The sequence below is a fragment of the Edwardsiella ictaluri ATCC 33202 genome, assembly GCF_000264785.1.
GTDB classification, from domain to species: domain Bacteria; phylum Pseudomonadota; class Gammaproteobacteria; order Enterobacterales; family Enterobacteriaceae; genus Edwardsiella; species Edwardsiella ictaluri.
On sequence record NZ_AFJI01000026.1, the window covers coordinates 1 to 56828 of the forward strand.

General features: G+C 60.0%; 53 protein-coding genes and 1 tRNA gene (1 of these 54 running past the window's edge). 35 read left to right on the forward strand and 19 right to left on the reverse strand.

Annotation, left to right across the window (positions count from 1 at the left end; all coding sequences use genetic code 11):
• Positions 1–10: 10 nt before the first annotated feature.
• A tRNA-Lys gene (locus EIEH_RS03340) sits at positions 11–86 on the forward strand.
• A gap of 362 nt (positions 87–448) precedes the next feature.
• Positions 449–1513: a 3-deoxy-7-phosphoheptulonate synthase AroG gene (gene aroG, locus EIEH_RS03345; protein WP_015872111.1), complete on the forward strand. Its 1065-nt coding sequence runs from the start codon at positions 449–451 to the stop codon at positions 1511–1513.
• Between the two features lie 56 nt (positions 1514–1569).
• Here aroG and gpmA read toward each other — a convergent pair whose 3' ends face one another.
• The gene (gpmA, locus tag EIEH_RS03350) at positions 1570–2322 is read right to left on the reverse strand and encodes a 2,3-diphosphoglycerate-dependent phosphoglycerate mutase (protein ID WP_015872110.1); all 753 of its coding nucleotides are present in this window, start codon (positions 2320–2322) and stop codon (positions 1570–1572) included.
• Between the two features lie 382 nt (positions 2323–2704).
• Between gpmA and EIEH_RS03355 the strand changes: the two genes are divergently transcribed.
• A complete protein-coding gene (locus EIEH_RS03355; protein WP_015872109.1) occupies positions 2705–4081 on the forward strand; it encodes an SLC13 family permease in 1377 nt (458 codons plus the stop codon).
• 60 nt (positions 4082–4141) lie between these two features.
• On the opposite strand, the gene galM is transcribed toward EIEH_RS03355, so the two are convergent.
• From galM to modE, 6 genes are all read right to left on the reverse strand, one after another.
• Positions 4142–5194 carry a galactose-1-epimerase gene (galM, locus tag EIEH_RS03360; protein ID WP_015872108.1) on the reverse strand — a complete coding sequence of 351 codons (1053 nt, stop codon included), beginning with the start codon at positions 5192–5194 and terminating at the stop codon, positions 4142–4144.
• Entirely contained in the window at positions 5188–6345 is a 1158-nt protein-coding gene (gene galK, locus EIEH_RS03365) for a galactokinase (RefSeq protein WP_015872107.1), read from the reverse strand. The genes galM and galK overlap by 7 nt, the downstream gene beginning before the upstream one ends.
• 19 nt (positions 6346–6364) lie before the next feature.
• A complete protein-coding gene (galT, locus tag EIEH_RS03370) occupies positions 6365–7408 on the reverse strand; it encodes a galactose-1-phosphate uridylyltransferase (RefSeq protein ID WP_015872106.1) in 1044 nt (347 codons plus the stop codon).
• Between the two features lie 11 nt (positions 7409–7419).
• Positions 7420–8436 (reverse strand): UDP-glucose 4-epimerase GalE, encoded by a 1017-nt coding sequence (gene galE, locus EIEH_RS03375; RefSeq protein WP_015872105.1) that lies wholly within the window; start codon positions 8434–8436, stop codon positions 7420–7422.
• A 217-nt stretch (positions 8437–8653) separates the two neighbouring features.
• A complete protein-coding gene (locus EIEH_RS03380; protein ID WP_015872104.1) occupies positions 8654–9469 on the reverse strand; it encodes a CPBP family intramembrane glutamic endopeptidase in 816 nt (271 codons plus the stop codon).
• 136 nt (positions 9470–9605) lie between these two features.
• Positions 9606–10397, reverse strand: coding sequence for a molybdenum-dependent transcriptional regulator (gene modE / locus EIEH_RS03385; protein ID WP_015872103.1), 792 nt, complete (start codon positions 10395–10397; stop codon positions 9606–9608).
• Positions 10398–10601: 204 nt separating this feature from the next.
• On the opposite strand from modE, the gene EIEH_RS17245 reads away from it, so the two are divergent.
• The 5 genes from EIEH_RS17245 to modC all read left to right on the forward strand — a co-directional run bounded on the left by EIEH_RS17245 (position 10602) and on the right by modC (position 14325).
• Complete coding sequence (locus EIEH_RS17245) at positions 10602–10745, forward strand: AcrZ family multidrug efflux pump-associated protein (RefSeq protein WP_012849388.1); 144 nt, start codon at positions 10602–10604, stop codon at positions 10743–10745.
• Positions 10746–10868: 123 nt separating this feature from the next.
• Positions 10869–11645: a YdcF family protein gene (locus EIEH_RS03395; protein WP_015872102.1), complete on the forward strand. Its 777-nt coding sequence runs from the start codon at positions 10869–10871 to the stop codon at positions 11643–11645.
• Positions 11646–11795: 150 nt separating this feature from the next.
• Entirely contained in the window at positions 11796–12563 is a 768-nt protein-coding gene (gene modA / locus EIEH_RS03400; protein ID WP_015872101.1) for a molybdate ABC transporter substrate-binding protein, read from the forward strand.
• 9 nt (positions 12564–12572) lie between these two features.
• Positions 12573–13265, forward strand: coding sequence for a molybdate ABC transporter permease subunit (gene modB / locus EIEH_RS03405; RefSeq protein WP_015872100.1), 693 nt, complete (start codon positions 12573–12575; stop codon positions 13263–13265).
• A 1-nt stretch (position 13266) separates the two neighbouring features.
• Complete coding sequence (modC, locus tag EIEH_RS03410) at positions 13267–14325, forward strand: molybdenum ABC transporter ATP-binding protein ModC (RefSeq protein ID WP_015872099.1); 1059 nt, start codon at positions 13267–13269, stop codon at positions 14323–14325.
• 48 nt (positions 14326–14373) lie between these two features.
• On the opposite strand, the gene EIEH_RS03415 is transcribed toward modC, so the two are convergent.
• From EIEH_RS03415 to bioA, 3 genes are all read right to left on the reverse strand, one after another.
• A complete protein-coding gene (locus EIEH_RS03415) occupies positions 14374–15195 on the reverse strand; it encodes a pyridoxal phosphatase (RefSeq protein WP_015872098.1) in 822 nt (273 codons plus the stop codon).
• Positions 15196–15267: 72 nt separating this feature from the next.
• On the reverse strand, positions 15268–17022 hold the full coding sequence (gene ggt / locus EIEH_RS03420; RefSeq protein ID WP_015872097.1) for a gamma-glutamyltransferase: 1755 nt from the start codon (positions 17020–17022) through the stop codon (positions 15268–15270).
• A 102-nt stretch (positions 17023–17124) separates the two neighbouring features.
• The gene (gene bioA, locus EIEH_RS03425) at positions 17125–18414 is read right to left on the reverse strand and encodes an adenosylmethionine--8-amino-7-oxononanoate transaminase (RefSeq protein WP_015872096.1); all 1290 of its coding nucleotides are present in this window, start codon (positions 18412–18414) and stop codon (positions 17125–17127) included.
• Between the two features lie 211 nt (positions 18415–18625).
• On the opposite strand from bioA, the gene bioB reads away from it, so the two are divergent.
• From bioB to dusC, 7 genes are all read left to right on the forward strand, one after another.
• The gene (gene bioB, locus EIEH_RS03430) at positions 18626–19660 is read left to right on the forward strand and encodes a biotin synthase BioB (RefSeq protein ID WP_172468367.1); all 1035 of its coding nucleotides are present in this window, start codon (positions 18626–18628) and stop codon (positions 19658–19660) included.
• A 2-nt stretch (positions 19661–19662) separates the two neighbouring features.
• Entirely contained in the window at positions 19663–20811 is a 1149-nt protein-coding gene (gene bioF, locus EIEH_RS03435; protein ID WP_015872094.1) for an 8-amino-7-oxononanoate synthase, read from the forward strand.
• Positions 20798–21565, forward strand: coding sequence for a malonyl-ACP O-methyltransferase BioC (gene bioC / locus EIEH_RS03440; protein ID WP_015872093.1), 768 nt, complete (start codon positions 20798–20800; stop codon positions 21563–21565). Before bioF ends, bioC begins: the two co-directional genes overlap by 14 nt.
• Complete coding sequence (bioD, locus tag EIEH_RS03445; RefSeq protein ID WP_035608688.1) at positions 21558–22247, forward strand: dethiobiotin synthase; 690 nt, start codon at positions 21558–21560, stop codon at positions 22245–22247. Before bioC ends, bioD begins: the two co-directional genes overlap by 8 nt.
• 594 nt (positions 22248–22841) lie before the next feature.
• Entirely contained in the window at positions 22842–24860 is a 2019-nt protein-coding gene (gene uvrB / locus EIEH_RS03450; protein ID WP_015872090.1) for an excinuclease ABC subunit UvrB, read from the forward strand.
• 74 nt (positions 24861–24934) lie between these two features.
• Positions 24935–25207: a VF530 family protein gene (locus tag EIEH_RS03455; protein WP_015872089.1), complete on the forward strand. Its 273-nt coding sequence runs from the start codon at positions 24935–24937 to the stop codon at positions 25205–25207.
• Positions 25208–25290: 83 nt separating this feature from the next.
• Positions 25291–26247: a tRNA dihydrouridine(16) synthase DusC gene (gene dusC, locus EIEH_RS03460; RefSeq protein WP_035608691.1), complete on the forward strand. Its 957-nt coding sequence runs from the start codon at positions 25291–25293 to the stop codon at positions 26245–26247.
• Between the two features lie 12 nt (positions 26248–26259).
• On the opposite strand, the gene EIEH_RS03465 is transcribed toward dusC, so the two are convergent.
• Both EIEH_RS03465 and EIEH_RS03470 read right to left on the reverse strand, forming a co-directional pair.
• Positions 26260–27240 (reverse strand): bile acid:sodium symporter, encoded by a 981-nt coding sequence (locus EIEH_RS03465; RefSeq protein WP_015872087.1) that lies wholly within the window; start codon positions 27238–27240, stop codon positions 26260–26262.
• Between the two features lie 138 nt (positions 27241–27378).
• Positions 27379–28278 carry an EamA family transporter gene (locus EIEH_RS03470; protein ID WP_015872086.1) on the reverse strand — a complete coding sequence of 300 codons (900 nt, stop codon included), beginning with the start codon at positions 28276–28278 and terminating at the stop codon, positions 27379–27381.
• A gap of 401 nt (positions 28279–28679) precedes the next feature.
• Between EIEH_RS03470 and pbpG the strand changes: the two genes are divergently transcribed.
• The 17 genes from pbpG (at position 28680) to EIEH_RS03555 (ending at position 47133) form a co-directional block, all read left to right on the forward strand.
• Positions 28680–29609: a D-alanyl-D-alanine endopeptidase gene (pbpG, locus tag EIEH_RS03475; protein ID WP_015872085.1), complete on the forward strand. Its 930-nt coding sequence runs from the start codon at positions 28680–28682 to the stop codon at positions 29607–29609.
• Between the two features lie 221 nt (positions 29610–29830).
• Positions 29831–30634, forward strand: coding sequence for a DUF808 domain-containing protein (locus EIEH_RS03480; RefSeq protein ID WP_226092432.1), 804 nt, complete (start codon positions 29831–29833; stop codon positions 30632–30634).
• Between the two features lie 672 nt (positions 30635–31306).
• Positions 31307–32086 (forward strand): transcriptional repressor AgaR, encoded by a 780-nt coding sequence (gene agaR, locus EIEH_RS03485; RefSeq protein WP_256594345.1) that lies wholly within the window; start codon positions 31307–31309, stop codon positions 32084–32086.
• Between the two features lie 49 nt (positions 32087–32135).
• Positions 32136–33416, forward strand: a complete 1281-nt coding sequence (gene kbaZ, locus EIEH_RS03490) for a tagatose-bisphosphate aldolase subunit KbaZ (protein ID WP_015872082.1) — start codon at positions 32136–32138, stop codon at positions 33414–33416.
• Between the two features lie 13 nt (positions 33417–33429).
• Positions 33430–34626: an SIS domain-containing protein gene (locus tag EIEH_RS03495; protein ID WP_015872081.1), complete on the forward strand. Its 1197-nt coding sequence runs from the start codon at positions 33430–33432 to the stop codon at positions 34624–34626.
• The gene (gene agaV, locus EIEH_RS03500) at positions 34613–35110 is read left to right on the forward strand and encodes a PTS N-acetylgalactosamine transporter subunit IIB (protein ID WP_015872080.1); all 498 of its coding nucleotides are present in this window, start codon (positions 34613–34615) and stop codon (positions 35108–35110) included. The genes EIEH_RS03495 and agaV overlap by 14 nt, the downstream gene beginning before the upstream one ends.
• Before the next feature lie 53 nt (positions 35111–35163).
• The gene (gene agaW, locus EIEH_RS03505) at positions 35164–35934 is read left to right on the forward strand and encodes a PTS N-acetylgalactosamine transporter subunit IIC (RefSeq protein ID WP_005288753.1); all 771 of its coding nucleotides are present in this window, start codon (positions 35164–35166) and stop codon (positions 35932–35934) included.
• Positions 35924–36814, forward strand: a complete 891-nt coding sequence (locus EIEH_RS03510) for a PTS system mannose/fructose/sorbose family transporter subunit IID (RefSeq protein ID WP_015872079.1) — start codon at positions 35924–35926, stop codon at positions 36812–36814. Before agaW ends, EIEH_RS03510 begins: the two co-directional genes overlap by 11 nt.
• A 68-nt stretch (positions 36815–36882) precedes the next feature.
• A complete protein-coding gene (agaF, locus tag EIEH_RS03515; protein WP_015872078.1) occupies positions 36883–37323 on the forward strand; it encodes a PTS galactosamine/N-acetylgalactosamine transporter subunit IIA in 441 nt (146 codons plus the stop codon).
• Between the two features lie 3 nt (positions 37324–37326).
• Positions 37327–38481, forward strand: a complete 1155-nt coding sequence (gene nagA / locus EIEH_RS03520) for an N-acetylglucosamine-6-phosphate deacetylase (protein WP_015872077.1) — start codon at positions 37327–37329, stop codon at positions 38479–38481.
• A 132-nt stretch (positions 38482–38613) separates the two neighbouring features.
• Positions 38614–39663 (forward strand): glycoside hydrolase family 88/105 protein, encoded by a 1050-nt coding sequence (locus EIEH_RS03525; RefSeq protein ID WP_015872076.1) that lies wholly within the window; start codon positions 38614–38616, stop codon positions 39661–39663.
• A 209-nt stretch (positions 39664–39872) separates the two neighbouring features.
• Positions 39873–41102, forward strand: coding sequence for an anaerobic sulfatase maturase (locus tag EIEH_RS03530; protein ID WP_015872074.1), 1230 nt, complete (start codon positions 39873–39875; stop codon positions 41100–41102).
• Between the two features lie 285 nt (positions 41103–41387).
• Positions 41388–43007 (forward strand): sulfatase family protein, encoded by a 1620-nt coding sequence (locus EIEH_RS03535; protein ID WP_015872073.1) that lies wholly within the window; start codon positions 41388–41390, stop codon positions 43005–43007.
• Positions 43008–43075: 68 nt separating this feature from the next.
• Positions 43076–44566, forward strand: coding sequence for a DUF2264 domain-containing protein (locus EIEH_RS03540; RefSeq protein WP_015872072.1), 1491 nt, complete (start codon positions 43076–43078; stop codon positions 44564–44566).
• Between the two features lie 99 nt (positions 44567–44665).
• Positions 44666–45520: a tagatose bisphosphate family class II aldolase gene (locus EIEH_RS03545; protein ID WP_015872071.1), complete on the forward strand. Its 855-nt coding sequence runs from the start codon at positions 44666–44668 to the stop codon at positions 45518–45520.
• A gap of 12 nt (positions 45521–45532) precedes the next feature.
• Positions 45533–46114 (forward strand): DJ-1/PfpI family protein, encoded by a 582-nt coding sequence (locus EIEH_RS03550; protein ID WP_015872070.1) that lies wholly within the window; start codon positions 45533–45535, stop codon positions 46112–46114.
• A gap of 320 nt (positions 46115–46434) precedes the next feature.
• On the forward strand, positions 46435–47133 hold the full coding sequence (locus EIEH_RS03555; RefSeq protein WP_233434145.1) for an oligogalacturonate-specific porin KdgM family protein: 699 nt from the start codon (positions 46435–46437) through the stop codon (positions 47131–47133).
• A 47-nt stretch (positions 47134–47180) separates the two neighbouring features.
• Here the strand turns inward: EIEH_RS03555 and yajD are convergent, their stop codons facing one another.
• The 3 genes from yajD to EIEH_RS03570 form a co-directional block, all read right to left on the reverse strand.
• Positions 47181–47528 carry an HNH nuclease YajD gene (yajD, locus tag EIEH_RS03560; RefSeq protein ID WP_015872068.1) on the reverse strand — a complete coding sequence of 116 codons (348 nt, stop codon included), beginning with the start codon at positions 47526–47528 and terminating at the stop codon, positions 47181–47183.
• A gap of 153 nt (positions 47529–47681) precedes the next feature.
• On the reverse strand, positions 47682–49346 hold the full coding sequence (locus EIEH_RS03565; protein WP_015872067.1) for a methyl-accepting chemotaxis protein: 1665 nt from the start codon (positions 49344–49346) through the stop codon (positions 47682–47684).
• 210 nt (positions 49347–49556) lie between these two features.
• Positions 49557–50459, reverse strand: coding sequence for a LysR family transcriptional regulator (locus tag EIEH_RS03570; RefSeq protein WP_015872066.1), 903 nt, complete (start codon positions 50457–50459; stop codon positions 49557–49559).
• A gap of 576 nt (positions 50460–51035) precedes the next feature.
• Here EIEH_RS03570 and EIEH_RS03575 point away from each other — a divergent pair.
• Both EIEH_RS03575 and eco read left to right on the forward strand, forming a co-directional pair.
• Positions 51036–52631 carry an ABC-F family ATPase gene (locus EIEH_RS03575; RefSeq protein ID WP_012849345.1) on the forward strand — a complete coding sequence of 532 codons (1596 nt, stop codon included), beginning with the start codon at positions 51036–51038 and terminating at the stop codon, positions 52629–52631.
• Between the two features lie 183 nt (positions 52632–52814).
• On the forward strand, positions 52815–53318 hold the full coding sequence (gene eco / locus EIEH_RS03580) for a serine protease inhibitor ecotin (RefSeq protein WP_035608695.1): 504 nt from the start codon (positions 52815–52817) through the stop codon (positions 53316–53318).
• 56 nt (positions 53319–53374) lie between these two features.
• On the opposite strand, the gene EIEH_RS03585 is transcribed toward eco, so the two are convergent.
• From EIEH_RS03585 to EIEH_RS03595, 3 genes are all read right to left on the reverse strand, one after another.
• Positions 53375–53743, reverse strand: coding sequence for a helix-turn-helix domain-containing protein (locus tag EIEH_RS03585; protein ID WP_015872063.1), 369 nt, complete (start codon positions 53741–53743; stop codon positions 53375–53377).
• Between the two features lie 196 nt (positions 53744–53939).
• The gene (leuE, locus tag EIEH_RS03590; RefSeq protein ID WP_015872062.1) at positions 53940–54578 is read right to left on the reverse strand and encodes a leucine efflux protein LeuE; all 639 of its coding nucleotides are present in this window, start codon (positions 54576–54578) and stop codon (positions 53940–53942) included.
• Between the two features lie 209 nt (positions 54579–54787).
• Complete coding sequence (locus EIEH_RS03595) at positions 54788–54997, reverse strand: hypothetical protein (protein WP_015872061.1); 210 nt, start codon at positions 54995–54997, stop codon at positions 54788–54790.
• 641 nt (positions 54998–55638) lie between these two features.
• On the opposite strand from EIEH_RS03595, the gene EIEH_RS03600 reads away from it, so the two are divergent.
• Positions 55639–55878, forward strand: coding sequence for a hypothetical protein (locus EIEH_RS03600; protein WP_035608698.1), 240 nt, complete (start codon positions 55639–55641; stop codon positions 55876–55878).
• 168 nt (positions 55879–56046) lie between these two features.
• Here the strand turns inward: EIEH_RS03600 and EIEH_RS03605 are convergent, their stop codons facing one another.
• A protein-coding gene (locus EIEH_RS03605) for a CobW family GTP-binding protein (protein ID WP_015872058.1) crosses the window boundary here: on the reverse strand, positions 56047–56828 show its 3' portion. Its footprint extends 319 nt past the window's final position; only the last 782 of its 1101 coding nucleotides appear in the window; its start codon lies beyond the right edge, outside the window — the gene reads right to left on this strand; its stop codon occupies positions 56047–56049.

The window sequence follows — 56828 nt, forward strand, 5'->3', positions numbered from 1 at the left end:
TCCATCGAGCGGGTCGTTAGCTCAGTTGGTAGAGCAGTTGACTTTTAATCAATTGGTCGCAGGTTCGAATCCTGCACGACCCACCATTTTCCGCGTCAGACGATCTGTTACCTCGCTTCCTACGCAGCGTGCTTTTCCAGTTATCGCGCGACACCTCACCGCTCTCGCTCCGCTTACCTAGATTGTCCGTACGCTCATCCTTCTTTGATGCCCACACGGCGTCGGTGACGCCAGTGCATTAGTCTGTTACTAAGCGATTTCATTATTTTGATACTTCAAATACAGTGAGAAACGTAGAGTGATATTTCAGTTACATTTTTTTATTAATAAATATCAATTAATTATATAAAAACTAGGCGATAGAGCTCACCGTTTACAACGGCGTGAGAAAGCGGATAGATTGAAAAGTATCGCAATACGCCTTTTCTACGACACGAATGGATGCACTATGAGCTATCAGAACGACGATTTACGTATTAAACAGATCAAGGAACTGCTGCCTCCGGTGGCGCTGCTGGAAGCCTTTCCAGCTACCGCCTGTGCGGCCAGCACGGTGTCGCAGACCCGTAGCGCCATTCACCGTATCCTACAGGGAGAGGATGATCGCCTGCTGGTGATCATTGGTCCCTGTTCCATCCATGATCCGCAGGCGGCGCAGGAGTATGCCTCCCGTTTGCTGGCGCTGCGCAGTGCGTTGGCCGGTGAGTTGGAGATTGTAATGCGGGTTTACTTTGAGAAACCACGTACCACCGTGGGTTGGAAGGGGCTGATCAACGATCCACATATGGATGGCAGCTACTGTATCAACGACGGCCTGCGTAGTGCCCGCCGTCTGCTGCTGGAGATCAACGATAGCGGGATGCCAACTGCCGGGGAGTTTCTCGATATGATTACCCCGCAGTATCTGGCCGATCTGATGAGCTGGGGCGCCATCGGGGCCCGAACTACCGAGTCGCAGGTGCACCGTGAACTGGCCTCGGGGCTCTCTTGCCCCGTCGGCTTTAAAAACGGCACCGATGGTACCATCAAGGTCGCCATCGATGCCATCAACGCGGCCGGGGCACCACATTGCTTCCTGTCGGTGACCAAGTGGGGGCACTCGGCCATCGTCAATACCAGCGGTAACGGTGACTGCCATATCATTCTGCGCGGTGGCAAGGCTCCCAACTACAGCGCCGCCGACGTACAGATGGTGACGGCGGGTTTACGTCAGGCCGGTTTACCGCCTCAGGTAATGATCGACTTCAGCCATGCGAATAGCAGCAAGCAGTTCAAGCGTCAGATGGTGGTATGCGGGGATGTCTGTGCCCAGATGGCCGCCGGTGAGCAGGCTATTATGGGGGTGATGATCGAAAGCCATCTGGTGGAGGGAAATCAGAGCCCGGATGGCAGCGAGACGCTGCGTTATGGACAGAGCGTCACTGATGCCTGCATCGGCTGGGAGGACAGCGAGCGGGCCCTGCATCAGCTGGCCGACGCGGTACGCGCGCGCCGGACACGGCTAACCGCCTAGGTGCGCTGGCCGCCACGGAGCCCGGCGCCGTGGCGGAGTTAAGAAGGCGGGCTAGGTTAGCCTGCCTTGCCCTGATTGGCGACGGCGCTTTGGCGGGCGGCAATCTCGGTGGCGTCGCCGAGATAATAATGATGCAGCGGCCGCATATTTTTGTCGAACTCATATACCAGCGGAACGCCGGTCGGGATATTCAGCTCGACAATCTCGCCTTCGCTCAGGTGATCCAGATGCTTTACCAGCGCGCGCAGCGAATTGCCATGGGCGGCGATGATGATCCGCTCACCGGCGGAGATACGTGGTGCTATCTGCTGCTGCCAATAGGGGATCACCCGTTCAATGGTGGTGGCCAGGCTCTCGGTCAGCGGGAGTTCGTCGGCGCTCAGGGCCGCATAGCGCGGATCGTGACCGGGATAGCGGGGATCGTCCGGCGTCAGGGCCGGCGGGGTGATGGCAAAGGCGCGGCGCCATAGCTTGACCTGTTCATCGCCGTACTGCTGCGCGGTCTCTGCCTTGTTCAGTCCCTGCAGAGCGCCATAGTGACGCTCATTGAGCTTCCATGACTTCTCCACCGGCAGCCACGGCTGATCGAGCTTATCCAGTACGTGCCACAGAGTATGAATGGCACGTTTAAGCACGGAGGTGTAGGCGATGTCAAAGGAAAATCCCTGCGCCTTCAGAAGACGGCCTGCTGCCAGTGCCTCCTGGCGCCCCTTCTCTGACAGTTCAACGTCGGTCCAGCCGGTGAAGCGGTTTTCCCGGTTCCATTCGCTTTCGCCGTGGCGGAGCAGAACCAGTTTAGTGACAGCCATAGTGAGACTCCTTAATTACGACACTATAATGATAATTATTATCATTATAGTGTGTGGAATGCAATAACCCGGCGCACGTCTGGCGCTTTTCTCCGACCGCGTAGCGCTATCTTTTCAGTGTAGTCGATGCACCGCCGTGACAGATCGCGATTCGGGCGATTGCTGTCTCCCGGTGCGGATGGGATCCTATCCGCCTCTCATTTTTGCCGTTTCGGGGTTTTTCCCCATGGGATTGTTGATTATAGTTAACAGCTTGTTTCAATTGTTAACGCAAGGGCCTGCTCCGTGCCACCGGCGTCCGACATCGATTCCTCTCGGTATCGGGCACCGTCGGCGCCGATAGGGGTAAGTATGGCATCGATTCAGGATAGAGAGGTTCTACATGGAAGCAACCCCGTTGACCGCTGCAGTGACCAGCCCACCGTCGCAGCGGGGCTTGGTGATTATCGCGTTCGATATCGCGCTGCTGCTGCTGCTTAATACCCTGCCTTTTGAGGCAAAAGCCAATACCGGCCTGGCGCTGACCGTGTTTATCGGCGTGCTGTGGCTGACAGAGGCGGTACATGTAACCATCACGGCGCTGCTGGTGCCGCTGCTGGCGATCGGCTTTGGACTATTGGACGCCGGCGGCGCGCTGAAGTCTTTTTCTAACCCAACCATCTTTCTGTTTTTCGGCGGCTTTGTGTTGGCGACGGCGCTGCACGTGCAGGGGCTGGATCGCCTGATCGCCAACCGGCTGCTGCTTTTGGCCGGTGGGCGCATGGGGACGGCGGTATTGATGCTGTTCAGCGTCACCGCAATGCTCTCTATGTGGATCAGCAATACGGCAACGGCGGCGATGATGCTGCCGCTGGCGCTGGGGATCCTGGCTAACCTGGATCCGGTACGTGAGCGTAATACCTATGTGTTTCTGCTGCTGGGGATCGCCTACAGCGCCAGCATCGGTGGCCTCGGTACCCTGGTGGGCAGTCCGCCCAACGCTATCGCCGCAGCGCAGTTGGGGATCGACTTCCTCACCTGGATGAAGTTTGGCATCCCGGTGATGGTGGTGATGATGCCACTGATGATGGGGCTGCTTTACCTGATACTGCGCCCTAACCTGACGCACCGGGTGACGCTGCAGGTGGAGACCCTGGAGTGGACCTTGCCGCGCCTGATTGCGCTGGCTATCTTTGGGCTTACGGTCTCCGGCTGGATCTTCAGCACCCAGCTCAGTGCCCTGCTGGGCGGGATCAAGCAGTTTGATACCCTGGTTGCGGTGTCGGCCGCGGTGCTGATCGGCGCCACCGGGGTGGCCAGCTGGGAGCAGATCCAGCGCAATACGGAGTGGGGGGTGCTGATGTTGTTCGGTGGCGGACTGACCCTGAGCCTGATCCTGGAGGACTCCGGCGCCAGCACTATCTTGGCGCGCGGTATGGCCGATATCTTTGGGCAGAGCCACTGGTTTATCATTCTGCTGGTGGTGGCGGCATTCATCATTTTTCTGACCGAGTTTACCAGCAATACCGCCAGCGCCGCGCTGCTGGTGCCGGTATTCGCAACCCTCGCCAAGGCGCTGGGCATGCCGGAGAGCCTGCTGACGTTGGTGATCGGGATTGGCGCCTCCTGCGCCTTCATGCTGCCCGTGGCCACGCCGCCGAATGCCATCGTGTTCGGCTCGGGCTATATCCGCCAGCGGGAGATGGTGCGGGTCGGCTTTTGGCTCAACCTGGTCAGCATCGTTGCACTCAGCCTGTTCGCCTGGTTCTTCTGGCGCTGAGGTGCCCCGAGCCTGCCATCACCGCGCGGACGGATGTGCCGTCGCGCGCGGTGGTAGCTCTCAGCGCAGTCTGAACTGATAGTGGGTAAAAGCCCGGTAGGTCTCGCCGGGCTGCAGCATGCAGTCGGGCTGTGGCCATTCCGGATGGTTGGGGCTGTCGGGTAAAAACTCGCTCTCCAGCGCCACGCCGGCATAGTCGGCATAGTGGCCACCGCGGCGGTCGGGGGTGCCTGCAAGGAAATTCCCGCTGTAGAGCTGCAGTGCCGGAGCGTTGGTGTACAGCCGTAGGCTAACCCGGCCATCGGCGGCGCTCAGTACGGCGGCGGGATAGGCGCCGTCGGCGCAGCGCGCCTGCAGCAGATAGGCGTGGTCATAGCCCTTAGCTCGCTGCTGGTCGGCATCCCTGAGCAGATCCTGCCCCAACCGTTTGGCCTGGCGAAAGTCCATTCCGCTGCCTGACACGTCGGTCAGCGGTGCGCAGGGGATCCCTGCCTCATCCACCGGCAGGTAGCGATCGGCGTTCAGCTGCAGGCGCTGCGCCAGCGCATCGGTCTGCGCCTCGCCGTCCAGATTAAAGTAGGCATGGTTGGTCAGACAGACCGGGCAGGCGCGATCGACGCTGGCCTGCCAGCGGATCTCGACCCGATCGTCGTCGCTGAGGGCATAGCGGGTCTCTACCCTCAGGTTGCCGGGATAGCCCTGATCGCCGTCGGGTGAGTCCAGCCGGTAGGTCACCGATCGCGCATCGCAGGCGACCCGCTGCCAGCGGCACTTGTCAAACCCTTGCGGTCCGCCGTGCAGTTGATTGACGCTCTGGCTGGGCTGCAGTACGACGGTTTTCCCCTGGCGGGTGTAGCGGGCGAGGGCGATCCGGTTGGCATAGCGTCCCACGGTGGCGCCCAGAAAGGCCTGCTGCTGCGGGTATTGCCCGGCGCGCTGGCAGCCGAGCAGCACCTCGCGCGCCTGCCCGCCGGGCAGCGCCAGGCGACAGGAGAGCCAGGTTGCTCCCCAGTCCATCAGCAGCAGCGTGCTGCCCCGGGCGTTGTGCAGCGCGGTGAACTGAAAGGGGGCGCCGTCCGGCGCGGTCTCATACTGTGGCGCTGGGGTTAGCATACGCTGGCTCCCGCCGAGGGCTGACAGACGTAAAAAGTTTCCTTCAGGCCGGTACGGCCAGCGTAGTCACGGGCGACGGCGGCGCGTACCGGCTCGACCAGAGTCCGCGGTATCAGTGCGACGACGCAGCCGCCGAATCCGCCGCCGGTCATACGCACGCCGCCGCAATCGCCGATGACCCCCTTGACGATCCCGACCAGGGTATCGATGGGGGGAACTGTGATGGCGAAGTCATCGCGCATGGAGGCGTGGGACGCCGCCATCAGCTCACCCATCAGCACCAGATCGCCCGCGGCGAGCGCGTCGGCCGCCTGCAGCGTACGCTGGTTTTCGCTGATCACGTGGCGCGCGCGGCGGACGGTCAGCGCCGGAAGCCCGTGGGACTCGGCGGCGAAGCGCTGCGGGGTGACGTCGCGCAAGGCGTCGACGCCAAAGAATCGCGCTGCCGCTTCGCACTGCTGGCGGCGGGTGTTGTATTCGCTGTCGACCAGTCCGCGCTTGACGTTGGAGTTGATGATCACCACCGCGGCCTCCGGCGGCAGCGGCACCGCGCGGGTGGTCAGGGCGCGGCAGTCGATCAACAGGGCGTGCTGCGCCTGTCCAAGGGCGGAGATCAGCTGATCCATGATGCCACAGTTGCAGCCGACGAAGCGGTTTTCCGCCTCCTGGCCGTTGAGCGCCAGCGCGACGCCGTCCAGCGGCAGCTGATACGCTGCCTGCAGCGCTTGGCCGACGGCGACCTCCAGCGAGGCGGAGGAGCTGAGTCCCGCCCCCTGCGGTACGTTGCCGCTGATCACCATATCGATACCACCGATGCCGTCGCAGCGCTGCTGCAGGTGTTTTATCACCCCGCGGACATAGTTGCTCCACATCATATCGTCACGGGTGTCGATGGGCTGATTGAGGCTGAAGCTGTCCTGCTGACCGTTGTAGTCGGCGGCGATGACGCGTACCCGGCGATCGCTGCGCGGCGCACAGCTGATAACGGTCTGGTAGTCGATGGCGCACGGCAGTACAAAGCCATCGTTGTAGTCGGTGTGTTCACCGATCAGGTTGACCCGTCCCGGTGCCTGCACGCACAGCAGCGGCACATAGCCAAACTCACGGGTAAATATATCACGGGTCACGGCAATCAGGTCATGGAGGCGCATGGGTGTTCTCCTCTCGGGATCAGGCTTGGCTAAAGTGGACGTCGCTGACGGCACGCAGGCGTTCGGCCGCCTGCTCCGGCGTCAAATCGCGCTGGGTTTCCGCCAGCATTTCATATCCCACCATAAACTTGCGCACCGTAGCGGAGCGCAGCAGGGGCGGGTAAAAGTGGGCGTGTAGCTGCCAGTGATCGGCCTTATCCTGGTTGAACGGTGCGCCGTGCCACCCCATGGAGTAGGGAAATGCGCAGTGGAACAGGTTGTCGTAACGGCTGGTCAGTTTTTTCAGCGCCAGTGCCAGATCGCCGCGCTGCGCCGCATCGATATCGGGCAGGCGCAGCAGGTGCGCCTTGGGCAGCAGCAGGGTTTCGAATGGCCAGGCGGCCCAGTAGGGCACCACCGCCAGCCAGTGGCGGGTCTCCACCACGGTGCGGCTGCCGTCATCCAGCTCGCGCTGCAGATAGTCGAGCAGCAGCGGACGGCGATGGCGGGCGAAGTAGTCGCGCTGCAGCCGATCTTCGCGCGCCGCCTCGTTGGGCAGGAAGCTGTTGGCCCAGATCTGGCCGTGCGGGTGGGGATTCGAGCAGCCCATGGCCGCGCCTTTATTCTCAAAGACCTGTACCCAGGGGTAGCGGCTGCCCAGCTCGGCGCTCTGCTGCTGCCAGGTTTCGATCACCGCCTCCAGCGCCGGCAGCGTCAGCTGCGGCAGGGTCTTGCTGTGGTCGGGCGAGAAGCAGATCACCCGGCTGGTGCCACGCGCGCTGGCGCTGCGCATCAGTGTGTCGTCGCTGTGCGGTGCATCGGGGGTATCGGGCATCAGGGCGGCAAAGTCGTTGGTAAACACATGGGTTGCGCGGTAGTCCGGATTGCGATCGCCGGTAACGCGCAGGTTGCCCGGGCACAGGTAGCAGTCGGGATCGTGCGCCGGCAGGGCCGTAACGGCCGGTGTCTCCTGCGCACCTTGCCAGGGGCGCTTGGCGCGGTGCGGTGACACCAGCACCCACTGATCGCTGAGGGGGTTGTAGCGGCGGTGCGGGTGATCCACCGGATTAAAGGGAATGCTCATCGCTACGCTCCTTACTGTGGGTAACCGGTGGGGTTCTGTGACTGCCAGCGCCAGGTGTCCTCGACCATCGCCTGTAGCGTGTGGCTGACCCGCCAGTTCAGCTCGCGATCGGCCTTGACGGCGTCGGCCCAGTAGGCGGGTAGATCGCCCTCTCTGCGCGGGGCAAAGCGGTAGGGCAGCACCTTACCACAGGCGCGGCTGAAGGCGTCCACCACCTGTAGAACGCTGTAGCCAACCCCGGCGCCGAGGTTGTAGATGTGCACGCCGGGCCGTTGGGTCTTGGCCTGTAGTGCCGCCAGATGGCCATCGGCCAGATCCATCACGTGAATGTAATCGCGTACGCCGGTGCCGTCGGGCGTTGGATAGTCGTTGCCGAAAATAGTCAGGGCGTCGCGGCGGCCGATGGCTACCTGGGAGATATAGGGCATCAGGTTGTTGGGGATCCCCTGCGGATCCTCGCCCATCAGGCCGGAGGGGTGGGCGCCGACCGGATTGAAGTAGCGCAGCAGGGTAACGCTCCACTGCGGCGCCGCACGCTGCAGATCCTGTAGGATTTGCTCCACCATCAGCTTGCTGCGGCCATAGGGACTGGCGGGCATGCCGGTGGGCATGGTTTCGACATAGGGTATCTGGGGCTGCTCGCCATAGACGGTGGCGGAAGAGCTGAAGATGATGTTATGCACCCCGGCGTCGCCCATGGCCTCCAGCAGGATCAGCGTACCGCCGACGTTATTGTCGTAGTAGGCCAGCGGCTGCTGCACCGATTCGCCGACGGCCTTCAGGCCGGCAAAGTGGATCACGGCGTCGATGGCCTGCTCGGCAAAGATGCGCTTGAGCAGCGCCCGATCGCGAACATCCCCCTGATACAGCCGCGGGCGTGTGCCGGTCAGGGTGGCGATACGATCCAGCACGCTGGCCTTGCTGTTGCACTGATTATCGAGGATGACCGGCGTATGGCCCGCTTGCAGCAGCTGAACGCAGGTATGGCTGCCAATGTAACCGCTTCCTCCGGTGACTAATACAATCATGTTGGACTCCCAATGCGATGCCAATAATAGAAAGATAGCATGCTCATGGGCTTAAAAAGGTGATCCGCACGGTAAAAATGGAATCGTTTACATTGGATAGCTAAACGCCACTTTTCAGTGAAAATGGCGCATTTATGGAATTTGATTCAGAGAGGTGGCTATTGCGAAACGTTGTTTGTGGTATCGTTTACATAACGCCAACGCTTCTCCCGGCGGCTCAAGGCCGATAGAGCGGGTAGGTAAAAAACAGCAGGTGCAGCATATTCAGAGCGAAGTGGAACAGGGTGGCTACCCACAGGCGCCCGCTCCATTGCCAGGCCAGGCCGTAAATGATCCCGGCGAGGGTGGCGAAGATGGCCAACAGCGGGCCGCCGCTCAGGTGGTCCAGCCCAAACAGAATGGCGCTGATCGGCAGCGCAATCCATGGCCCAAGCCAGACGCCCAGGCGCTGTTGCAGGTAGCCGCGAAATAGCGCCTCCTCTGCCAGGGAGACAAACAGCAGATTGATAATGGCAAAGAGCAGCGCCCAGGCGGGCCAGTGCGGTTCAATTTGCAGGCCGCCCAGCGCGACGGCCAGCAGCAGCAGGGCCGGTACGCTGAGCAACAGTATGCCCCAGCGCCACGGCGCGACGGAGGCTGCGCCAGGACGGCGCAGAAGCGTAGGATAGAGTGCCAGCAGCAGCAGCGGCACCAGCGCCTTATCCAGGTTGGCATACAGGGTAAATGGGGCGCTGTGCGGCCCGGCACTCACCCGATCCAGTAACAGCGGATTGTGAAAGCCGGGAAAATAGTGTTTGTAGAGGGCGATAATACCAAGGAGGAGTGCGATCTCACTGATGCCACGCCAGAGCGGAGGCAGAGACAGGCGCTGGCGTAACGATAGCAGCAGCCCCATCAGCGCCAGAATGGCGATGGCCGGCAGCGTGATGAATCCCTGCTGCGCAAGGAGGAGGACGCTGAGTCCGGCCAGCAAAAAGGCGGTGCGGGGCGCCAGCGCCAGCAGCGCCGGCGGCAGTAACATGATCCACCACATAAATATTCCCTTAGGTGTTGTTAATGATTATCGTCATTTGTTTTCAATTATGTTATCACGGCGGGGTAAACCGCCGTTAAACGCCGGACAGGGCAGACCGGGGAGGGGAGAGGTCTGCCCCGGGGCACACAGCGTTTTACGTCAGGGTGGCGATAATGACCCGATCGGCGTTAAACAGGGCATTGATCGGCATGCCGACGTTCAGGTGCAGCTGGCTCATGGTGCGGTTATCGACGGTGGCGCACAGGGTTTCACCGCCGGGCAGCGCGATCAACACCTCGCTGTTGTCGCTGCCGGCCTGAATATGGCTGACCTGGCCGCTCAGCGCATTGTCGGCGGCGCCGCACAGGGCGTTGTCGATGCACAGGCGGATCCAGGGTGCCTTGATCAGCACCAGCACCTCTTTACCCGGCCGCAGTGCCAGGCGACGGGCGCTCTGGGCGGTTACGGCGGCGCGCAGACAGGTCTTTCCGTCTGCCAGCTGCACCAGCAGGTGTTGCTGGACCGACTCCTCTCCGCGCTCGATGACGGTGCCGAAAAACTGGTTGCGGGCGCTGGTCTGCAGGGAGAAGCGGGCGATCGCCGCCAGCAGACTGTCTAGAGGCAGATCGTCGGTTTTCAGTACGTCGAAGGCTTTCTGTTGGATTTGTTCCAGCAGATCGTACAGCGCTATCAGGCGCTCGCCGTAGCGGGTCAGCCGGGCGCCGCCGCCACCTTTGCCGCCGGTGGCACGCTTGACGATCTCGTCGTCCGCCAGCTGGTTCATTTCATTGATGGCATCCCAGGCGCTTTTATAGCTGATCCCGGCCAGCCTGGCTCCCTGGCTGATGGATCCGGTATGACGCACCTGTTTGAGCAGCTCGATGCGGCGCGGATCGGCAAACAGACGATCCTGTAGTTTAAGGGTGAGTAAAATATCGGCTTGCATGGCGGCTCCTCGCATTGATGCCCCCCTTATTGTGGCTGATCCGGCACCCGTCAGGCAAACCGCGAGTATCGCACGGATTGAACAATGCCAAACGCTATCGGCTGGGTTACACTGTGGAACAGGATGCTGCCTTTTTGCGCCGCTTGCGGCGAAGTCAACGGTAGATTAGCGCACTGTGCATATCAATGGAGAGTTAAGTCAGCCATGTTTGAATTGCTGAAGAGTCTGGTTGTCGCCGCCATCATGGTACCCGTGGTGATGGCGATTATTATGGGGCTTATCTGGGGAATGGGGGAGCTGTGTAACCTGATCTCCGCCTGGGGCCACCCGGAAGAGAAAGAGTCCTGAGATCCGCAGCGCGACGTCCCCATGCGGGGGGCCTATCGCGCCGCTGTGTTTCCGACATCGCCCGGCAAAGCCGGGCGATGTGCTGTCTGGCGCTGCCACTTTCCATCCGCCGCGGAGGCTGCCGTGTTTTCCGATGACCAACTACATGATATCAACCTGATCGCCCGCTTTTTGGCCTGCGATGCGTTCGCCGGAGCGAGGCCCGCTGTCGGCAGCGCCGATCTGCTGGTGTTGCTGGGTAACGCCCTGCTGCCGACCGCCTGGCGCAGCTTCGACGCCGTGCGCGTCGGCGTGGCACCGCGGCTGCTGATCGCCGGCGGAATCGGCCACTCCACGCCGCTGCTGTATCAGGCGCTGGCCGATGAACCGGCGGCCAGCGGGCTGGCGACGGCGGGGCAGGCCGAAGCCCCGCTGCTGGCGGCACTGGCTCTCCGGCAGGGAGTGCTGGTGCCGTCGCAGATCTGGCTGGAGAGCGCGTCGACCAACTGCGGGGAGAACGCGCGCTTTGCCCGCGCGCTGCTGCAGGAGAAGGGGGCGACGCCGTCGCGCCTGCTGCTGGTACAGGATCCCCTGATGCAGCGCCGCACGCTGGCAACCTTTTTGCGGGTCTGGCAGGATCGCCCCACGGTGCAGTTTGCCAGCTGGCCGACCTTTGTGCCCCGCCTGGAGCGCAGCGCCGACGGGGTGACGATCGCGGGGGCCCCCGGCGCCCTGTGGCCGCTGGAGCGCTTTATGTCGCTGCTGCTGGGGGAGATCCCGCGCCTGCGCGACGATGAGCGGGGTTACGGGCCGCGCGGGCGCGATTTTATCGCCCATGTCACCATTCCCGATACGGTGGAGGCCGCCTTTACGCGGGTGGCGGCGTCGCTGGGGGGGCGCTATGGCTTCCGGCTGGCCTAAGTGAGCTGCCGCGCGGGTGATACATCTGCGCCGTGGTCACGCCTAAATGCCAACGGCGTCATATTTAGCGCTTTTTTCAGTGTTCTTGCCCGTGCTAACGCCATATAATCGTTTATACAACGAGATAACCGAGTGACGCGGGGAGATGTGATGAGAACATGGAATAGGTTACTGGCGGGGGCCGTACTGGCCGTCGGCGTCTGCCAGGGCGCCCAGGCCGGAGACAAGGTGATGGTCTTTGCCGCCGCCTCCCTGACCAACGCACTGCAGGAGATTGCGGCGCAGTACCAGCAGGGTAAGCAGGTGAACATCGTGACCTCGTTCGCCTCCTCCTCGACGCTGGCGCGTCAGATCGATCAGGGGGCGCCAGCCGATCTGTTCATCTCCGCCGATCAGAAGTGGATGAACTATGCCATCGACAAACACACCATGGTGGCCGAGACCCGCTATACCCTGCTGGGGAATCAGCTGGTGCTGGTGGCGCCGACTGACAGTAAGCTGGGTCAAATTACCATCAATGCGCAGACTCACTGGAAAAAACTGCTGGATGGCGGCCGTCTGGCGGTAGGCGATCCGGACCACGTGCCGGCGGGGATCTATGCCAAGGAGTCGCTGCAGACACTGGGGGCCTGGGAGATGCTGTCGCCATTGATGGCGCGGGCCAATGACGTGCGTGCGGCGCTGGCGCTGGTTGAGCGCGGCGAGGCGCCGCTGGGGATCGTATACGGCTCCGACGCCGTGGCCAGCAAAAAGGTGAAGGTGGTTGGGGTCTTCCCGGCGGACAGCCATAAGCCGGTGGAGTACCCGATGGCGATCGTCAAGGGGAAACAGAGCCCGGCGGTCGACGCCTTCTACGATTATCTGAAGGGGCCACAGGCGGCCACCGTCTTTACCCGTTACGGCTTCACCCCGCGTTAATCCGTGAGTATGTTTCTCAGTCCCTACGAATGGGAGGCCGTGGTGCTGAGCCTGCAGGTGGCGGGCACCGCGGTGATCTTCAGTCTGCCGCTGGGCATTGCGACCGCCTGGGTGCTGGTGCGCTACCGGTTTCCCGGTAAGTCGCTGCTGGACAGCGTGATCCACCTGCCGCTGGTGCTGCCGCCGGTGGTCATCGGCTACCTGCTGCTGCTGGCGATGGGGCGCAAGGGGGTCATCGGTGCCTGGCTGTACAGCTGGTTTGGCTTCAGCTTCAGCTTCAGCTGGCATGGCGCCGCGCTGGCGTCGGCGGTGGTGGCGTTTCCGCTGATGGTGCGCGCCATTCGTCTGGCGCTGGCCTCGGTGGATCGGCGCCTGGAGCAGGCGGCGCGCACGCTGGGCGCCAGCCCACTGCGGGTCTTTTTTACCATTACCCTACCCCTGTCGTTTCCCGGCATTCTGGCCGGGACGGTGCTGGCCTTCGCCCGCTCGCTGGGTGAATTTGGCGCCACCATTACCTTTGTATCCAATATTCCCGGTGAGACGCGCACCATCCCGCTGGCGATGTATACCCTGATCGAGACGCCGGGCGCTGAATCGGAGGCGGCCCGGTTGTGTGCGATCGCCATTGCACTGTCGCTGCTGTCGCTGATGCTCTCCGAGTGGCTGGCGCGCTGGAGTCAGAAACGGCTGGGAGGTGGCTGAGATGTTGCATATTGATCTTCGCCAGCGCCTGGGCGATCTGGATCTGCGGGTCGATGCCGATCTGCCGGGCGAGGGGATCACCGCCATCTTCGGCCTGTCCGGGGCGGGCAAGACCTCGCTGATTAACGCCATCGGCGGACTGACGCGTCCGCAGCAGGGGCGCATTGTGCTCAACGGACGCACGCTGGTGGACTGCGAGCGCGGGATCTGTCTGCCGCCGGAGCAGCGGCGCATCGGCTATGTGTTCCAGGATGCACGCCTGTTTCCCCACTACCGGGTGCGCGGCAACCTGACCTATGGCATGGCGGCGCAGATGCGCGGGCAGTTTGACGATATCGTCGGCCTGTTGGGCATCGACGCGCTGCTGGAGCGCTTTCCGCGCACCCTCTCCGGCGGCGAGATGCAGCGGGTGGCCATCGGTCGCGCCCTGCTGACCGCGCCGGAGTTGCTGCTGATGGATGAGCCGCTGGCCTCCCTGGATCTGCCGCGTAAGCGTGAGCTGCTGCCCTATCTGGAGCGTCTGGCGCGCGATGTGCGCACGCCCATTCTGTACGTCAGCCACAGCATGGAGGAGATCCTGCGCCTGGCGCAGCACGTGCTGCTGCTGGATCGCGGGCAGATGCGCGCCTTTGGCCGTCTGGAGGCGGTGTGGGCCAGCAGCGCCCTGCGTCCCTGGCTGCAAAAGGAGGAGCCGAGCAGCGTGCTCAACGTGCGTCTTGATCGTCACCATCCGCACTACGCGATGAGCGCCCTGGCGCTGGGCGCACAGTGTCTGTGGGTGAGCCGTCAGGCGGGTGAGCCGGGGGATCGGCTGCGGCTGCGCATCAACGCGGCGGATGTCTCGCTGGTGCGGGAGGTGCCGCGCGCCAGCAGCATCCGCAATATTCTGGCGGTCAGCGTGGTCGAGCTGCTGGAGGTGGAGGGGCAGGTGGACGTTAAGCTGGCGCTGGAGGGGGAGACCCTGTGGGCGCGGATCACCCCCTGGGCGCGTGACGATCTGGGGCTGGCGCCGGGCCAGCGCCTGTACGCCCAGATTAAGAGCGTGTCCATCAACCAATAGGCCCGACGGCGGCGTCACGGCGGGTGCCGTGACGCGATACCCCGCTGATTACGACAGTACGCGACGGCGCAGGAAGTCGGCGATGGCCGGGGTCTCATTGCTGCCGATGCTCTCCGCGGCGCGCGCCTTAACGGCGTCGGCGCTGTTGCCCATGGCCACGCCGAGGCCGACAGACTCCAGCATACTGATATCATTAAAGTTATCGCCAAAGGCGACCACCTGGTCCATCGCGATGCCGCGCGCGGCGGCGTACTCGGCCAGGCGGCGCCCCTTGCTGTTTCCCGCCTGCGCCACATCCACCTGATCGTGCCATGACCATTCGCAGGCCAGCCCCAGATCGCGCTCGATGCCGGCGGCGAAGTCGCGCAGGCGCTCGGTGTCCTCGTCTGAGGTCGCGAACTTCCAGATGGCGCCGGCCTGCCCGGCGGCGGTATGCAGGCTGTCGACCTGCTGCAACACCGGGCGCTGATCCGCCGGCAGGGACTCCGCCCAGGCGTGAGAGCGCAGTACGTGGCCGGTCGGCCGCTGGTAGAGCATCGCGTTATCCACATACATCAGTCCATGGATCTGCTGCTGCTCCAGGCGCGCCAGCACCGCCCGCGCCTGCTCGGGGCGCAGCGGATCGGCGGCCAGTACGCGCCGGGCGGGGTAGTCGTACAGGTAGGTGCCATTGCAGCAGATGGCCGGCGTATCCAGCTGCAGGGCCTGATAAAACGGATGGATGGCGACATGGTGACGGCCGGTGACGATCATCACCTCCAGCCCGGCGGCGCGCGCCTCGGCCAGTGCCGCCAGAGATTCCGGCAGGATCTGTTTATGCGCGTTGAGCAGGGTGCCGTCCAGATCGAGGGCAATCAAGCGATAGTGCATTGGCGATACCTTAAATCAATGGGGTTTGCGCCAAATGTTACACCGGATGTCCACAGGGGGACAGCGCCGGGATCAATAGCCCATAGCGGCACCGGCGGGACGTCTGGCATCGCTGGCGGCGTAGAGATGGCCGGGACGCATTACGCCGGAGAGTGCGGCATCATTGCCGGAGCTGGCTGCCGTTTTAGAGGCTGACAGTGGTGCGCGGACAATGATTTCTGCTGCGCCCCAGGGGGTCTGCTCCTCCAGCGTGTAGCCACGCGCGCGGAGGAGTTTCTGGGTATCCGGAGAGAGCCCGCGCTGCTCCATGTATAGGCGATCCGGAACCCCTTGATAGTGAATACGCGCGGCGTCGATCGCCTCCTGCGGCGCCATGCCATGGTCGATGAGGTTCAGCGCATTTTGCAGGATGATGCTGATGATGCGCGAACCGCCGGGGGAGCCAAGGGCCATAACCACCCGCTCCTGTTGTAACACCAGCGTCGGTGCCATGGAAGAGAGCGGACGTTTTCCCGCTGCGATGGTATTTTTTTCCCCTTGAACCAGGCCATACAGGTTGGCTTTCCCCGGCTGGATCGTGAAATCGTCCATCTCATTATTGAGAAAGAATCCACCTGGCGCCATGACTAGCGCACCGAAGCGCCCGTTAAGGGTGTAGGTGGTAGAGACGGCATTCCCCTGTTTATCAATGACCGAGTAGTGGGTCGTCTCCGGCTTTTCTTTATTGCTCTGTGGCGCAGCGGCTAACCCCGGCTGCGCGGTGTTGATACGCTGACGGATCTCGGCGGCATAGGCTTTACTGAGCAGACGTTTGACCGGGATATCGACAAAGTCGGGGTCCCCTAACAGAGTATTACGATCCTGATAAGCGTAACGCATCGCCTCGACCATCCAGCTGATGCTCTGGGCGGAGTTAAATCCAGCCTGGGCGATATCATACCCCTCCAGAATATTGAGCAGCAGGCACAGGGTGATGCCGCCGGAGCTGGGCGGAGGAGAAGAGAGAAATTGGTAACCGCGGTAGTGACAGGAGATCGGCGGAGTTTCACTAATGCGGTAGTCGGCGAAGTCTTGCGGCGTGATGATACCGCCGTGGGTACGGAGCGCCTGGCTGGTGGCCTGCGGTAATGCACCGTGGTAGAAAGCCTGAGCGCCTTGCGTAGCCAGCATCTGCAGGGTATCGGCCAGCTCAGGTTGCGTCAGGCGATCGCCAGGCTGCAGCGGGCTACCATCAGGCCGGAAAAAACGTACGCGCGCCAGCGGATCGGCATACAGCCGGCTCCGTTGGCTATCGATGATATCGGTATCACCGCGTGTCAGGATAAACCCTTGCCGGGCAAGGCGGATGGCCGGTGCCATGACCAGCTGGCGGGTGAGCGTGCCATAGCGCTGTAGTGCATGATCAAGCCCGGCGACGGTGCCTGGAACGGCGACGGCGAGGTAGCCATACAGGCTACTGTCCGGGCGTAGCTCGCCCTGGGCATTGAGATACATGTCGGCGCTGGCCGCTGCGGGGGCTTTTTCACGAAAATTGATAAAGGTATTTTTGCCATTGGCCAGATGGAGCGTCATAAAGCCACCGCCGCCAATATTGCCACAGCAGGGATTGACCACGGCCAGCGCATACCCCATCGCGACGGCGGCATCAACGGCGTTGCCCCCGGCTTGCAGGATCTGTAACCCCACTGCGGAGGCTAACCGCTGTTCACTGACCACCGCACCCTGTTGAGCCTCGATGGCGGGCAGCGTTGCTGCCTGCAACGTGGTCAGGGGCAGCAGTGTCAACAGGGCCGTGATACGGGTGGCCAGCCGTAGGAATCGGGTCATCGTCACTCTCCGTGTACAGAGGCTGTAGGGTGTGCCCGGTGCCGGGCGCTATGTCATTCAGGTGGGTTAACATTGTCCATGGACGATGTGGGCGCAATAGATTTAGGTCGAAAAATGGGCATCGTACGCCAGCGCCGCACGGATTGTCTCTGTCAGCTGTGTCAGCTGCACAGCGGTGATCGGATAGGGTGGCATCAGGTAGATCAGGTGGCCGAAGGGACGGATCCACACCCCCTGCTCGACAAAGAAGGCCTGCAGGGCGGCCATATTGACCGGTTGATGGGTCTCCAGCACCCCGATGGCGCCGAGCACCCGCGCCTGGCGTATGCGGGGGTGCGCATTGAGCGGCAGCAGCTCCGCTCGCAGCTGAGACTCGATGGCGGCGACCTGAGCGCGCCAGTGTCCCTGCTCGATAAGCTCCAGGCTGGCTACCGCCGTAGCGCAGGCCAGCGGGTTAGCCATAAAGGTCGGGCCATGCATAAAGCAGCCCGCCTCGCCGTTGCTGATGGTGTCGGCCACGCTGCGGGTGGTCAGGGTGGCGGCGAGTGTCATGTAACCGCCAGTCAGCGCCTTGCCCAGGCACAGAATATCCGGGGTTACCTTGGCGTGATCGCAGGCAAACAGCGCCCCGCTGCGGCCAAAGCCGGTGGCTATCTCATCGGCGATCAGCAGCACTCCGTGGCGGCTGCAGGCCTGCCGCACCCGCTGCAAGTAGCATGGATGATAGAAGCGCATGCCACCGGCGCCCTGTACGATGGGCTCCAGGATCACGGCGGCAAGCTCGCGGTGATGGGCTGCCAGCAGGCGAGCGAAGGGGACAAAATCCGCCTCGTCCCATTCGGCGTTGAAAGCGCACTGCGGTGCGGGGGCAAACAGGTGCTGCGGCAGATAGCCGCGGTACAGGCTGTGCATCGAGGTATCCGGATCGCATACCGACATGGCGCCAAAGGTATCGCCGTGGTAGCCCTGACGCAGGGTGAGGAAGCGCTGGCGCGGTTCGCCGCGCGCCTGCCAGTACTGCAGCGCCATCTTCAGTGCCACCTCGACGGCAACGGAGCCGGAGTCGGCCAGAAACACGCACTCCAGCGCCTGGGGGGTCATCCCCACCAGCTTTTGGCACAGGGCGACCGCCGAGGGATGGGTGACACCGCCGAACATGACATGGGCCATCTGCGCCAGCTGGCGCGTAACGGCCTGATTCAGGTGGGGGTGGTTATAGCCATGAATGGCGGCCCACCAGGAGGACATGCCGTCCACCAGACGCCGGCCATCCGCCAGCTGCAGCTCGCAGCCGGACGCCGTCGTTACCGGGTACACCGGCAGAGGCTGGCTCATCGAAGTATAGGGGTGCCAGATATGGCGGCGGTCAAAGTCGAGGTCGCTGGCGTTCATGGTATTACTTAGGTAAACCTTGTTATGTTTTTTTGGTTTACAGTGTAGCGTGTTAACGCCGCTTAGTCATCAAGCATTCCGATATTACGCTATTTACCTGTATTAATATTGTAAACCATTTAATTGATAACTTGGTTGACATGATATTTCTCCGTTCTACACTGAGCCCACTTTTACCGATTTGATGAAGGGAGAGGCCACCGTGGCAGAGATACCGCATTCCGGGCGCTGGACGCAGGCGCAGGCGCAGGCGTTGTTTGAGCAACCGCTGCTGGAGCTGATGTTTCAGGCGCAGCAGGTTCACCGTCAACACTTTGATCCGCGTCAGGTGCAGGTGAGCACCCTGCTATCGATTAAGACCGGCGCCTGCCCGGAGGACTGTAAATACTGTCCGCAGAGCGCCCGCTATAAAACGGGGCTGGCGGCGGAGCGGCTGATGGAGGTGGAGCAGGTGCTGGACTCCGCGCGTCGGGCACGCGCCGCCGGATCTACCCGCTTCTGCATGGGGGCGGCGTGGAAAAATCCCCACGAACGCGACATGCCCTACCTGGAGCAGATGGTGCGTGGGGTCAAGGCGCTGGGCATGGAGACCTGCATGACTCTGGGGGCGCTGAACGCCGATCAGGCCCAGCGTCTGGCGCAGGCGGGGCTGGACTACTACAACCACAATCTGGACACCTCACCGGAGTATTACGCCAATATCATCACCACCCGTCGCTATCAGGATCGCCTGGATACCCTGGCGCGGGTGCGGGAGGCGGGGATCAAGGTCTGTTCCGGTGGGATTGTCGGGCTGGGCGAGGCGGTACGCGATCGGGCGGCCCTGCTGGTGGCGCTGGCCAATCTGCCGATGCCGCCGGAAAGCGTGCCGATCAATATGCTGGTGAAGGTGGCGGGCACACCGCTGGCGGAAACCCCGGACGTTGATCCCTTCGACTTTATCCGCACCATCGCCGCGGCGCGCATCATGATGCCAAGCTCGTACGTGCGCCTCTCCGCCGGACGCGAGCAGATGAACGAGCAGACTCAGGCGATGTGCTTTATGGCCGGAGCCAACTCCCTCTTTTACGGCTGTCGCCTGCTGACCACGCCGAATCCCTCAGAGGATCGCGATCTGCAGCTGTTCCGCAAGCTGGGGCTGAATCCCCGGCAAACGCAGGTAGCCTATGGCGATAACCAGCAGCAGCAGCTGGCGGAGCAGGTACTGCTCGCGGATGACGACCTGTTTTATGATGCGGCGCGTTGACAGTGGGCTGGTCTGCACGGTTTAGCCAGGCGTTGGCAGTGCGCAGCGCCGCTGATGCCTATCGTCGCCGAACGGTGCGCGAGGCGCCCGGCGGACGAGAGATCATCGTTGAGGGACGGCACTATATTAATTTTTCATCCAATGATTATCTGGGGCTGAGTCAGCATCCGGCGCCGATCGCGGCCTGGCAGCAGGGGCTGGTGCGCTACGGCAGCGGCTCCGGCGGTTCGGCACACGTGACCGGGCAAACCACGGCCCACGCGGCGCTGGAGCGTGCGCTGGCCGAGTGGCTCGGCTACCCGCGTGCGCTGCTGTTTATCTCCGGTTTTGCCGCCAATCAGGCACTGATCCTGGCGCTGATGCAGCGTCAGGATAGGGTGCTGGCGGATAGGCTGAGCCACGCCTCGCTGATGGAGGCGGCGATGCTGGCACCGTCATCCCTGCGTCGTTTTCAGCATAATCAGCCCGCCTCGCTTGCGGCCTTGCTGGCGGCTCCCTGTGAGGGTGAGACACTGGTGGTGACCGAGGGGGTCTTCAGCATGGACGGCGACAGCGCCCCGTTGGCGGCGCTGCGGGCGCAGTGCGATCGCCACGGCGCCTGGTTGATGGTCGACGACGCTCACGGTATCGGTATATGCGGGCGTAAGGGGCGCGGTAGCTGCGATGCGCAGGGGATTCGCCCCGATCTGCTGATCGTCACCTTTGGCAAGGCCTTTGGCATCGGCGGTGCGGCGCTGCTGTGCGGCGAGGCGACGGCGGAATACCTGCTGCAGTTTGCCCGCCATCTGATCTACAGCACCAGCATGCCGCCGGCGCAGGCCTGCGCCCTACAGGCTGCGCTGCAGGTGGTGCGCGGGGCCGATGCGCCACGGGCGCGGTTGGCGCAACATGTGGCGCAGTTACGCCGGGGGCTGACGGGCGGTGAGTTCACTCTGGCGGCGTCCGATAGCGCTATCCAGCCGCTGATCGTCGGGGATAATCAGGCGGCGCTGACGTTGGCACAACGCCTGCGTCAGCGCGGCCTGTGGGTGTGCGCCATGCGTCCGCCCACCGTACCACCCGGCGGCGCGCGCCTGCGAATTACTCTGAGTGCAGCGCATTATCCGCAGGATATTGAGCGGTTGCTGGAGGCATTGCATGAGTCAGTGTGACTGGGTAAACAAGCCAGCGCTGGCGGCCGCCTTTAGCCGCGCCGCGCACAGCTATGACGGTGCGGCGGCCTTCCAGCGCCGCTGTGGGGAACGCCTGCTGGCGCTGTTACCGGCAGAGGGGTTGGGCCGGAAGGCGCTGGATGCCGGCTGTGGCACCGGGTATTTCAGCCGTCGCCTGACAGCGATGGATTACCGGGCGACTGCGCTGGATTTGGCACCAGGGATGTTGGCGCAGGCGCGACAGATCAACAGTGCACGCGATTATCTGTTGGCGGATATGGAGCATTTGCCGCTCTCTGCGGGCTGTGTCGATCTCTGCTTTTGCAATCTGGCCATTCAGTGGTGCGCTTCGTTGCCCCGGGCGCTGTCTGAGCTGATGCGGGTCACCCGTCCGGGCGGACGTGTCGTATTCAGTACCCTGGCGGACGGGTCGCTGCAGGAGTTGGGGACAGCCTGGCTACAGGTGGATGGACGGCGGCATGTGAACCCGTTTCTTTCCGTTGACCAGATTGCTGCGGCCTGCGCGCCTTACCATCACCGGCTGACCTTTCATCAAGAGCGTTGTTATTTTCCCGATGTGCTGGCGCTGATGCGCTCTCTGAAGGAGATCGGCGCGACGCATCTGCATGAGGGGCGCCATGGTGGCCTGAACGGACGGCAGCGTTTGGCCCGTCTGGCGCAGGTGTACCCGCGCGATGCGCATGGCGTGGCGCTGAGTTATCAGCTTGTGGTTGGAGAATTGATGCGTGAATAGGCAAGTGTGGAGCTGGTTTGTGACCGGTACCGATACCGATGTGGGGAAAACCGTGGTCAGCACCACGCTGCTGCAGGCGGCGGCGTGCCGTGGGTTGACTACCGCCGGTTATAAACCGGTCGCCTCCGGCAGCCGTCTGTGCGCAGGCGCGCTGTGTAACGATGATGCACTGGCGCTGCAGGCGGCGTCCAGCCTGCAGCTGCGCTATGCGCAGGTGAATCCCTATACCTTCGCCGAGGCGACCGCGCCGCACATCGTCAGTGCCGAGGCGGAAACCCCCATCGACCCGCGGCGTCTCAGCGCCGGGCTGCGCTACCTGCAGCGTCGGGCGCAGTGGGTGGTCGTGGAGGGGGCGGGTGGCTGGTTTACCCCCTTAAGTCTGGCGTATGGCTTCAATAGCTGGGTAGCGTCGGAAAAGCTGCCGGTAATTTTGACCGTAGGCGTCAAGCTGGGCTGTATTAACCACGCCCTGCTCAGCGCCCACGCCATCGAAAGCGCCGGGCTGAGGCTGGCCGGGTGGGTTGCTAATCAGGTACAGACTCCCGGGACTCGCCACGGCGAGTATCTGAACACACTGCATACGCTGTTGCCTGCTCCTTGTCTCGGGGAGATCCCGTTTGTACCTGGACAGGACAGTCTGGCGCGCGCTGCCTGTCTGGATTTGTCTGCGCTGCTGCCGTGATGGCAGGTCACAGCGCTGTATATCCGGCGCTGTGGCGTTATTTTTCCTGTTTTATACTTAGCACAAATATAGTTTATTTTTTATTTTCCCATCTAAAAAATGGTTCAATAAAGTGATGCCTGCACCGGGGAGAAAAAAATTTTCCCCGGCGGCGGCACCGTTGCCGGGCGGGATGGGCATACTTATCCACTATTCCTGTGGATAACCTTGTGCATTAGGTCTAGAAAACCAGGGCAAAGCCAGAGCCAGCGCGGTCTGTACTTAACTCGCCTGGATTGTCGGCTTTGTGATATTTTATTTAAATATCAATTGATTAATTAAAATCAAGATGTAAAGAAACTTTCCTGGCCCGCGCGGTGGCCCCTTGACAACACCATTGTCGGCAGGATGAGCCAGCAGGGGATGAAATGGGGATAAATGTCACTCTGTAGTGAAAATTGTGAAACGGATGTGAACATGGCAGGAGGCTCCTGAGTGCGGGTATTTTAAGCTGGGTAAGTATCCAGTAATATAGCCGGTTCACACAATAATCCGGTGCAGAGCAGCACGGTTCTTCTGCCAGCGTGCCGCCGCCGCGTAATGGGGTAGTGAGCCATGAGTAAAACCTTCAAACTGCATTCCGCCTTTCAGCCTTCCGGCGATCAACCTGAGGCGATCCGTCGCCTGGAAGAGGGGTTGGAGGACGGTCTGGCGCATCAGACCCTGCTGGGGGTGACCGGCTCAGGCAAGACGTTTACCATCGCCAATGTGATCGCCGATCTTAACCGGCCGACCATGGTGATGGCGCCCAACAAGACGCTGGCTGCCCAGCTGTACGGCGAGATGAAGCAGTTCTTTCCGGAGAATGCGGTGGAGTACTTTGTCTCCTACTACGATTACTACCAGCCGGAAGCCTATGTGCCCAGCTCGGATACCTTTATCGAAAAGGACGCATCGGTCAACGAGCACATTGAGCAGATGCGCCTGTCGGCCACCAAGGCACTGCTGGAGCGGCGCGACGTGGTGGTGGTCGCCTCGGTTTCCGCGATTTACGGCCTGGGCGATCCCGATCTGTACCTGAAAATGATGCTGCATCTGACACAGGGGATGCTGATCGATCAGCGCAGCATTCTGCGCCGCCTCTCCGAGCTGCAGTATGTCCGTAACGATCAGGCGTTCGCGCGCGGGACCTTTCGGGTACGCGGCGAGGTGATCGACATCTTCCCGGCGGAGGCCGACGATGAGGCGCTTCGGGTGGAGCTGTTTGATGACGAGGTGGAGCGTCTGTCGCTGTTCGATCCTCTCACCGGACAGCTGCTGCGCACGGTGCCGCGCTTTACCGTCTACCCGAAGACTCACTATGTGACCCCGCGCGAACGCATCCTGCAGGCGATGGAGGCGATCCGCGCCGAGCTGGCGATGCGCCGTCAGTCGCTGCTGGCCAGTAACAAGCTGCTGGAAGAGCAGCGTCTGGCCCAGCGCACCCAGTTCGATTTGGAGATGATGAACGAGCTGGGCTACTGTTCGGGGATCGAGAACTACTCCCGCTATCTCTCCGGACGCGGGCCCGGCGAGCCGCCGCCGACCCTGTTTGACTACCTGCCGGCGGACGGCCTGCTGGTGATCGATGAGTCCCATGTGACTATCCCGCAGATCGGCGGGATGTACCGCGGTGACCGGGCGCGTAAAGAGACGCTGGTGGAGTATGGCTTCCGCCTGCCATCGGCGCTGGATAACCGGCCGCTGCGTTTTGAGGAGTTTGAGGCGCTGGCACCGCAGACCATCTATGTGTCGGCGACCCCGGGCAACTACGAGCTGGATAAGTCGGGCGGCGAGGTGATCGACCAGGTGGTGCGCCCGACGGGACTGCTCGATCCGCTGATCGAGGTGCGCCCGGTGGCGACCCAGGTGGACGATCTGCTGTCGGAGATCAATCTGCGCGCCGCCATCGGTGAGCGGGTGCTGGTGACCACCCTGACCAAGCGCATGGCCGAAGATTTGACCGAGTATCTGGAAGAGCACGGCGTGCGGGTGCGCTACCTGCACTCCGATATCGACACCGTCGAGCGGATGGAGATCATCCGCGATCTGCGCCTGGGCGAGTTTGACGCGCTGGTGGGGATCAACCTGCTGCGCGAGGGGCTGGATATGCCGGAGGTGTCGCTGGTGGCGATTCTGGACGCGGACAAGGAAGGCTTCCTGCGCTCGGAGCGCTCGCTGATCCAGACCATTGGCCGGGCGGCGCGTAACCTGAACGGCAAGGCGATCCTCTATGCCGACAAAATCACCCCGTCGATGGCGCGGGCGATCGGGGAGACGGAGCGCCGCCGCGAGCGTCAGCAGGCATTTAACCTGGCGCACGGCATCACGCCGCAGGCGCTGAACAAGAAGGTCACGGATATCCTGCAGCTGGGCGATGGCCCGGTACGTAGCCGGACGAAAGGGGCGCGCGGACAGCGTGCGGCAGAGCCTCATCCAGACTACCACACGCTGTCGGCGAAGCAGATCGAGCAGCAGATCCAGCGCTTGGAGACGCAGATGTACCAACATGCCCAGAACCTGGAGTTTGAGCAGGCCGCGGCCCTGCGCGACGAGATCCATATTCTGCGCGAGCAGTTTAAGAATGCGTCCTAGGCGCACAGCTTTTGCTTGCCCGGCGGCTCCTGTGCCGTTAGGGTAAGCCCCCTTTTATGCCAAGCGGAGACACTATGAACCCATCACGCGATCCCCTGCACGGGGTAACCCTGGAAGCCCTGCTGACGGCGTTGGTAGCGCGCTACGGCTGGCCGGAGCTCGGCCGTCGCATCGCCATCAACTGCTTTCTGAGCGATCCCAGCATTAAATCCAGCCTGAAGTTTCTGCGTCGGACACCCTGGGCCCGCGCCAAGGTCGAAGCGCTGTATCTGGACTCCCTGCAGTCAGAGGTGCCTGCTGCGGATACCCCCTGGGGCGGTTGGCGGCAGCGCGGCGACGGCGAGTGAATCCCTGTTGCGGACGGATGGGGAGCTCAGTACTCTCTGCGCCGGTCACGCATGGCGTGAGGGGAGAATCTGAGGATAATGCGATGCTGAAAGTGAAACGGGTGCTGCTGGCGCCGATGGAGGGGGTGCTGGATGCCTTGGTGCGCGAGCTGCTCAGCGAGGTGAACGACTACGATCTGTGCATCACCGAGTTTGTGCGGGTGGTGGACAGGCTGCTGCCGGAGAGGGTGTTCTACCGCCTGTGTCCGGAGCTGTACCGTCGCAGTCAGACCCTGAGCGGCACGCCGGTGCGTATTCAGCTGCTGGGACAGTCGCCGCATTGGCTGGCGGAGAACGCCCTGCGCGCGGTGACGCTGGGCTCGCCGGGGGTGGACTTCAACTGCGGTTGCCCTTCTAAGGCGGTCAATGGCAGCGGCGGCGGTGCCACGCTGTTAAAAGATCCGGCGTTGATTTATGCCGGAGTGCAGGCGATGCGTCAGGCGATACCGGCACACTTGCCGCTGACGGTGAAGGTGCGTCTGGGCTGGGCGTGCGACAGCCAGCGTTTTGAAATCGCCGATGCGGTACAGCAGGGTGGGGCGACGGAGCTGGTGGTACACGGTCGCACCAAAGAGGATGGCTACCGCGCCGATCGGATCAATTGGGAGGCGATCGGCGAGATCCGTCGCCGTCTGCGGATCCCGGTGATCGCCAACGGCGAGATCTGGGACTACGCCAGCGCCCAGGCGTGTCTGGCGCAGAGCGGGTGTGATGCGCTGATGATCGGGCGCGGCGCGCTGAATATCCCCAACCTGAGTCGGGTTATCAAAGCGAATGCACCGAAGATGCCGTGGCTGCAGGTGGTCACGCTGCTACAGCGCTACGTCCGGCTGGAGAAGCAGGGAGATACCGGGCTGTATCACGTGGCGCGCATCAAGCAGTGGCTGAGCTATCTGCGTAAGGAGTATCCCCAGGCCGATGCCCTGTTCCGTCAGATTCGCCCGCTGATGGATAGCCGCGCGATCGTAACGGCCATCGGCACGCTGGAGAGCGTCCGATAACGGGGTGGAGTATCAGGTCGGTCTCCCCGCCTCTTTGCCCCGCGAACCCAGGCGCGGTATCAGCCGAATATAAATCAGCTCGCTCGCCAGTTCGACGACCGTCTGGGCCACTATCACGGCCGGAAGCAGCGGAGTTGCGCCGGGGACGGCGAGCGCCAGCGGCAGCACCACCAGCGAATTACGGGTGGCCGCGCTGAAGGCGAGCGCGCGCCCGGCCGGCGCCTCAAGGCGGAACAGCCTCGCCACCGTCCAGCCTGTCAGCGGTGCGGCGACAGCGAATGTCAGGTACAGCGGTATCACGCGCCAGATAAGCGTGATTGCGTCACTGAGCTGTGGCAGGGTTGTGGCGACGACGATCCCCAGGACCAGGGCGGTGGACGGTACCGGCAACAGCGTGAGCCCCCCGGCAATGGCCTGCCCGCGGCGACTGCGGCGGCATACCCGCTGGGTCAGCGCCGCCAGACCCAGCGGCAGCACGATTAATCCGATAAACGCCTCAATAAATGGTGCCGGGCGGACCACGCTTGCCGCCTGCCCGCCGAGAAGCAGGTGCAGATAGAGCGGGAGCAGCAACACTTGCAGCAGCAGCAGCAGCGGTGTCGCGGCGAGCAGCAGGCGCGCATCGGCACGCCCGAGCTGGGCGAATGTCACCACATAGTCGATGCAGGGCGAAAGCAGCACCAGCAACACGCCGAGCCGCAACAGGGGATCGTGCGGCAGGAGGGGAAGCAGCAGGGCAACCAGCGCCGGGATCAACAGAAACTGGGTCAGGAGAAGCGGCAGCAGAAACCGTGGGCGGCTAAAGGCGTGCCGCAGTTCAGCGAAAGGCAGCTGCAAAAAGGTGGCATACAGCATCAGCGCCAGCGCGGGGGTAATGGCGGTGCTGAAACGTGCGCCGTCGGGAAAGGTACAGGCCAGCAGTACCGCCAGCAGGATTGCAGAAAAATAGAGAGTAATCTGGCGGCGCTCCAGCCAGTCACGCATTGCGTTCATGATGTTGTGCTTCGTGGTTAAAGAGTCTGGCTGGGCATCATAACGGTAAAAGGCGGGGCAAAACATACCGGGAACCGTAGGGGTAATGATGCGGTGGGCCGGTTTTCCGGCGCACCGCCGTAGGGGGATGTGTTGGCGTTAATGGCGCACCAGGCGGAAATCTATCAGGCGGTTGCCCAGTACCGCCAGCGCCAGCCCCAGCAGGATCAACAGCAGACTATAGAGCTGGGCAGGGCTGAAGCGATCGCCATAGATGAGCAGATCGGCCCCCAGTGCCACCAGTGGGATCAGCAGGGTAAACGGCATCAGGTGCGTTGTCCGGTTACGCAACAGTAGTCGCCCCCAGATGGCATAGGCCAGATGGGTGGCGATATAGGCCAGATAGATCAGCGCCAGCAGCACGCTGAAGTCCAGCGTACGCAGGGAGGTCAGGGTCGCCTGAGCGCCGTTGAACAGCCAGGCGGCGAGAAAGAAGGGGATAATGGGCGCCAGCGCCGCCCAGGCGATCAGCGCAGGCAGGGAGCCCTGAATATTATCGCGGATGCGCAGGCGCTGAATCAGATTGCCCAGCGCCAGACAGAGGGCCGCCCCCAGCCCGAGCAGGATGACCCCGCGCGACAGCGGCAGTCCCGTCAGGCCCGGATGCAGCAGCAGCGCCAGACCGGTGAGGACAAACAGCAGGGCGATAATTTGGCTGCTGCGGATGCGCTCGCCAAACAGCAGGGCGCCCAGCAGTAGGGTAAACAGCAGCTGCAGCTGTAGCAGCATTGCCGCCACGCCCGCGCTGAGGCCGCCCTGAAGGGCAAAAAATAGAAAGGTGAACTGACCGAAGCCGATTAGCAGTCCATACAGGATCAGCGTATGGGCGGGCAGAGCGGGGCGCGGCAGCAGAAATACCGCCGGCAACGCCAGCAGCAGGCAGCGTAGACCGCCCAGCAGCAGCGGCGGTAAATGCTGCAGCCCCGCCTGCATCACTACGAATCCCACGCCCCAGATCGCCACCACCAACAGCGCCAGCAGGGTATCTTTTAGCCCCATAGTCCACTCTCCACGTTAGGTTATTACCCCGGTGCCACCGCGCAGGCCGCTCAGGCATTTTTTATGTATCTCTCTGATAAAACAACTATAGTCAATGGTACCCTTTCGTGTGTTTTTTCGCGCTGTCGCGCAGCGATATTTCGCACCGTCGCCGCTGCGCAGCGATTCACATACGGAAACATTTTTATTTTTGCCGCCTTCCGACCGAGCGATTAGGCTGTGTGCCGCGTAGTCTCGCTACGCAGCGCCGTCTGAGCAGATGGAGGGTGCTGAGGGGCGTAAACCCATGATGGACATGACGTTTGGCTCCGTACTCCTACCCGGGGACCGCTGTCGGTCATCGGTGCGGTGGGCTTCCCGGCGTATACCGGGTCCATTCCTTGTGAGATTAATGAAGAAACATGGCTGTTAAACTCCGTTACTCCCTGTTAAGTCTGTTGATTCTGGGCGGCAGCATCAGCGCTCTTCCGGCTGCTCAGGCCAGCGAGCCGCGTGCCGCTGCCGAGCTGCGCGCACCGCTGACGTTGGCATCGGGCAGCGCGATGGTGGTGGATCTGAATAATCATCAGGTTATCTACGCCAGCCACCCCGATATTCAGGTGCCGATCGCCTCGATAACCAAGCTGATGACGGCGATGGTGACGCTGGATGCGCACCCCAATCTGGATGAGGTTATCGCGGTCGACATTCACCGTACCAAAGAGTTGAAGGGCGTATTCTCCCGGGTCCGGGTGGGCAGCGAGCTGACCCGCCGCCAAATGCTGCTGCTGGCGCTGATGTCGTCGGAGAACCGCGCTGCCGCGACATTGGCGCACCACTACCCCGGCGGCTACGATGCGTTTATCCGGGCAATGAACGCCAAGGCCCGGGCGCTGGGGATGACCCGCACGCACTATGTAGAGCCGACCGGGCTGTCACCGGACAACGTATCGAGCGCCCGCGATCTGGTCAAACTGCTGCAGGCGGCAAAGGGCTATCCGCTGATTGGCGAGCTGAGTACCACGGAGACCAGGAGTGTCACGTTTACCCATCCGACCTATACTGAAACCTTTAATAACACCAACCATCTGCTGCGCAACGACAAGTGGGATATCCAGATGACCAAGACCGGCTTTACCAACCAGGCGGGGCACTGCCTGGCGATGCGGACGGTGATCGGTGGTCGCCCGGTGGCGCTGGTGGTATTGGATGCCTTTGGCAAGTATACCCATTTTGCCGATGCCAATCGGCTGCGCGAATGGATGCTGACGGGGAAGTCCGCTCCGGTTCCGGCGGTGGCGTTAAGCTATAAACAGCAGAAAAACCTGGGCCAGCGTCTGGCCGAAAACTGAGTTCGCTCACCCCGTAGCGGGGCGCGCGATTCTCTGCTCCCGCGTGCGCCTGTTGGCGCACGGTTTTTTTATGGCATCAGCCTATGATGGGGATCTCCCCGGTGTGAAGTATATTGACGGTGGCCGGCCGCAGTTTATTGACTCTGATTGATGATATCGCCTCACTGCTGGATGATGTGGCGCTGATGAGTAAGATGGCGGCGACGTAGGACCGTCAGCGACTGGGTGACGATTTGGCGCTCAGCACGCAGCAGGTGAGCGGCGTCAACGCCGATCGTGAGCTGCCGGTGGTGTGGGCGGTGGCGCGCGGTTCCCTGCTGAACAAGGCGATTCTGGTGCCGCTGGCCCTGCTGATCAGTGCCCTGGTGCCCTGGCTTATTACGCCACTGCTGATGCTGGGCGGCGTCTTTTTATGCAATGAAGGCGCAGAGAAGCTGGCCCATCAGTGGTTGCAGCGTGGGTATGATCCGCAGCACGCCGAGCCGTCGCTGCCGGACGATATACAGGCCTATGAACGTGAGAAAGTGAAGGGGACCATCCACACCGACTTCATTCTTTCCGCTGAAATCGTGGCAATTACGCTGGGTACGGTCGCCAGCGCAGGGTTTGTGCAGCAGGTGCTGGTGCTGTGCGGCATCGCGCTGGTGATGACTCTTGGCGTATATGGTCTGGTGGGGCTGATCGTGAAACTGGATGACGCCGGGCTGTGGCTACGCGCCAGATCGGGTATTCTTGCGCGCAGCCTGGTGCGGGCACTGCTGAATGCAGCGCCCTGGCTGATGCGTCTGTTGTCGGTGGTCGGAACGGCCGCCATGTTCATGGTAGGGGGCGGTATCGTCGTGCACGGACTGCCCGGGCTGTATCACGGCATTGCGGCCCTGAGCCCGTCTGCCGTTGGGCTGCCCAGCGTTGGGGTGTTGCTGGGCGACATTGGGCCATCGCTGTTGAATATGCTGTTCGGTATCCTGCTGGGGGGACTTTGGGTTTCACTGATCCTCGGCGTGCGGCGTCTGCTGCGGCGTTGATCACGGTGGGGCGCCGTCGTTGCCCCGTTTGTCTTCCTGCTTTCCCTTCCTTTTCTTTTTCTGTGTTATTGCCGGGATCTGATTATTTTAACTTTCGCACTTCCACGAAGGTGTCTGAAAGGTATGACTAATGCCTCTCCGATACAGGGTGCCTGTGGCGCTAACGCGTTGCTGACAGCGGATTTAACGCTTGCTTTCCGGCGGTGATCTTTGGATAAATAGCGGGCAAAGCGTTATGTGGGACGAAAAGCGTGTGTAATGCGGTTGGTTGAGGCGTTTTCTCCCTTTGCTCGTTTTTGTTGTGTGTTTTTGCGGTTTTTTGCTTTTATTCGTTTTTTATTTCATTTTTTGCGTAACTTAACGAAGATGGTTGTTTTCGTTTGCTACCATGCACAGTGGGCAGCCTGATGCGTAGAAACAGGGTATAGCCGTCGCTGCTGGATATGCTGGGATCTGTCTCTGCTCTACGGCGAGCGTAGTCCAATAGCGGACGGCACCGCGCCTTGGGCAGGATGTGAACGGGAGCTTTTTGAAAGTCTTTGGCTGTTATTCGAAAGTTTGTGAAAGCAATCATGTTTTTCGGTTGTTTGTATTGAAAGCAATCGTAATTTTATTAATCTTAGACCGAGGCCAGTTGAAGTTCGCTTTAACTGGTTTCGTAAGGGGACAAAAGTGAAAGCGGCAGCAATCGAAAGGCGCATGGAAATCTTCAACGTCGTTACCTCCCAAGGGAAAGCGCGTGTTGAAGAGTTGGCCGCACGGTTTAACGTCTCAAGCGTCACCATCCGCAGTGACCTGACTTTTCTGGAAGAAAACGGCTACATCGTGCGTTCGCATGGCGCGGCAATCCCCAATACCGGGGTGATCGCCGAACTGAGCGTCCACGAGAAGCGCCACCGCAACAGCGGTGTGAAGTCCCAGATAGGTCTGGCTGCGGCCAAGCTGATTAACAGCGGTGACGCGGTGATTCTGGATTCTGGTACGACGACCCGTGAGATCGCAGGGCACCTACGGGGCCTCGAAAACGTGGTGGTCATGACTAACGGTCTGGATGTCGCCGTGGAGCTCGTCTCCTCACCGGGTATCGAAGTGGTGTGTACCGGTGGGGTGTTACGTAAGAGCGCAATGTCTTTTTCAGGCTCGCAGGCCGAAGCCTGCTTGAAAAACTTCTGTTTCGACAAGGTTTTTCTCGGGGTGGATGGATTCGATCTGCGAGCGGGTATCACCACGCACAATGAGCAGGAAGCGAGTCTTAACCGCTTGATGTGCGAGATCTCCGATCAGGTGATCGCCGTTGCCGACTCGACCAAGTTCGGCAAGCGTGGCTACCACATGATTCGGGATTTTACGGATATCGATATCCTGGTGACGGATTCCGGGGTGCCCGATGAATATGTCGAGCGTCTGCGGGAAGCACACGTTGAAGTGATTATCGCTGAAAAAGAGAAGTGATGCGCTGACTCCACGGTAAACCGGCCCGTGTTTATTGTGGAGTATTTTGATGCATCAGTTAGAACAGCTCGTACAGCGTCACAAGGCCGGTGAGCCGGTCGGTATCTATTCAGTCTGCTCCGCCCATCCGCTGGTTATCGAAGCCGCGATGGAGCAGGCATTGCAGGACGATTCGCTCCTGCTGATCGAAGCCACCTCCAATCAGGTGGATCAGTTTGGCGGCTATACCGGGATGACCCCGGCCGACTTTCGCGACTATGTCTGTCGCCAGGCTGATTTACTGCAGTTCCCGCTGGCCAACCTGATCCTGGGGGGCGACCACCTAGGCCCCAACCGTTGGCAGCACCTGCCAGCCGCCGAGGCGATGGCCCATGCCGATACCCTGATCGCTGCCTACGTGGCCGCCGGTTTCCAAAAAATCCATCTCGATTGCAGCATGTCCTGTGCCGATGATCCGGTGCCGCTGAGCGACGCTACGGTCGCCGAGCGCGCCGCACGTCTGGCCGCCATCGCAGAGCGTACCGCGCGTGAACAGTTTGGCCGCAGCCAGCTGGTGTACGTTATCGGCACCGAAGTGCCGGTACCGGGGGGCGCCAAAGAGCACATCGACACGCTGGAGGTCACCTCGCCGCAGGCGGCGCGCCAGACCATTGAATGTCACCGCGGGGCCTTTACCCGCGCCGGGATCGCCGAGTGCTGGAACCGCGTCATCGGCCTGGTGGTACAGCCGGGCGTCGAGTTTGACCATACCGGTGTGATCGATTTTCGTCCTCAGCAGGCCCAGGCGCTCAGTCAGGTGCTGGAGGATTATCCGCACCAGGTATTTGAGGCCCACTCCACCGACTACCAGACTGATCGCGCCTACCGCGAGCTGGTGGACAACCACTTTGCGATCCTGAAAGTCGGCCCGGCGCTGACCTTCGCCCTGCGCGAGGCGCTGTTCAGCCTGTGCCACATCGAAGAGGAGATGTATGGGCCGGAGCAGTGCTCCGGCCTGCGTCAGGCGATAGAGACGGCGATGCTGGAAGCTCCGCAGAACTGGCAGAAATATTACAGCGGCAGCGAAGACCAGGTACGTTTTGCCCGTCGCTACAGCTTCAGCGACCGTATTCGCTACTACTGGCCGACGCCGGCGGTGCAGGCGGCGCAGCAGACGCTGTTCCACAACCTGACCCAGGCGCCGATCCCTTATCCGCTGCTCAGCCAGTATCTGCCGCGCGAGTTCACCGCCGTGCGCGAAGGCGAACTTGCGCTGCACCCTGCGGCGCTGGTCAAGGCGCACATCAAACAGATTTTATCCGGCTACGCGCAGGCCTGCCTGCGTAACTAATTAGGACGTGACTATGCAACACTATATGGGATATGACCTGGACGCGCTGCAGCGCCTCGGCGCGACATGGACGGCGAAAGAAATTGAGCAACAGCCGGTATGCTGGGAGAAGACCCAGCAGATCGTCAGCGACATGCACACAGAGATCGAGACGTTTCTGCGCCGGGCGCTGGCCGCCGATAATGCACGGGTGATCTTCACCGGTGCGGGTACCTCGGCCTTTGCCGGACGTGCGCTGGTGCCGCTGCTGTCACGCTATGTGCCGCGCCGGATGGAGGCGATAGCCACCACCGACCTGGTCTCCTGCCCGCAGCAGTATCTGAGCGAAGATGTCCCGACACTGCTGGTTTCGTTTGCCCGCTCCGGCAACAGCCCGGAGAGCGTCGCGGCGCTGCAGGTGGCCTCCGAGTGTCTTACCCAGTGCTGCCATCTGGTGCTGACCTGTAACCAGGAGGGTCATCTGTATCGCTTCTGCCAGAACAGCCCGGATGCGCTGGCAGTGTTGACACCGCCGGAGACCAACGACCAGTCGCTGGCGATGACCTCCAGCTTCTCTTCCATGATGATGGCGGCAGTTACGATTTTTGCCGGTCTTGATAAATATTCGAAAGATATCGAAGAATTTTGTAAAAAAAGTGCGGATTGGTTCAAACAAATAAACTACCAATTTGTAGATAATATCCGGGCCGGGCAGTATCAGCGAGTTATCTATCTGGGTAGCGGAGGATTACAAGGATTGGCTCAGGAATCGGCACTGAAGGTGCTGGAATTAACCTCAGGAAGCATTGCTGCTATGTTTGATTCCCCGTTGGGATTCCGTCATGGCCCTAAAGCAATAGTTAACAACGAAACGTTAATCTTCGTTTTTATTTCTAACAATCCTTATACGCGTAAGTACGACCTCGATCTGTTGAAAGAGCTTCGTAGCGATAATGTTGCACGTGAAATTATTGCTGTATCTGCCTATGAAGATAATACGGTAACTGCCGGTCGGCATATTATTGTGCCGGGCGTAGCGCAAAGCGATGACATTGGACTGTTATTTGCGTATTTGATGTTGGCACAGGCATTTGCATTCCATAATTCAATCGCCGTTGGAAACTCACCGGATAACCCATCTCCGACTGGAGAAATTAACCGGGTTGTTCAGGGCGTAACTATTTACGGTTTTGAAAAATCACTCGAAGGGAAAATTTATGAATCAGCCTAACATTGTCTGGACTCGTATCGACGAACGTTTACTGCACGGGCAGATCCGCATTACCTGGGGTAAACATACGGAGGCCAACCTGATTCTGGTAGCTAATGATGAAGCGGCCGAAGGCGATAGCGCGGCATTTATGCAGGCGGGAATGAAAGCCTCCGCCGGTGGTGAATATGATGTGCGCTTCTTTACCATTCAAAAAACCATCGATGTGATTCATAAGGCCGCCGCGCGCCAGAAAATTTTTATTCTGTGCAATAACCCGCGTGATGTCGCGCGCCTGGTTGAGGGTGGCGTGCCGATTACCCATTGTAATATTGGTAATATGCACTTCCATGAGGGCAAGCGCCAAATCGCTAAAACGGTATCGGTTGATGACAGCGATCTGGATGCCTTCCGTCGTATGATCAATCTGGGGGTTTCCTGCACCGTGCAGAATACGCCAGACCAGTCACCGATTGATATTCTGACACTGGCTAAAAGCGCCTAATTCAGTGGGGGGATTATTCCCCCACTGTAACACTCCGCCTAAGGAATATATTTATGGTCTTCGAAGCTACCCTGGTTGCCATCTGGGCATTCTTATGTGGTATCGATAAATACGACGTTGCATTAAATATTCACCGACCATTAATTACTGGCCCGGTGGTCGGCTTAATTATGGGGAATATGGAAATCGGGTTGATCGCCGGCGCCACCCTGGAGTTGGCATGGCTCGGTCTGGTGCCAAACGCCGGAGCGCAGCCGCCGGATGTAACCATGGGCACCATTGCCGCCGTCGCTTTCGCCGTGATGACCGGCCAGTCCCCGGAGGTGGCGATGGGGGTCGGCATGCCGATCGCCGTACTGATGCAGATGATCGTCATCGGCTTCTTCGCGCTGACGGCGTTCACCATGGGGAAAGCAGACGAGTATGCGGAGCAGGCGGATGCCGGCGGGATATCGCGCTTGTTGATCGGCACTATCGTCACGCGTTCGATGCTCTACTTTGTGATCGCTTTCGCCACCGTCTACTTCGGTGAGCATGCCGCCGATTGGATCGACAAAAACACACCGAAAGCGCTGCTGGAAGGGCTGGGTATCGGCGCCAAGATGGTTCCGGCAATCGGCTTCGCCATGTTGCTGAAAATCATGTGGTCCAAGGAGATGGCTGGGGTGTTCTTTATCGGCTTCGTGATGACCACCTACCTCAAGCTGCCGATCATGGCCGTGGCTATCCTCGGCGCGTCTATCGCCGTGTTGTACTACTTCTTCAGCGGTAATAAGTCCAATTCACAGCAGCAGGTTAAAGAGGAATTCGAAGATGGCATCTGAAGTCATTATCTCTCCGGCGCAGGAAGAAACGCGTAAGGCCGCCAGCCTGGTGGACAACGTGGATGCTTATCAGGATGGTGAAGTCCGCAAGGTGATCACCAAGAAGGATCTGTGGAAGTGCGCGTTCCGCGGGCTGTTCATGGAAGGTAACTTCAACTTCGAACGTATGCAGGGCGGTGGCTTTGCCTACTCGATGATCCCGGCCCTGAAGAAGATCCACGGTAATAACCGCGCGGATCTGGCTAAGTCGCTGAAGAACCATCTGCAATTCTTTAACGCCAGTCCGAAACTGTTCACCTTCCTGCTGGGCACCGCCATCGCGATGGAAGAGAACAAGGAGAAGCCGTCGACCATCAACGTGATGAAGGTAGCGGGCATGGGCCCGACCGGCGGGATCGGCGATGCCATCGACCATATGACGTTGATGCCGTTGACGCTGGCGCTGGGGGCTTCCATCGCCATCGATGGCTCCATCGCGGGTCCGTTCGTGTTCTTTATCCTGTATCAGATCGTCCACTTCCTGGTCTACTTCGGCCTGATGTTCATGGGCTATCGCGCCGGTACGGCGGCGATGGTGAGCATGAGCGATGCCACCGAGAAGTTGGCGCGCGCCGCCAACATCATGGGTATCTTCGTCATCGGGGCGTTGTGCGCCACCTTTATCCGCTTCAGTACCACGGCCTCGATAGAGTTGGGCGGCAAGACGGTGGATCTCCAGAGCGCCTTGTTCGACAAGATCATGCCAAACATGCTGCCGTTGCTGTTGGTCTTCTTTATGTTCCGCATGGTGAAGGGAACCGGCTTCTGGGCTAAGCCTCCGGTGCTGATCTTCTCGACCTTGGCGGCCGGCGTCGTCGGCCACCTGATGGGTCTTCTGTAATCGTCGCTCCCCGCGCCATCATCGATGGGCGGGGAGTTTACCAATGAGTCAGTTGTAAGGGTTATTCCATGATTGGTCTTGTCATTTCCGGGCACATCCATTTTGCAACCGGCATGGCCTCCGCCGTGCACGCCATCGCCGGCGATCAGCCGCAGATGCGCTTTATCGATTTTGTTGAATCCATGTCGACCGACGATCTGGAGGAGGCGCTGCGCCAGGCGGCCGATGAGGTCGACGACGGGGAGGGGGTGCTGTTCCTGACCGACCTGCCGGGGGGCTCGCCATGCAACCGCGCGCTGAACGTACTGATGCGCCGTGAGGGCGTTGAGGTGCTGGCCGGGGTCAACCTGCCGATGATCGCCAACGCCGCCTTTGAGCGCGACGGTGCGACGCTGGCGGAGCTGGTGGCCGTTCTGCAGGAGATTGGCGCCAGCAGCGTACAGAATATGCGTCAGACGCTGGAAGCCGCGATGGCCCCCGTCGAATGCGAAGCGAGCGACGGACTGTAAACCATGTTAACCGCCTACCTGGCCGACAGCGTATTTACCCCCCGGGGGATTGAACGGGACGTCGCCGTGCTGGTTGACGACGGCGTGATCACCGGTATCGGTCAGCCGATACCGTCGGGCGCCCGGACTGTGCATCTGCCCGGTCGCAGCCTGTGGCCGGGGCTTGTCGATATACACATTCACGGCCGCGCCGGTGCCGACGTGATGGATGCGACGCCGCAGGCGCTGCAAACCATCGCCGATGCCCTGCCGCAGACCGGTGTGGTGGCCTGGGTTGGTACCACGGTCAGTGCGCCGCAGCAGGATGTCTGCCGGGCGCTGCAGCAGGTCGGGGCGTTTATCGCCGCCGGTCAAGCGCACGGTGCCCGCCTGTTGGGCAGCTTTCTGGAGGGGCCGCACTTTACTGCCCCCTTCAGGGGCTCACACCCGGAGGCGTTTCTGAGCGCACCCGAGGGCGCGGCGCTGGAAGCCCTGTGGCAGGCCAGCGCGGGAACGCTGCTGCGTGCGGCGCTGGCGCCGGAGTCTGCGGCGGCGATGCAGGCCATTACCTGGTGGCGGACGCGTGGCGTAAAGGTTGGCGTTGCCCATACCGCGGCCAGTTTTGCCCAGATCGAAGAGGCCCATGGGCTGGGTGCAGACTGCGGTGTGCACCTGTACAACGGTATGTCTGGCCTGCACCACCGGGAACCGGGCTGCTGTGGTGCGGTGCTGTATCTGGATATGCTGGCTGAGCTGATCGCCGATGGGATCCACGTTAACCCGGTGATGCTGAATCTGGCCTACCGGATGAAGGGCTACCGCCACATCGCGCTGATCACCGACTGCATGCGCGCCGGTGGGCTGGGCGAGGGGCGCTATCGCCTGGGTGCCCAGGAGATCACGGTACGCCGTGGCGAGGCGCGTACCGACGATGGCTCGCTGGCGGGCAGTACCTGCAGTCTGGATCAGGCGGTGCGCAATATGGTCACCCTGGCCGGTGTTCCGGTCTGGGAGGCGGTGCAGATGGCGTCGGCGGTGCCGGCAGCCTATCTCGGCCTACAGGATCGTCTGGGGGCGATCCGTCCCGGCGCAGCCGCCAGTTTTACGGCGGTGGATCCGGCCATGGCGGTGGCTGAGACTTACATTAACGGCGAGTGCGCCTATCGACGTCCGGCCTGAGCGCCGACGGGTGGCGTCGCTTGCCCATACACCACAAGGCGCGGCCATGCCAGCCATGACCGCGGTAAACCGGAGACCCGCGGGGGAGTCATCGCCAGCGCGGAGATGAGCGGGTCCTGAGAGGATAATGCAATGACTGCGATAACACGTGAAGAGATTCTGAGCGATATGCTGCGGGTGTACCGCTATCAGGCGGCTCACCAGACGCGCAGCGTCATACGCCGCAGCGGTAAGACGCGCTTCATCAAGGATACGGACTGGGAGCGCGGAGTGTTCTGGTCCTGCGTGGCGGCGGCCTGGCGGGCTACCGGCGATGTGGCTTATCTGGACGGGGTGATGAACTACACCCTGCATACCGGCTTTCGTACCGGCCCTAACGCCCGCTTTGCCGATGATATGGTGTGCTGTCAGGCCTACCTGGATGTCTATCCCCAGGTGAATCAGCCAGAGGCGCTGGAGCCGACCATCAAGTCCCTGGGGCTGATGGTGGATGAACCGCGTCCGGGGCGCGAGGACTGGTGGTGGTGCGACGCACTGTTTATGGCGCCGCCGGCCTTTGCCGCCCTCAGCACGTGCACCGGCGATAGCCGCTATGCCGACTATATGGATGTCGCTTTCTGGGACGCGGTCGGGCACCTGTACGATGCGCAGAGCGGGCTGTTTTACCGCGATTACCGCTACATTCCTGACGGCAAGGGCGGCGAACTGCGCGAAGAGAACGGTGAGAAGGTCTTCTGGAGCCGCGGCAACGGCTGGGTTCTGGCTGCGGTACCGCGTATCCTGGCGCACCTGCCGACCGATCACCCCAGCCGCCCACGCTATCTGGCGATGTTCAGCGCCCTGGCGGCGACGGTGAGTGACTATCAGCAGGCGGACGGCTTCTGGCGTACCAGCATGCGCGATCCCGGGCGCTTCCCTGCGCCAGAGAGTAGCGCTACCGCGCTGTTCTGCTACGGTATGGCCTGGGGGATCCAGCATGGGATCCTGGATCGCGCACGCTATCTGCCGATGGTTGAGCGCGCCTGGTCGGCGCTGCGCGGCTGCATTCATGACAACGGTATGCTGGGGTGGGTGCAGCTGCCGGCGTTCAACCCGCGCGATGTGAGCGCGGAGCACAATATTGACTACGGCGCGGGTGCCTACCTGCTGGCGGGCAGCGCCATGCTGGCGCTGTATGCCTGATCCGTAGCGTTGAACCTATGGCCCGGCTTAATGTCGGGCTTTTTTTCATTGATTTTCATTAATTCATGGCTCACCGCAGGCGTACCTCTGTGGGTACATCATTTCACTTCATATCTTTCGTTTTTTTTCGTTATTGTGATTTTACGCATCACTTATTTTCTTTATCTTTCGTAAAATAAGAAACATCGTTTTAAATAAGAGTCTCTCCCATGTCGCGTTCTTCGTCACAGCAAGCCCACTTTCATATGATGGCCAAGCCGGCAAGCTATCGCTGCAATTTGCGCTGTAGCTACTGCTTCTATCTGGAAAAAGAGGAGGTGGTGCCGCAGCAGGCCGGCGCGCGCTCGGCGGAAACCATGAGCGATACGACGCTGCGACGCTATGTGCGTGACTATATTCAGTCCCACGCAGGGGAGCAGGTGGACTTTGCCTGGCAGGGCGGCGAGCCAATGCTGGCCGGCCTGCCGTTTTATCAGAAGGCGGTGGAGTATCAGAAGAAATATGCCGATGGCAAGATCATCACCAATAGCTTTCAGACCAATGGGATCGCCATCAATAGCCAGTGGGCTGACTTCTTTGCCGGGAGCGGGTTTCTGATCGGCGTTTCGGTGGATGGACTGGCCGCCGTGCACAACCGCTACCGTATCGCCGCGCAGGGGCAGCCCACGTTTGATCGCGTCTGCCGCGCCATCGAAACGCTGCGCAGCCATCAGGTCGAGTTCAATACCCTGACGGTGGTGAACGATCAGAACTGGGATAAGGGGCGTCAGACCTATGAGGCGCTCAAGGCGCTGGGTTCGACCTTTATGCAGTTTATTCCGCTGGTGGAGGTGGACGCCGCCTGCGGCTGTGGCCATGGCCATCACTATTCACCGCCCGCCTCGCCACAGATGGCACCCTTTAGCGTCCCGGCCCATGGGTACGGCGCGTTTATGGCCGATGTCTTCGATGCCTGGGTAGCACATGACGTCGGGCGCTACTACGTGCGTGAGTTCGACAGCCTGCTCGGGGTATGGATGGGCTATCCGGCCTCGACCTGCGTTCAGTCGGCCACCTGTGGCCAGGCGCTGATCATTGAAGCCAGCGGCGACGTCTACAGCTGCGACCACTTTGTCTACCCGGCCAACCGCCTGGGCAACGTTGCCGATACCTCGCTGGCGACGTTGGCGACGTCGGCGCGCCAGCAGCGCTTTGGCCAGGCGAAACAGGATCGGCTCACGACGCGCTGCCAGCAGTGTCCGGTGCGTCAATTGTGTCAGGGAGGCTGTCCAAAACACCGCATTATGGGGCTACCCGACGAGCGTCACCGGCACAACTATCTGTGCCCGTCCTATCTGCATTTTTTTACCCACACCGCCCAGGCAATGCAGATGATGCAGGCGGTGATCCGGCGCGGGGGTGTAGCGGCGGATGTGATGTCTTTAGGGCGTGTCCCGTAACAGGCCGTGAGCGTCGCTGGTGGTTATTTTAGCCTTGGGCTGGGCTGGGCGCGAGCAGCGAGGTTGGGTGGGCCAAATGCACCGTGAGTAACGCTGTACTGGGCTAACATAGCCCCACCTTCTGGGATGCGTGCCAGAAGTGCGTACACTGCGTTGCCGGGCTTGAACATAGGCCCATGATGTCCTGTGCCCTCCATCCTGATTACGCGCTTCTGGCTTAGCGTTGACGCCGCGCACAGTTACGGGGCACGCCTTGGTTAAGTATGTATAACAACGGAGTTGGCAATGACATTTTTCAGTAGTAAGAAAAAGCAGTTGGCAGGACTGGTGGCCGCTGCCTGTCTGTGCGGTGCCTCGTCAGCGTCGGCGGCGCCGGCAGCCGCGACCGATAGCCGCCCCAATGTCCTGCTGGTGATTATGGACGATCTGGGCACCGGGCAGCTGGACTTTGCGCTGGATGCGCTGGATACCAAGGCGCTGGGCAAACGCCCGGTGGCTGAGCGCTACCAGGGCGATCTGGACAAGATGATCGATGCGGCGCGCCGGGCGATGCCCAACGTGGCCCAGCTGGCGAACCAGGGCGTGAAAATGACCAACGCCTTTGTCGCCCATCCGGTGTGCGGGCCGTCGCGCGCCGGCATCTTCACCGGGCGCTATCCGGCCAGCTTTGGCACCTACAGCAACGACGATGCCATGCTCGGCGTTCCGCTGGACATCACGCTGCTGCCGGCACTGTTCCAGGAAAACGGCTACGCCACCGCCAATATCGGCAAGTGGCACAACGCCCGTATCGATAAGAAGAACTTTGTCGATAAGGCCGATCAGACCCGTGACTATCACGACAATATGATCTCCGTCAGCGAGCCGGGCTATGGTCCGGAGTCGCGTGGTTTCGATTACTCCTACAGCTACTACGCCTCCGGTGCGGCGCTGTGGAACTCGCCTGCGATTTGGCAGAATGGCAAGAATGTTGCTGCGCCGGGCTACCTGACCCACAACCTGACTAACGAGACGTTGAAGTTTCTCGACGATCATCAGGGCAAGCCGTTCTTTATCAGCCTGGCCTACAGCGTTCCCCATATTCCGCTGGAGCAGGCCTCCCCGGCTCGCTATATGGATAAATTCCATACCGGCAACGCCGAGGCGGATAAGTATTTCGCCGCCGTTAATGCCGCTGACGAGGGCATTGGGCAGATTATCGAACGTCTGAAGGCGTTGGGTGAGCTGGATAACACCTTGATCTTCTTCATTTCTGATAACGGGGCGGTGCATGAGTCACCGATGCCGCTCAACGGCATGGATCGCGGCTTTAAGGGGCAGATGTTCAACGGTGGTGTGCATGTGCCGTTCGTTGCCTACTGGCCGAAGCATATTCCGGCCGGAACCCAGAGTAACGTGATGGTCAGCGCCATCGACATCCTGCCTACGGCGCTGAAAGCTGCCGGGATCACCATTCCCGACGCGATGAAGGTGGACGGACGCGACATCCTGCCGCAGCTGAGTGGCAAGGCACAGACGTCGCCGCACCGCTACCTTTTCTGGGCGGGGCCGGGCGCCAAGCACTACAGCGAGGAGAATCAGCCGTTCTGGTTCGACTACTGGAAGTGGATCACCTATGAGGCGCCGATGCCGCCGAAGAACCCCAACCTGGAGAAGCTCTCCCCCTCCTCCTGGGCGGTACGCGACGGAGAGTGGACGCTCTACTTCTATGACGACGGCAGCAATCGGGTGCAGCTGTTCAACGATCGCCTCGACCCGGCGGAGTCCCAGGATCTGGCGGCCAAGTATCCGCAGCGGGTGGCCGAGATGAAGGCAGCCTACCACGACTGGATCAAGACCAAGCCCAAGCCGGTCGCCTGGGGACAGGATCGCTACCATATTCTGGAGCAGTCGGCCCGCAGCTGAGGGGCCTGAGCGGGGCAGCGCCGTATGCGCTGCCATTTTTTTGACTTTTTCTGAGCGGAGGCATCTGCATGGCGCAGAAGAAAATCGAGGGCGCACCGCGCCCGATCATTCCCTATGAGCACCCCGATGCACAGATGTACCTGCGTCTGCTGCGCGAGCGTCTAATCCGTCTGCGCTGGCGTAAGCGCGCCTATACCCGCAACGATGCCACCCTGCGCGCCTGCTTTGCCGACGATAGCCAGCCGCTGGAGCGCCAGTGCGACACGTTGGTGCGCTACGTGGCGGAGGCGTTCGACCGCTACGCGGTGTGGGATTATACCCACGCCTACTACCCCGGCCGTCCCAGCCAGCAGAATGCCCGCACCGACGCCATGGAGGGGTGCAGCCGGGTGCTACCGACCCTGGCGACCTGGCTGCACAGTGCGGCGGCGCAGGGCCGGGATGGCGTCTTGACGGGGCTGAACGGACAGCGCTGGGACATTGCCGAGATGCTGAGCCGGGCGTTTCTGGCCGGCACCGATCCGGCGCATCCCGGCTATTGGGGCACGCTGCACGACTACGATCAGCGCATCTGCGAGAGCGCCGATCTGGCGCTGGCGCTGTGGCTGAGCAAGACGTGGGTCTGGTCGCGCTTCGACGCGCGCGGGCGCGCGCAGATCCTGACCTGGTTTCGTCAGGTGCCGACCCGTCAAACGGTGGACAACAACTGGCACCTGTTCGGCCTGACGGTAGAGGCGGTGCTGTGTGATCTGAGCGGCGAAGGGGAGATAGACCAGCAAAAGTATCAGCGCATCAAGGCATTCTATGTCGGCGAAGGATGGTTCCGCGACGGCGCGCGGGGTAACTATGACTACTACAACGCCTGGGGATTCCACTACTCCCTGTACTGGCTGGATCAGATCGATCCGCAGTTTGACCGGAGCTTTATTCACGACGCCCTGCGCCAGTTTAACGATGGCTACCGTCATCTGATTACCCCCCAGGGGATCGCCTTCTTTGGGCGCAGCGCCTGCTATCGGCTGGCCGCCGCCGCACCGCTGCTGGCGGAGGCCAGCCAGGCGCCGACGGCGCAGAGTCTGGGCAGTGCACGACGGGCGCTGGAGGTGACGCTGCGCTATTTTATCGCCAACGGGGCGATGCGGGCCGGGGCACCGACCCAGGGGCTGTTTGCCGATGATGCTCGTCTGGTGGACAACTACAGCGGGCCGGCCAGCAGCTTCTGGTCGCTGCGCGCGCTGAATATCGCGCTGTACAGCGCGCCGCAAAGCGGGCTGTGGCAGGCGACGTCGCTGCCGCTGCCGGTGGAGCAGGGCGACTTTTCGCACCGGATCGATGCGATCGGCGTGCAGCTCCTGGGCTGTCAGGAGACCGGCGAGAGCGTGGCGCTGTTCCTGCACGACTATACCAAGGCACAGGGCCCCCTGAGCCGCCGCCTGCAGCGTCAGCGGCCGTGGCAATGGTTGCAGGAGAGCCTGACAGGGCGCGCCGAGCGGCCAAAAAACAACCTGCTGCGCAAGGGGGTGACCTGCTACAGTTCGAAAATGGACCTTTACTTTTAGTTTCGCTGGTCAGCATCACACTTTTATTATCTTTTGAATGTTTTCTTTATTTTGTTTTAATGATTAAATGAAAACAGATGAAGATGCGGAGGTGTGACGATGTTTTTGGTTTCTTCCCGGGATATGCTGCTGCAGGCGCAGGCCAAGGGGTACGCGGTACCGGCGTTTAACATTCACAACCTGGAGACCATTCAGGTCATTGCCAAGACGGCGGCTGAAATGGGGTCTCCGGTGATCCTGGCCGGTACGCCCGGTACCTTTAGCTACGCCGGCGTCGCCTATCTGGTGGATATCTGCCGCGAGGCGGCGCGTGAATACCGTATTCCGCTGGCGCTGCATCTGGACCACCACGAGTCCTATGAGGATATCTGTGCCAAGGTGGCGGGCGGCGTCCGGTCGGCGATGATCGACGCCTCGCATCACGCTTTTGCGGAGAATGTGGCCCTGACCCGTCGGGTGGTGGAGTATTGCCACCGTCTGGACTGCACCGTCGAGGCCGAGCTGGGCCGTCTGGTCGGTCAGGAGGATGATCTGGTGGTCGACGCGGCACACGGCAGCTATACCGATCCGGCGATGGCGGCCGAGTTCGCCCGGGCGACCGGCATCGATTCGCTGGCCATCGCTATCGGTACCGCGCACGGCATGTATAAAGAGGCGCCGCGCCTGGACTTTGACCGACTGGCCCTGATCCGCCGTCAGACCGAGGTTCCGCTGGTGCTGCATGGCGCCTCCGGCATCCCGGATCGCGACGTAGAGCGCTGCGTGTCGCTGGGGATTTGTAAGGTCAACGTGGCGACGGAGCTGAAGATCGCCTTCTCTGACGCGGTGAAAGCCTATTTCGCCAGCCATCCCGCGGCGAACGATATGCGTCACTATATGGAACCGGGTAAGGCCGCGATGCAGCAGGTGGTGGAGCAGAAAATCCGCATCTGCGGCAGCGCCGGGCAGCTGTAAGGAGCACTGAGCATGACGAAACGGGTTGCCGTCCTGTTGGCACACGGATTTGAAGAGGGTGAGGCGGTGGTGTTTATCGACATCATGCGTCGCCTGGATATTCAGGTGGAGATCCTCTCCTGCGAGGAGAGCCTGGCGCTGAACAGCTATTTTGAGACCCCTATCCGGGCCGATGCGCTGCTGGCCGATCGCCAAGAGACGCTTTATGACGCGGTGATGATGCCGGGTGGGCCACAGGGCACCGATCGCCTTAACGCCAGCGCTATGGTCTTGGCTTTCTTGCGTCGTCATATCGCCGCCGATAAGTATATCTGCGCATTGTGCTCTTCCGGCGCTAAGGTCTTAGCGGCGCATGGCTTGCTGGAAGGTCGGCGTTATAGTACCGGGGATAAGTTGGCCGAGCGCTTTGCCGATGGCGAATATGTCGATCGTGACGTGGTGGTCGATGGGCGTTTCATCTCCGCCAAGGGGTTGGGCGTCAGCTTTGAATTTGCCTTTACGGTGGCGCGTCACCTCTTGGCCGACAATGTGGCTAAGGTCGATGCTCAGGCCAGCCATATCTATTTTCGTCGCTGGCCACTGTCTGAAGAGTAATTAATTGCCGAAGCGTTTTTAGGGGTTACTTTGACTGCGACGGTATCACCGCAAGGTGATACCGTTTTTTTTATTATAACGCCATTCTTTCTTCTTACTTATTTCGATTGCTTTCTATTTGGTGCTATTTTGTGATCATGCGTAATAAAATGAAAATTTAGCATGCGTAGTATATCCCTACGCCAACGACGGTCTCCGATCGCACCGGCGTCGGCGCTGTGTGGCGTCAATGCGCTATGGCCCAGGTACCATGACGGCAACGCGCGGGTTACCCATCAGTCAATAATATGAAAAGAGTTAAGGATACGATGAACAAGTTAATGTACTTGGCCGCACTCCCATGCTTGTTTTCTGCCTCTCAGTCATGGGCCAATAATTATAAAACCAGCGTTGAATACCGCCATGAGTATCGCGAGGGCGTAAAGAAACATAGTGATAGGTTTAAGGTGTTTTTAGATACCGGCAATCATATCGGCTTCGAGTTCGATGCCCGCTATGGTAACCACGATGATCAAGCCTATGATCAGATGTACCTGAATGGCTCTGAACTGAATGTTTTTTATTATACCGATCTGAATAAAAATACCATGCTGTTGACAGGGAACTCCTTTGACTTTACCTCTGAGGGGTTGGTGCTCATTCCGTTTGTGCGCCTGAACTACACTTTTGATAATGGTTTCTATATCAATGGGCGCTATAAGTGGAAGCTATGGGACTACTCAATGAAGGGGATAGACCAACAGCCTTACCATTCAAAGATCCAGGAGTTTGATACGTTCATTGGCTATAAGTGGGGGCAGTGGAACTTCCAGTATCAGCTGGATTTGATGCGTGAGATGTCCGCCAATGGCCAGCCGCTGTATAACGGTAAAAAGTGGGACTATGCCAATAACTTTAGGGTGGTATATGCCATTGATGCCAACTGGCGGCCCTTTGTCGAAATTGGCGATATTAAGGAGAGCCGCACCAGCGATCGGCGTCAGGGGCGCTATCGTATCGGCCTCAAATATACCTGGTAAGCATATGGCGTCACCGGGGTTACGTGGCGGCGTCACCCCGGTTGGGGCTATTTTTTCCCGTTCAGGCGGTTTTTCAGGTCGGCAAACGGGTTGTAGGTTGCCACGCCTACCTCTTGCTGAGCGTCTTCACCGGCGACCACGCGGGTGCCAAATGCGTCGGCCTCTGTGTATTTTTCGTGCTCATGATCGTGACAATAGAGGCACAGTAGCTCCCAGTTGCTGCCATCGGCGGGGTTGTTGGTGTGGTCGTGATCGAGATGGTGTACCGTCAGCTCACGCAGATTGGAGTAAACAAACTCGCGGGCGCAGCGCCCACAGACCCAGGGAAAAAGTTTTAGGGCCTGTTCGCGGTAGCCGCTTTCCAGTCGGGCATAGTTTTTGGGAATAATAGCCATACGCTGATCTCATCGGGAAAAGGTGTGGCAACTATGGTAGGGCAAAGCGCTGTTGCGATCACCTGACGATTGCCTGTGCGGCGTTAATTGTGCGAATAGGCACCGGTTTTTCCGTTGGGCGGGGGCGCAGCCCCCCGCCGATTGCGTTGATGATTAGAACTGATCCCAGTTGTCGTCGTCGTCATTGCGGGAGGCCGCGGCCGCTTTGGCCGACGGCGCTGCCGGTGCGGTGGCGACGGGCTTGGCACTGACCGATGCCTTGTCTGCCTGTTCGCTGATGCGGAACTGGGAGACAGTCTGGTTCAGATGGCCGGCCTGATCCTCCAGTGCGCCGGCGGCGGCGGCAGATTGCTCCACCAAGGCCGCGTTCTGCTGGGTCACCTTATCCATCTCATTGATCGCCAGAGCTATTTGGGCAATACCACGGCTCTGCTCTTCGGAGGCAGAGGAGATCTCCTGCATGGTGTCAGAGATGTGGTTTACGGAGGTGACGATGTCTTCCATCGCATGGCTGACGTTTTCTACCAGCTGATTTCCCTGATCGACCCGGGTTACCGAGGTGTCGATCAGCCCCTTGATCTCTTTGGCGGCCTGGGCGCTGCGCTGCGCCAGATTGCGCACTTCGCCGGCCACGACGGCGAAGCCGCGTCCCTGCTCGCCGGCGCGTGCAGCCTCGACCGCGGCGTTCAGTGCCAGGATATTGGTCTGGAAGGCGATACCGTCGATGACGCCGGTAATGTCGCCAATTTTACGTGAACTTTCGGCAATTTCGGTCATGGTGCTGACCATCTGACGGGTGATCTCTCCGCCGTTGACGGCGATGGTCGAGGCCTTCTGCACCAGGTCGGTGGCCTCACGGGCGCTGTCGGCGTTGTTTTTCACCGTGCTGGAGATCTGTTCCATGCTGGAGGCGGTCTCCTCAAGCGAGCTGGCCTGCTCCTCGGTGCGGCTGGAAAGGTCGTTGTTACCGGCGGCAATCTCCTGCACCCCGGTAAAGATATTTTGGGTTCCGGCGCGAACCGAACCGACCATGTGGGCCAGCTCGTCGCGCATATGGCGCAGCCCCTGCATCAGCTGGCTGATTTCGTTATCGCCGTGCGTCTGAATATCGATGGCCAGGTTGCCGTGGGCAATCTCAGCCTGGTAGGCGATCACTTTCTGGATACGGGCGATGATATGGTTGCGCACCCAGTAGAGCACCAGGGCGGTCATCACCAGGAACAGGATCATAAAGCCGATGGTCAGCGGGATCATCTGACGGTAGTTGGCTGCCGCCGCCTGGGAGGCCGGGTTGATGATCTGGTTGGCGACGTAGTCGGATGCCTCATCCAGAGAGGCCATAAAGCCGCTGCTGGAGCGGTTTTTCAGCACACTTTGAAAGCTGGCAACATCGTTGTTCTGCAGGAATTCGATCATCGTGACCAAATCGGCGCGCGCTTTACCATACAGACCGCGCACTTTCTCGGCGCGGCCATTATCGTGGCCGCTGCTGAGGGAGAGGCTGTAGAATTTCTCCATATCTTTATCGACGTGGTTGAGTTTCTGCAGCAGGTTGCCGAGGGAGACGTGGGCATTGCCTTCCTCGTTGTGGATGCTCAGTGCCAGGGCATCCTTCATGATCTCTTCACGGATCTGGGTAATGGAGGCATAGGCACGGTCCATCGCCATAATTTGGTTGAAACCGCTGGAGATTTGATCGAGGCGGGAGTCGGTGCTGGAGGCATCGCGCAGGCTCCAGATGCCGGAAAAAATCTGCAGGCCGCAGAACAGTGCCAGAACGGCCATTAGTCCCCGTGAAATTTTTAATCGTTCAAACATTATCTAACCTGTCGTGAGCAGTAATGGAGTTAATGTCCGGCGCGCAGAGGTACCGAGGCCGGAAAAAGGTGTGCTATTACTGTCGGTTGATAATGTAAAAACTTTAATGGTTTAGCTGATTAATTAAATGTGGTGTGTAAGGATAACGTGGCAATCTGCCCGCAGCACGATACGCATTGATCGTACTGCGTCAGGATAAAGCGGCCCCGATTAATCGCCAAACAGTGCGGGATGAAGGTCGCCGTTCAGCAGGTGCTCTCGCCACCACTGTGCGGCGTGTCCCGCCTTGGTGTGGCGCCAGCCGACGTAGGCTGCCTCGTGTGCAGGGGTAAATGTCAGGGGGGGCGCGCTGAGGCGACGCTGTGTCAGGTAGGGACGTATGGCATGTCGCGGCAGGTAGCCGATCCCTGCGCCGCTAAGCAATAGGCTGATTTGGTATGCCGGATCATAGACCACGATATGTTGCGGTGTCTCCTGCCCCACGGTGGCGGGGCTGACAGCGAGCCTATCACCCATTACGATGGTTCGCTGCTCTCCGAGCTGATCCGGCGTCAGCGGGTGCCCGCTGCGGCTCAGGGGATGATCGGGCGTCATCGCCAGCAGGGTATCGATATAGCCCAGGCTTTGATAGGTATAGTCGCTATTCTCCGGCAGCAGGGGGGCCGTCCCAATGATGATATCAGCCATAACGCCGGGCTCGCCGCTTTGCCCGTTATGCGTTGGTGTATGGGGCATCAGGTGCAGACGGGTATGAGGGTGTGCCTGAATGAAGGCACCGATAACCGGGTCGAGAGTGTGCGGCAGGATGTAACCCTCCAGCGCAATGAAAATCTCCATTTCCCAGCCTGACTCCAGCAGCGTCGCCTGTAGCTCCAGCTCCTGCGCCTCGCTCAGCAGGCGGCGCCCCTTTTCCAGAATGATGCGTCCAGAACGGGTAAAGCGTGCGCGATGGCCGCTGCGGTCGAGCAGTTGCAGATTCAGGTTGCTTTCCAGCTTTTGCACCATGTAACTCAGGGCGGCGGGGGTTTTATACAGCGACTGGGCAGCCGCCGCGAAGCTGCCGTGTCGATCCAGCGCATCGAGGATCAGCAGTACCTCCAGATTTATACGCATGGGCGGCTCCGTCCGGGGTGCACCGCGTGCTGACGGCCGACCCGCTGTTCGTCGGGCGTGAACAGGGTATGACCCGTCAGAAAAATATGGGAATTGCATACGGTCAAACGCCGATTTATTTTTCTATTCGATGCTATAGATAAAAGAAAGATTTTCATCTTGCCATAACGCAAATTAACTGTCATATATCCCTTTGAATGGCTATGCAGATATATCTGTATATTTATCTTGGTTTGGTGAGTAAAGACAAAACCGCAGGTTATTATTTGCGCGGGTTGATTAATATTTTGCCGCCTGTGTAATAAATCTTATTTTGTTTTTATTCTAAATAGAAAGTGTTAATGAACTCTCCAGTAAATATATGCTAATTATTAATTAAGTGCGATGCTATTGGCTGCGTTGCAGAGAATTGTCTTTTCTATTTTGTCCAGTCGCTCATTGGTAACATGAAAAATATGTTGTGGACGATGCCGGAACACGGGCCACCCTGGGGCGTGTACCACGCAGTGGACGACATTTGTGCTGTGTCTGTGGCATAATGTGAACAAAATCACGTTAACCTATTGAGATTGTGCTGTGCTGATAAGTAACAACATCACCATGCAGTTTGGCAGTAAGCCGCTGTTTGAGAATATTTCTGTCAAATTTGGCGGTGGAAACCGCTACGGCCTGATCGGCGCTAACGGCTGCGGTAAGTCGACGCTGATGAAGATCCTCGGCGGCGATCTGCAGCCGACGGCCGGGAACGTCGCGCTGGATCCGAATGAGCGTCTGGGTAAGCTGCGTCAGGATCAATTCGCCTTTGAAAAATACAGTGTGATCGATACGGTCATCATGGGGCACCAGGAGCTGTGGGCGGTGAAAGAGGAGCGCGATCGTATCTACGCGCTGGCGGAGATGAGCGAAGAGGAGGGATACCGCGTCGCCGATCTGGAGGTCGCCTACGGTGAAATGGACGGCTACAGCGCCGAGGCCCGCGCCGGTGAACTGCTGCTGGGCGTCGGCATCCCGGTCGAACAGCACTATGGTACCATGAGCGAAGTGGCGCCGGGCTGGAAGCTGCGCGTGCTGCTGGCGCAGGCGCTGTTTTCCGATCCGGATATCCTGCTGCTCGACGAACCGACCAACAACCTGGATATCGATACCATCCGCTGGCTGGAGACGGTGCTGAACGAGCGCAACAGTACCATGATCATCATCTCCCATGACCGCCATTTTCTGAATATGGTGTGCACCCATATGGCCGATCTGGACTACGGCGAGCTGCGCATTTACCCGGGCAACTATGATGACTATATGACGGCGGCCACCCAGGCCCGCGAGCGCCTGCTGGCGGATAACGCCAAGAAAAAGGCGCAGATCGCAGAGCTGCAGTCGTTCGTCAGCCGCTTTAGCGCTAACGCCTCTAAGTCGCGCCAGGCCACCTCGCGCGCCCGTCAGATCGATAAGATCAAGCTGGACGATGTGAAGGCTTCCAGCCGTCAGAACCCGTTCATCCGCTTTGAGCAGGAGAAAAAGCTGTTCCGCAACGCGCTGGAGTTGACGGACCTGAGCAAAGGCTTCGATAACGGCCCGCTGTTCAGCGGGGTAAAGCTGCTGCTGGAGGCCGGCGAGAAGCTGGCGGTACTGGGGACTAACGGCGTCGGTAAATCCACCCTGCTGAAAACCCTGGTTGGCGATCTGACGCCGGACGCCGGCGGCGTCAAGTGGGCTGAAAACGCCCAGATAGGCTACTACGCGCAGGATCACGAGTATGAGTTTGAGCAGGATATGACCCTGTTCGACTGGATGAGCCAGTGGCGCCAACAGGGCGATGACGAGCAGGCCGTGCGCGGGTTCCTCGGTCGTCTGCTGTTTAGCCAGGAGGATATCAAAAAGTCGGTTAAGGTGCTCTCCGGCGGTGAGAAGGGGCGTCTGCTGTTCGGTAAGCTGATGATGCGCCGCCCCAACGTCCTGGTGATGGATGAGCCGACCAACCATATGGACATGGAGTCGATCGAGGCGCTGAACATTGCGCTGGAGCTGTATCAGGGAACGCTGATCTTTGTCTCTCACGACCGCGAGTTTGTCAGTTCGCTGGCGACCCGGATCGTGGAGATCACCCCGCAGAAGGTGGTGGACTTTGGCGGCGGCTACGAAGAGTACCTGCGCAGTAAAGGCGTCGATGAGTAAACGAACGGCCCTGTGGGGCCGTTTTTTTTCGGGGCACTGCGGCGGCAGTGCGCGCGTTGTCGCACGGCTGACGCCGCGCGATGCTCTGTTTTGTCGGAATACACCTATGGGGAGAGTGAACGCCAGTGTGTTAGGCTGTTACCCGTTTGGCGCATCGCGCACAGGATAAATAAGGATTTGATGATGAAGACATTCTCTATGATGATGGCGGGCATGATGTTAGCTGCTTCTTCTGTGAGCGCCTGGGCCGACCCGGTGGATCTCAGCCGCCAGCCGCTGGATAAGGTGGCGCCCTATCTTCAGGCAGAGCAGGGCATGACGCGTCAGGTTATCTATCTGCCTCCGCGCGCCGACGAGGAGTCGCTGCGGGTTGAGCTGTTGATCGGTAAAACGCTGCAGGTCGACTGTAACCGTCAGCGCCTGATGGGGCAGTTGGAAAGTAAGACTCTACAGGGTTGGGGATACGACTACCTGGTGATGGATAAGGTCAGCGGACCAATGGGAACGCTGATGGCCTGCCCGGACAGTCAGCGTCATCCGGCGTTTGTGACGGTTCACTTAGGCGACAGTGCGCTGCAGCGCTACAACAGCAAGCTACCGCTGGTGGTCTATGTGCCGCAGGGGGTGCAGGTGAAGTACCGCGTCTGGCAGGCCCAGCCGACGGTGATGGACGCGCAGATCAAATAACGTGTGGTGGTGGGCCGCTGGAGCCCGCTGCGATGGGGCGCCCGGGCGCCCGGGCGTCAGGCGGGTGATAGCGCGACGCAGCGATCCCCGTCCGCTTGCTGGCGATAGCTGCCGGGGGACGTGCCGTAGCGGCGTTTAAAGGCCCGGCTAAAGGTTTGCTGGCTATCAAAGCCGTACTGCAGCATGATCTCCATAATCTTCTTATTACTGCGCTGTAGCTCCGCCGCCGCCCGGATCAGACGGCGTTTGCGCACGTAGGCAGCCAGGCTGTAACCGGTGACCTCTTTAAACAGGCGCTGCAGATACCATTTGGAGTAACCCGCCCGTTCGGCGATATCGTCGATCAGAATACGCTTGTCCAGATTTTGTTCTATCCACTGAATTAATGCATCAACCAACAGCTGGTGTTGTCCCTGGGTTGTCATTGGGTGTCCCTCATCGCAGGCGTCGTGTACCTGTCTCCATAGTAGCGGAACAAAAATAGAGAGACTTATACAAAAACTAAGGCTTCTTGTTGTTTTGTAAAGAAACGTCAGCCAGATATTTCCAGGCGTAATAATCGCGGCAATACGGAGAGAATGTGGCGAACGCCGGCGAAGGTCGACCCCCGCCGGGCAGTGACTAGGCGGTGGCGCTGGCCAGTTTACTGGCGAAGCCGAGGAACATCAGGCCGACCATGGAGTTCCCCAGGCGGGCCAGGCGCTGCTTCTGTCCCAGAAAGCGGGCCAGCGCGGCGCCGGAGAAGATCAAAAATGTCATGTAGCAGATGCTGATACACTCCAGGATGGTCGCCAGGATTAAAAACGAGAGCCCGGTGTGAGCATAGTTTAGGTCGATAAACTGCACGAAGAAGGAGACATAGAACAGTATCGATTTAGGGTTGGTCAGGCTTAGCGTCAGCGCCTTACGGAAAGTATGGCTGACCTCGACGCGCTCCTCGTTGCTCTGACGCGGGGTATGGCGCAGGGCTGAATAGAGGATTTTTATCCCCAGATAGAGCAGGTAGAGCGCCCCGAGCATTTTGATTAGATTAAACAAAAACGGGGAGGAGCGGATCAGCGAAGCAATCCCTAAATAGGCCAGGAAAATCAGGGCACCATCGCCTATCAACACTGCGCTGGTGGCCTTATATCCTTCACGGATACCGCCGGTGATTCCGGTCTTGAGGACGAACAGTGTATTGGGACCTGGAACCAGAATGATGAATATCGTGCCTAGTATATATGTCCATATGTTAAGCACTCCAAAGCTTTCTAACACATAAACCTCGCTATAATTAGTTAATTATTCTTAATTATCAACTTGATGATGTTCGATTATTCTACACACTTTATACGTTGAATGGCAGAGGCAAGATGCAGGTTGTAGGGCGTTTCGTTGTGGCCTCTTATCCGGCGTCACCCCATCGCCAGACCGGGCTTTGCACGGCCTGGCGGGACAGGATTTCTGCGTGGTGCCCGGGTGGGACGCTAGGCGGTACAGCTGTCGACACTGGTCAAATGGTAAGTGCTGTGCAGATCGATCATTGTTGTCAGGTGGGCGTTGGCCTTCATCATCGCCTTGGGACGCGATTCAGCGCTGATGACAAAGGCGCCTTGCTCTTTGCTGGCGGTGGTTTTCCCGGTATTTTCCTCTCTCAGGGTGAGAATACGCTCATAACGGCAGAGAAACTGTTGCATGTGTAGCCTCGAATGGATCGTCGACGGGAGGTGACATCGCCACGGATGGCGGGTGCTCCCCGGCCCGAAACGCAGAAAAGCACCGTGCGTTGAAAAAATGAATGTCGGAGCGGTTGTGCGCCACCGCGGGGTACTTATGGGAAGCTGGATATAATTTATTTTTTTTAACATATTATTACCGACTTCGACCCGACGTGCTCCAGCGTGCGGTGTGCACGGACGATAGGAGGTGTTCCGCCGCTTCGCGGGATACTATTTAGTCTAATCATTATTGCGTTAGCGAACATATATATTTCTGAAATGGGTTGCAACCCGCCAGTATTGGCGGCATTTGTTCGGCCGCTTGCGTAAGCGTTGGAATACATTTGTGGATATGCTTATTTACGCAAACTTTCACCACATCTATGCGGAGGGGCGCAGTGAAATCCGGATTCAGTCGGCGGCCGTGTGGAATATTTGTACAGCTGATCTGCATAAAATTCCATAATTAGCAAAACTTATAACGATAAGCTGATTACGACAAATTCTATTATTAGCGTTAATTTCTGGGTTTTTACTTGAACGCAATATTTTATCGTGAGATTAATGGGGCGTCTTAGAACCAAAAGGTATAGGTTCTGTTTAATTCAAGGAGAAATATTATGTTGACGGCAATTTATTCTGGTGTTCGTGGTTCGATGCGTTGGGCTCTTATGCCGATCTATCGTGGGCATGGTGATTATACTTTATTGTTTACGGTGGTTTTTTTCTTTGGTATGAGCCTGGTTCGTTCAATGGCCTGGGGAGAAATGAACAGCTGGTATCATGTATTTATTAATATTCCTCTGCTGATGATTGCTTATGCGCTGGCCTGGACAGTGGAGCACGCCATTAAGGAGTAACGGTTTATTAAACAGGTAAGGGTTGATTTAATAACCTTCAACACAGTCTTCGGACGTTTCCCATGCCGCCTATTCCCGCGAGCCTAATGACATAGGCGGCATTATTCAATTCAATATATTTATATCCCTGTGCAGTATTTCTTCCTCTGCAATCGCACTGCATGCGCTTTAATATCGGGCATCGTCCTGAATCTCTCCGGCTGTCTTTGCGGACAGCGGTGTTGCCACTGTTGCGCATTTGTCGTTGTGGGCGGCGTTGTTAAACCCGACCTGCAGCGTTGCTATCGGCAGATGGCGGCCAATGATCACCAGCTGAGAACGGCGCGGTTCGCCGGGTGACCAAGGGGAGCCATAGTCAAAGCCGACCACCCGATGAATACCCTGAACCACCAGGCGGCAAGGTTGTTCGGCAATAGCCAGTATCCCTTTATAGCGCAGCATATCGTTGCCGTGGCATTCGACACACCGCTCCATAAAGGCGCCGATGCGCTGGAGATCCAGCTCTCCCCCCTCCAGCAGATGCGCCTGAATGGCGTCATCGACCGCGGTGGCGGGGGCTACTGCGGTGCGAAATGGCTGAAAGCGCGGTGCTGCCGCGGCGTGCGCCGTGACGATATGCAGCCCGCGGGAGAGGCTGAGATCGTCGCTGAGGGTGAAGGCGTGTAGATCCAGCCACAGGGCCGCCGGACAGATACCGTGCTCCACCAGGTACAGCCCGGCCCGCGAGTTGATACGCCGGATGCGGGCGATGACCGCCTCTCGCTGCGTATCGTCGACCCTATCGGCCTTGGTCAACAGGATACGATCGGCAAATCCCAGCTGGGCGGCGGCGACGGGATGCTCGTCCAGCTGGCGCGTCAGGTGCTGACAGTCGGCCAGTGCGATCACCGCGTCCAGACGCAGGGCATCACGCAGCGCGGGCTCGACAAAGAAGGTCTGCACGATCGGCG

What these genes read in the sequence shown, in the direction of transcription:
- aroG (WP_015872111.1), top strand. Translation starts at nt 449, where the DNA reads ATGAGCTATCAGAACGACGATTTACGTATTAAACAGATCAAGGAACTG.
- gpmA (WP_015872110.1), bottom strand. Translation starts at nt 2,322, where the DNA reads ATGGCTGTCACTAAACTGGTTCTGCTCCGCCACGGCGAAAGCGAATGG.
- EIEH_RS03355 (WP_015872109.1), top strand. Translation starts at nt 2,705, where the DNA reads ATGGAAGCAACCCCGTTGACCGCTGCAGTGACCAGCCCACCGTCGCAG.
- galM (WP_015872108.1), bottom strand. Translation starts at nt 5,194, where the DNA reads ATGCTAACCCCAGCGCCACAGTATGAGACCGCGCCGGACGGCGCCCCC.
- galK (WP_015872107.1), bottom strand. Translation starts at nt 6,345, where the DNA reads ATGCGCCTCCATGACCTGATTGCCGTGACCCGTGATATATTTACCCGT.
- galT (WP_015872106.1), bottom strand. Translation starts at nt 7,408, where the DNA reads ATGAGCATTCCCTTTAATCCGGTGGATCACCCGCACCGCCGCTACAAC.
- galE (WP_015872105.1), bottom strand. Translation starts at nt 8,436, where the DNA reads ATGATTGTATTAGTCACCGGAGGAAGCGGTTACATTGGCAGCCATACC.
- EIEH_RS03380 (WP_015872104.1), bottom strand. Translation starts at nt 9,469, where the DNA reads ATGTGGTGGATCATGTTACTGCCGCCGGCGCTGCTGGCGCTGGCGCCC.
- modE (WP_015872103.1), bottom strand. Translation starts at nt 10,397, where the DNA reads ATGCAAGCCGATATTTTACTCACCCTTAAACTACAGGATCGTCTGTTT.
- EIEH_RS17245 (WP_012849388.1), top strand. Translation starts at nt 10,602, where the DNA reads ATGTTTGAATTGCTGAAGAGTCTGGTTGTCGCCGCCATCATGGTACCC.
- modA (WP_015872101.1), top strand. Translation starts at nt 11,796, where the DNA reads ATGAGAACATGGAATAGGTTACTGGCGGGGGCCGTACTGGCCGTCGGC.
- modB (WP_015872100.1), top strand. Translation starts at nt 12,573, where the DNA reads ATGTTTCTCAGTCCCTACGAATGGGAGGCCGTGGTGCTGAGCCTGCAG.
- modC (WP_015872099.1), top strand. Translation starts at nt 13,267, where the DNA reads ATGTTGCATATTGATCTTCGCCAGCGCCTGGGCGATCTGGATCTGCGG.
- EIEH_RS03415 (WP_015872098.1), bottom strand. Translation starts at nt 15,195, where the DNA reads ATGCACTATCGCTTGATTGCCCTCGATCTGGACGGCACCCTGCTCAAC.
- ggt (WP_015872097.1), bottom strand. Translation starts at nt 17,022, where the DNA reads ATGACCCGATTCCTACGGCTGGCCACCCGTATCACGGCCCTGTTGACA.
- bioA (WP_015872096.1), bottom strand. Translation starts at nt 18,414, where the DNA reads ATGAACGCCAGCGACCTCGACTTTGACCGCCGCCATATCTGGCACCCC.
- bioC (WP_015872093.1), top strand. Translation starts at nt 20,798, where the DNA reads ATGAGTCAGTGTGACTGGGTAAACAAGCCAGCGCTGGCGGCCGCCTTT.
- uvrB (WP_015872090.1), top strand. Translation starts at nt 22,842, where the DNA reads ATGAGTAAAACCTTCAAACTGCATTCCGCCTTTCAGCCTTCCGGCGAT.
- EIEH_RS03455 (WP_015872089.1), top strand. Translation starts at nt 24,935, where the DNA reads ATGAACCCATCACGCGATCCCCTGCACGGGGTAACCCTGGAAGCCCTG.
- dusC (WP_035608691.1), top strand. Translation starts at nt 25,291, where the DNA reads ATGCTGAAAGTGAAACGGGTGCTGCTGGCGCCGATGGAGGGGGTGCTG.
- EIEH_RS03465 (WP_015872087.1), bottom strand. Translation starts at nt 27,240, where the DNA reads ATGAACGCAATGCGTGACTGGCTGGAGCGCCGCCAGATTACTCTCTAT.
- EIEH_RS03470 (WP_015872086.1), bottom strand. Translation starts at nt 28,278, where the DNA reads ATGGGGCTAAAAGATACCCTGCTGGCGCTGTTGGTGGTGGCGATCTGG.
- pbpG (WP_015872085.1), top strand. Translation starts at nt 28,680, where the DNA reads ATGGCTGTTAAACTCCGTTACTCCCTGTTAAGTCTGTTGATTCTGGGC.
- kbaZ (WP_015872082.1), top strand. Translation starts at nt 32,136, where the DNA reads ATGCATCAGTTAGAACAGCTCGTACAGCGTCACAAGGCCGGTGAGCCG.
- EIEH_RS03495 (WP_015872081.1), top strand. Translation starts at nt 33,430, where the DNA reads ATGCAACACTATATGGGATATGACCTGGACGCGCTGCAGCGCCTCGGC.
- agaV (WP_015872080.1), top strand. Translation starts at nt 34,613, where the DNA reads ATGAATCAGCCTAACATTGTCTGGACTCGTATCGACGAACGTTTACTG.
- agaW (WP_005288753.1), top strand. Translation starts at nt 35,164, where the DNA reads ATGGTCTTCGAAGCTACCCTGGTTGCCATCTGGGCATTCTTATGTGGT.
- EIEH_RS03510 (WP_015872079.1), top strand. Translation starts at nt 35,924, where the DNA reads ATGGCATCTGAAGTCATTATCTCTCCGGCGCAGGAAGAAACGCGTAAG.
- agaF (WP_015872078.1), top strand. Translation starts at nt 36,883, where the DNA reads ATGATTGGTCTTGTCATTTCCGGGCACATCCATTTTGCAACCGGCATG.
- nagA (WP_015872077.1), top strand. Translation starts at nt 37,327, where the DNA reads ATGTTAACCGCCTACCTGGCCGACAGCGTATTTACCCCCCGGGGGATT.
- EIEH_RS03525 (WP_015872076.1), top strand. Translation starts at nt 38,614, where the DNA reads ATGACTGCGATAACACGTGAAGAGATTCTGAGCGATATGCTGCGGGTG.
- EIEH_RS03530 (WP_015872074.1), top strand. Translation starts at nt 39,873, where the DNA reads ATGTCGCGTTCTTCGTCACAGCAAGCCCACTTTCATATGATGGCCAAG.
- EIEH_RS03535 (WP_015872073.1), top strand. Translation starts at nt 41,388, where the DNA reads ATGACATTTTTCAGTAGTAAGAAAAAGCAGTTGGCAGGACTGGTGGCC.
- EIEH_RS03540 (WP_015872072.1), top strand. Translation starts at nt 43,076, where the DNA reads ATGGCGCAGAAGAAAATCGAGGGCGCACCGCGCCCGATCATTCCCTAT.
- EIEH_RS03545 (WP_015872071.1), top strand. Translation starts at nt 44,666, where the DNA reads ATGTTTTTGGTTTCTTCCCGGGATATGCTGCTGCAGGCGCAGGCCAAG.
- EIEH_RS03550 (WP_015872070.1), top strand. Translation starts at nt 45,533, where the DNA reads ATGACGAAACGGGTTGCCGTCCTGTTGGCACACGGATTTGAAGAGGGT.
- EIEH_RS03555 (WP_233434145.1), top strand. Translation starts at nt 46,435, where the DNA reads ATGTACTTGGCCGCACTCCCATGCTTGTTTTCTGCCTCTCAGTCATGG.
- yajD (WP_015872068.1), bottom strand. Translation starts at nt 47,528, where the DNA reads ATGGCTATTATTCCCAAAAACTATGCCCGACTGGAAAGCGGCTACCGC.
- EIEH_RS03565 (WP_015872067.1), bottom strand. Translation starts at nt 49,346, where the DNA reads ATGTTTGAACGATTAAAAATTTCACGGGGACTAATGGCCGTTCTGGCA.
- EIEH_RS03570 (WP_015872066.1), bottom strand. Translation starts at nt 50,459, where the DNA reads ATGCGTATAAATCTGGAGGTACTGCTGATCCTCGATGCGCTGGATCGA.
- eco (WP_035608695.1), top strand. Translation starts at nt 52,815, where the DNA reads ATGAAGACATTCTCTATGATGATGGCGGGCATGATGTTAGCTGCTTCT.
- EIEH_RS03585 (WP_015872063.1), bottom strand. Translation starts at nt 53,743, where the DNA reads ATGACAACCCAGGGACAACACCAGCTGTTGGTTGATGCATTAATTCAG.
- EIEH_RS03595 (WP_015872061.1), bottom strand. Translation starts at nt 54,997, where the DNA reads ATGCAACAGTTTCTCTGCCGTTATGAGCGTATTCTCACCCTGAGAGAG.
- EIEH_RS03600 (WP_035608698.1), top strand. Translation starts at nt 55,639, where the DNA reads ATGTTGACGGCAATTTATTCTGGTGTTCGTGGTTCGATGCGTTGGGCT.